The sequence below is a fragment of the Janthinobacterium sp. SUN211 genome (assembly GCF_030587315.1).
In the GTDB taxonomy this organism is placed as follows: Bacteria; Pseudomonadota; Gammaproteobacteria; order Burkholderiales; family Burkholderiaceae_D; genus Janthinobacterium; species Janthinobacterium kumbetense.
In genome coordinates this window covers 1032147-1088374 of the sequence record NZ_JAPWIC010000002.1, presented here as the reverse complement: position 1 = coordinate 1088374, position 56228 = coordinate 1032147, and the positions used below count along the sequence as shown (strand labels likewise).

The 56228-nt window shown below is 63.7% G+C and carries 56 protein-coding genes and 1 riboswitch (1 of these 57 only partly in view); of the genes, 21 read left to right on the top strand and 35 right to left on the bottom strand.

The features are described 5' to 3' along the window. Nucleotides 1–259 precede the first annotated feature (259 nt). Nucleotides 260–766 carry a DUF1993 family protein gene (locus O3301_RS10690; protein ID WP_305056336.1) on the top strand — a complete coding sequence of 169 codons (507 nt, stop codon included), beginning with the start codon at nt 260–262 and terminating at the stop codon, nt 764–766. Between the two features lie 80 nt (nt 767–846). On the opposite strand, the gene O3301_RS10685 is transcribed toward O3301_RS10690, so the two are convergent. Together O3301_RS10685 and O3301_RS10680 are read right to left on the bottom strand one after the other, a co-directional pair. After that, entirely contained in the window at nt 847–1041 is a 195-nt protein-coding gene (locus O3301_RS10685; protein WP_034779267.1) for a DUF1289 domain-containing protein, read from the bottom strand. Beyond that, nucleotides 1041–1613 (bottom strand): DUF1415 domain-containing protein, encoded by a 573-nt coding sequence (locus O3301_RS10680; protein WP_305056335.1) that lies wholly within the window; start codon nt 1611–1613, stop codon nt 1041–1043. Before O3301_RS10680 ends, O3301_RS10685 begins: the two co-directional genes overlap by 1 nt. Nucleotides 1614–1951: 338 nt before the next feature. Here O3301_RS10680 and O3301_RS10675 point away from each other — a divergent pair, with 338 nt between their 5' ends. The 4 genes from O3301_RS10675 (at nt 1952) to O3301_RS10660 (ending at nt 6812) form a co-directional block, all read left to right on the top strand. Then, nucleotides 1952–3364, top strand: coding sequence for a transglycosylase SLT domain-containing protein (locus O3301_RS10675; RefSeq protein WP_305056334.1), 1413 nt, complete (start codon nt 1952–1954; stop codon nt 3362–3364). Nucleotides 3365–3467: 103 nt separating this feature from the next. After that, the gene (gene fabI, locus O3301_RS10670; RefSeq protein ID WP_305056333.1) at nt 3468–4256 is read left to right on the top strand and encodes an enoyl-ACP reductase FabI; all 789 of its coding nucleotides are present in this window, start codon (nt 3468–3470) and stop codon (nt 4254–4256) included. A 244-nt stretch (nt 4257–4500) separates the two neighbouring features. Next, nucleotides 4501–5022, top strand: coding sequence for an AlpA family transcriptional regulator (locus O3301_RS10665; protein WP_289910732.1), 522 nt, complete (start codon nt 4501–4503; stop codon nt 5020–5022). Between the two features lie 383 nt (nt 5023–5405). Further along, complete coding sequence (locus O3301_RS10660) at nt 5406–6812, top strand: DEAD/DEAH box helicase (protein ID WP_071322891.1); 1407 nt, start codon at nt 5406–5408, stop codon at nt 6810–6812. An 85-nt stretch (nt 6813–6897) separates the two neighbouring features. Here the strand turns inward: O3301_RS10660 and O3301_RS10655 are convergent, their stop codons facing one another. From O3301_RS10655 to O3301_RS10640, 4 genes are all read right to left on the bottom strand, one after another. Then, nucleotides 6898–7356, bottom strand: a complete 459-nt coding sequence (locus tag O3301_RS10655; RefSeq protein WP_071326331.1) for an acyl-CoA thioesterase — start codon at nt 7354–7356, stop codon at nt 6898–6900. An 84-nt stretch (nt 7357–7440) separates the two neighbouring features. Continuing rightward, nucleotides 7441–7809: a hypothetical protein gene (locus tag O3301_RS10650; protein ID WP_099667251.1), complete on the bottom strand. Its 369-nt coding sequence runs from the start codon at nt 7807–7809 to the stop codon at nt 7441–7443. A gap of 129 nt (nt 7810–7938) precedes the next feature. Beyond that, entirely contained in the window at nt 7939–8076 is a 138-nt protein-coding gene (locus O3301_RS10645; protein ID WP_180979422.1) for a hypothetical protein, read from the bottom strand. 234 nt (nt 8077–8310) lie between these two features. Continuing rightward, nucleotides 8311–8484 (bottom strand): hypothetical protein, encoded by a 174-nt coding sequence (locus tag O3301_RS10640; protein WP_162835752.1) that lies wholly within the window; start codon nt 8482–8484, stop codon nt 8311–8313. Between the two features lie 135 nt (nt 8485–8619). On the opposite strand from O3301_RS10640, the gene O3301_RS10635 reads away from it, so the two are divergent. From O3301_RS10635 to O3301_RS10625, 3 genes are all read left to right on the top strand, one after another. Continuing rightward, the gene (locus tag O3301_RS10635; protein ID WP_305052654.1) at nt 8620–9852 is read left to right on the top strand and encodes a glycosyltransferase; all 1233 of its coding nucleotides are present in this window, start codon (nt 8620–8622) and stop codon (nt 9850–9852) included. A 188-nt stretch (nt 9853–10040) separates the two neighbouring features. Then, nucleotides 10041–11018, top strand: a complete 978-nt coding sequence (locus O3301_RS10630; RefSeq protein WP_305052655.1) for an EDSAP-1 family PEP-CTERM protein — start codon at nt 10041–10043, stop codon at nt 11016–11018. 107 nt (nt 11019–11125) lie between these two features. Beyond that, the gene (locus O3301_RS10625) at nt 11126–12118 is read left to right on the top strand and encodes an EDSAP-1 family PEP-CTERM protein (protein ID WP_305052656.1); all 993 of its coding nucleotides are present in this window, start codon (nt 11126–11128) and stop codon (nt 12116–12118) included. Nucleotides 12119–12136: 18 nt separating this feature from the next. Here O3301_RS10625 and O3301_RS10620 read toward each other — a convergent pair whose 3' ends face one another. The 5 genes from O3301_RS10620 to O3301_RS10600 form a co-directional block, all read right to left on the bottom strand. Continuing rightward, entirely contained in the window at nt 12137–13237 is a 1101-nt protein-coding gene (locus tag O3301_RS10620) for a nitroreductase family protein (protein WP_305056332.1), read from the bottom strand. Further along, the gene (locus tag O3301_RS10615; protein WP_305056331.1) at nt 13238–14107 is read right to left on the bottom strand and encodes a ThiF family adenylyltransferase; all 870 of its coding nucleotides are present in this window, start codon (nt 14105–14107) and stop codon (nt 13238–13240) included. 87 nt (nt 14108–14194) lie between these two features. After that, nucleotides 14195–15778: a methyl-accepting chemotaxis protein gene (locus O3301_RS10610; protein WP_305056330.1), complete on the bottom strand. Its 1584-nt coding sequence runs from the start codon at nt 15776–15778 to the stop codon at nt 14195–14197. A 144-nt stretch (nt 15779–15922) separates the two neighbouring features. After that, nucleotides 15923–16120, bottom strand: a complete 198-nt coding sequence (locus O3301_RS10605; RefSeq protein ID WP_010399555.1) for a hypothetical protein — start codon at nt 16118–16120, stop codon at nt 15923–15925. A 94-nt stretch (nt 16121–16214) separates the two neighbouring features. Continuing rightward, the gene (locus O3301_RS10600; RefSeq protein ID WP_305056329.1) at nt 16215–19058 is read right to left on the bottom strand and encodes a pitrilysin family protein; all 2844 of its coding nucleotides are present in this window, start codon (nt 19056–19058) and stop codon (nt 16215–16217) included. Between the two features lie 183 nt (nt 19059–19241). Beyond that, a riboswitch (FMN riboswitch) is annotated at nt 19242–19392 on the top strand. Between the two features lie 94 nt (nt 19393–19486). Here O3301_RS10600 and ribB point away from each other — a divergent pair. Further along, nucleotides 19487–20134, top strand: coding sequence for a 3,4-dihydroxy-2-butanone-4-phosphate synthase (gene ribB / locus O3301_RS10595; RefSeq protein ID WP_035820303.1), 648 nt, complete (start codon nt 19487–19489; stop codon nt 20132–20134). 4 nt (nt 20135–20138) lie between these two features. On the opposite strand, the gene O3301_RS10590 is transcribed toward ribB, so the two are convergent. Further along, entirely contained in the window at nt 20139–21491 is a 1353-nt protein-coding gene (locus O3301_RS10590; RefSeq protein WP_305056328.1) for an MFS transporter, read from the bottom strand. Between the two features lie 133 nt (nt 21492–21624). On the opposite strand from O3301_RS10590, the gene O3301_RS10585 reads away from it, so the two are divergent. From O3301_RS10585 to O3301_RS10560, 6 genes are all read left to right on the top strand, one after another. Further along, nucleotides 21625–22500 carry a LysR family transcriptional regulator gene (locus O3301_RS10585; protein ID WP_289916329.1) on the top strand — a complete coding sequence of 292 codons (876 nt, stop codon included), beginning with the start codon at nt 21625–21627 and terminating at the stop codon, nt 22498–22500. 124 nt (nt 22501–22624) lie between these two features. Further along, entirely contained in the window at nt 22625–22948 is a 324-nt protein-coding gene (locus tag O3301_RS10580; protein WP_305056327.1) for a hypothetical protein, read from the top strand. A 48-nt stretch (nt 22949–22996) separates the two neighbouring features. Continuing rightward, nucleotides 22997–23815 (top strand): MlaE family ABC transporter permease, encoded by an 819-nt coding sequence (locus O3301_RS10575; RefSeq protein ID WP_369811429.1) that lies wholly within the window; start codon nt 22997–22999, stop codon nt 23813–23815. A 56-nt stretch (nt 23816–23871) separates the two neighbouring features. Then, nucleotides 23872–24897, top strand: coding sequence for an MlaD family protein (locus O3301_RS10570; protein WP_099667239.1), 1026 nt, complete (start codon nt 23872–23874; stop codon nt 24895–24897). After that, the gene (locus O3301_RS10565; RefSeq protein ID WP_305056326.1) at nt 24894–25574 is read left to right on the top strand and encodes a hypothetical protein; all 681 of its coding nucleotides are present in this window, start codon (nt 24894–24896) and stop codon (nt 25572–25574) included. Before O3301_RS10570 ends, O3301_RS10565 begins: the two co-directional genes overlap by 4 nt. Nucleotides 25575–25661: 87 nt before the next feature. Next, nucleotides 25662–26987: an ATP-binding protein gene (locus O3301_RS10560; protein WP_305056396.1), complete on the top strand. Its 1326-nt coding sequence runs from the start codon at nt 25662–25664 to the stop codon at nt 26985–26987. Here the strand turns inward: O3301_RS10560 and O3301_RS10555 are convergent. The 8 genes from O3301_RS10555 to O3301_RS10520 form a co-directional block, all read right to left on the bottom strand. Continuing rightward, nucleotides 26984–28321 (bottom strand): HD domain-containing phosphohydrolase, encoded by a 1338-nt coding sequence (locus O3301_RS10555; RefSeq protein ID WP_305056325.1) that lies wholly within the window; start codon nt 28319–28321, stop codon nt 26984–26986. The two genes, O3301_RS10560 and O3301_RS10555, sit on opposite strands and share 4 nt — an antisense overlap. Continuing rightward, complete coding sequence (locus O3301_RS10550; RefSeq protein ID WP_305056324.1) at nt 28318–29781, bottom strand: ATP-binding protein; 1464 nt, start codon at nt 29779–29781, stop codon at nt 28318–28320. Before O3301_RS10550 ends, O3301_RS10555 begins: the two co-directional genes overlap by 4 nt. Before the next feature lie 14 nt (nt 29782–29795). After that, nucleotides 29796–30635, bottom strand: coding sequence for an HDOD domain-containing protein (locus O3301_RS10545; RefSeq protein WP_305056323.1), 840 nt, complete (start codon nt 30633–30635; stop codon nt 29796–29798). Beyond that, a complete protein-coding gene (locus tag O3301_RS10540) occupies nt 30632–30964 on the bottom strand; it encodes a hypothetical protein (RefSeq protein WP_289904301.1) in 333 nt (110 codons plus the stop codon). Before O3301_RS10540 ends, O3301_RS10545 begins: the two co-directional genes overlap by 4 nt. Beyond that, entirely contained in the window at nt 30961–31785 is an 825-nt protein-coding gene (locus tag O3301_RS10535; RefSeq protein WP_305056322.1) for a response regulator, read from the bottom strand. Before O3301_RS10535 ends, O3301_RS10540 begins: the two co-directional genes overlap by 4 nt. 174 nt (nt 31786–31959) lie before the next feature. Next, nucleotides 31960–32412, bottom strand: a complete 453-nt coding sequence (locus tag O3301_RS10530) for a hypothetical protein (protein ID WP_305056321.1) — start codon at nt 32410–32412, stop codon at nt 31960–31962. A 93-nt stretch (nt 32413–32505) separates the two neighbouring features. Then, nucleotides 32506–33768 carry a DEAD/DEAH box helicase gene (locus O3301_RS10525; RefSeq protein ID WP_305056320.1) on the bottom strand — a complete coding sequence of 421 codons (1263 nt, stop codon included), beginning with the start codon at nt 33766–33768 and terminating at the stop codon, nt 32506–32508. A gap of 223 nt (nt 33769–33991) precedes the next feature. Further along, the gene (locus O3301_RS10520) at nt 33992–35050 is read right to left on the bottom strand and encodes a DUF4105 domain-containing protein (protein ID WP_305056319.1); all 1059 of its coding nucleotides are present in this window, start codon (nt 35048–35050) and stop codon (nt 33992–33994) included. Between the two features lie 183 nt (nt 35051–35233). Here O3301_RS10520 and O3301_RS10515 point away from each other — a divergent pair, with 183 nt between their 5' ends. Continuing rightward, nucleotides 35234–35938: a hypothetical protein gene (locus O3301_RS10515; protein ID WP_305056318.1), complete on the top strand. Its 705-nt coding sequence runs from the start codon at nt 35234–35236 to the stop codon at nt 35936–35938. Nucleotides 35939–35940: 2 nt separating this feature from the next. On the opposite strand, the gene O3301_RS10510 is transcribed toward O3301_RS10515, so the two are convergent. Next, nucleotides 35941–37110: a mandelate racemase/muconate lactonizing enzyme family protein gene (locus tag O3301_RS10510; protein ID WP_305056317.1), complete on the bottom strand. Its 1170-nt coding sequence runs from the start codon at nt 37108–37110 to the stop codon at nt 35941–35943. Between the two features lie 97 nt (nt 37111–37207). On the opposite strand from O3301_RS10510, the gene O3301_RS10505 reads away from it, so the two are divergent. Together O3301_RS10505 and motA are read left to right on the top strand one after the other, a co-directional pair. Further along, nucleotides 37208–38167, top strand: a complete 960-nt coding sequence (locus tag O3301_RS10505; protein ID WP_305056316.1) for a LysR family transcriptional regulator — start codon at nt 37208–37210, stop codon at nt 38165–38167. 3 nt (nt 38168–38170) lie between these two features. After that, on the top strand, nt 38171–39034 hold the full coding sequence (gene motA / locus O3301_RS10500; RefSeq protein ID WP_077406831.1) for a flagellar motor stator protein MotA: 864 nt from the start codon (nt 38171–38173) through the stop codon (nt 39032–39034). Between the two features lie 15 nt (nt 39035–39049). Here motA and O3301_RS10495 read toward each other — a convergent pair whose 3' ends face one another. The 7 genes from O3301_RS10495 to O3301_RS10465 all read right to left on the bottom strand — a co-directional run bounded on the left by O3301_RS10495 (nt 39050) and on the right by O3301_RS10465 (nt 46317). Continuing rightward, nucleotides 39050–39448 carry a VOC family protein gene (locus O3301_RS10495; RefSeq protein WP_289904288.1) on the bottom strand — a complete coding sequence of 133 codons (399 nt, stop codon included), beginning with the start codon at nt 39446–39448 and terminating at the stop codon, nt 39050–39052. 147 nt (nt 39449–39595) lie between these two features. Continuing rightward, on the bottom strand, nt 39596–41062 hold the full coding sequence (locus O3301_RS10490) for a PLP-dependent aminotransferase family protein (RefSeq protein ID WP_305056315.1): 1467 nt from the start codon (nt 41060–41062) through the stop codon (nt 39596–39598). A 10-nt stretch (nt 41063–41072) separates the two neighbouring features. Next, on the bottom strand, nt 41073–41657 hold the full coding sequence (locus tag O3301_RS10485; RefSeq protein ID WP_305056314.1) for a LysE family translocator: 585 nt from the start codon (nt 41655–41657) through the stop codon (nt 41073–41075). A gap of 177 nt (nt 41658–41834) precedes the next feature. Beyond that, nucleotides 41835–42320 carry a MarR family winged helix-turn-helix transcriptional regulator gene (locus tag O3301_RS10480; protein WP_305056313.1) on the bottom strand — a complete coding sequence of 162 codons (486 nt, stop codon included), beginning with the start codon at nt 42318–42320 and terminating at the stop codon, nt 41835–41837. Then, entirely contained in the window at nt 42313–43644 is a 1332-nt protein-coding gene (locus O3301_RS10475; protein WP_305056312.1) for a S41 family peptidase, read from the bottom strand. Before O3301_RS10475 ends, O3301_RS10480 begins: the two co-directional genes overlap by 8 nt. A 315-nt stretch (nt 43645–43959) precedes the next feature. Further along, a complete protein-coding gene (locus tag O3301_RS10470) occupies nt 43960–45777 on the bottom strand; it encodes a DUF4153 domain-containing protein (protein ID WP_305056311.1) in 1818 nt (605 codons plus the stop codon). Between the two features lie 102 nt (nt 45778–45879). Continuing rightward, entirely contained in the window at nt 45880–46317 is a 438-nt protein-coding gene (locus O3301_RS10465) for a hypothetical protein (RefSeq protein WP_099667220.1), read from the bottom strand. A gap of 82 nt (nt 46318–46399) precedes the next feature. Here O3301_RS10465 and O3301_RS10460 point away from each other — a divergent pair, with 82 nt between their 5' ends. Beyond that, nucleotides 46400–46783: a MerR family transcriptional regulator gene (locus O3301_RS10460; RefSeq protein ID WP_305056310.1), complete on the top strand. Its 384-nt coding sequence runs from the start codon at nt 46400–46402 to the stop codon at nt 46781–46783. Nucleotides 46784–46880: 97 nt separating this feature from the next. On the opposite strand, the gene O3301_RS10455 is transcribed toward O3301_RS10460, so the two are convergent. The 3 genes from O3301_RS10455 to O3301_RS10445 form a co-directional block, all read right to left on the bottom strand. Beyond that, nucleotides 46881–47522 (bottom strand): choice-of-anchor C family PEP-CTERM protein, encoded by a 642-nt coding sequence (locus O3301_RS10455; protein WP_251351617.1) that lies wholly within the window; start codon nt 47520–47522, stop codon nt 46881–46883. 153 nt (nt 47523–47675) lie between these two features. Beyond that, nucleotides 47676–48170, bottom strand: a complete 495-nt coding sequence (rraA, locus tag O3301_RS10450; protein ID WP_035820358.1) for a ribonuclease E activity regulator RraA — start codon at nt 48168–48170, stop codon at nt 47676–47678. Between the two features lie 32 nt (nt 48171–48202). Next, on the bottom strand, nt 48203–49438 hold the full coding sequence (locus O3301_RS10445) for an MFS transporter (RefSeq protein ID WP_305056309.1): 1236 nt from the start codon (nt 49436–49438) through the stop codon (nt 48203–48205). Nucleotides 49439–49538: 100 nt separating this feature from the next. Between O3301_RS10445 and O3301_RS10440 the strand changes: the two genes are divergently transcribed. After that, nucleotides 49539–50339, top strand: coding sequence for a helix-turn-helix domain-containing protein (locus tag O3301_RS10440; RefSeq protein ID WP_180278731.1), 801 nt, complete (start codon nt 49539–49541; stop codon nt 50337–50339). Nucleotides 50340–50451: 112 nt separating this feature from the next. On the opposite strand, the gene fliD is transcribed toward O3301_RS10440, so the two are convergent. The 4 genes from fliD to alr all read right to left on the bottom strand — a co-directional run bounded on the left by fliD (nt 50452) and on the right by alr (nt 55061). After that, nucleotides 50452–51837 carry a flagellar filament capping protein FliD gene (fliD, locus tag O3301_RS10435; protein WP_305056308.1) on the bottom strand — a complete coding sequence of 462 codons (1386 nt, stop codon included), beginning with the start codon at nt 51835–51837 and terminating at the stop codon, nt 50452–50454. Nucleotides 51838–52065: 228 nt separating this feature from the next. After that, nucleotides 52066–52386, bottom strand: a complete 321-nt coding sequence (locus O3301_RS10430; protein WP_305056307.1) for a PilZ domain-containing protein — start codon at nt 52384–52386, stop codon at nt 52066–52068. Between the two features lie 131 nt (nt 52387–52517). After that, entirely contained in the window at nt 52518–53894 is a 1377-nt protein-coding gene (radA, locus tag O3301_RS10425; RefSeq protein WP_305056306.1) for a DNA repair protein RadA, read from the bottom strand. A 69-nt stretch (nt 53895–53963) separates the two neighbouring features. After that, entirely contained in the window at nt 53964–55061 is a 1098-nt protein-coding gene (gene alr / locus O3301_RS10420) for an alanine racemase (RefSeq protein WP_305056305.1), read from the bottom strand. A 248-nt stretch (nt 55062–55309) separates the two neighbouring features. On the opposite strand from alr, the gene lplT reads away from it, so the two are divergent. After that, a protein-coding gene (gene lplT, locus O3301_RS10415) for a lysophospholipid transporter LplT (protein ID WP_034779369.1) crosses the window boundary here: on the top strand, nt 55310–56228 show its 5' portion. Its footprint extends 344 nt past the window's final position; 919 of the gene's 1263 nt are visible here — the first part of the coding sequence; its start codon is at nt 55310–55312; its stop codon lies off the right edge, out of view.

Sequence of the window (56228 nt, the reverse complement as noted above, 5' to 3'; positions counted from 1 at the left end):
GCGGCGACAGGGCAACAGGGATCAGGCGGGCGATCATTGACTTTACAGGGGAATCGGGTGGCGAGGCGGGACGAATCTTTATCAGGAGCAATTATGCATGCAAAAAGCGGGAAAAGTCACCAACAAACACGCGCCGGCGGCTACCTGATGTCATATAAACAGGGTTGAAAAACCACACGCATGCCGGCGCGCCAGGCCGGCGCCAGCAGAAAAGCGCGCAGCTTGCTATCATCGCGCCACTTTACCTAGAGGAACCATCATGACCTTCTCCATCTACTCCGCTTCGATCCCCGTCTTCAAACAGATCCTGGGCAGCCTGGCCGCCATCCTGGACAAGGCGGAAACGCACGCGCAAGACAAGAAAATCGACCCGAACGCCCTGCTGCAATTCCGCTTGTTCCCGGACATGCTGCCGTTCGTGCGCCAGATCCAGATCGCCACCGACTTCGCCAAGGGCTGCGGCGCGCGCCTGGCCGGCGTGGCCGTGCCGCCGTATGAAGACAGCGAACAGAGCTTTGCAGAGCTGAAGGCGCGTATCGTGAAAACCATTGCCTTCCTGGAAAGCCTGCCGCAAGCGGACATCGACGGCAGCGAAACGCGCACCATCACCACCGGCAGCGGCGAAAAGACCAAGCACTTCACGGGCCAGACCTATCTGTTCCACTACGCGCTGCCGCACTTCTTCTTCCACGCGACGACGGCGTACGACATCCTGCGTCACAATGGCATCGAAGTGGGCAAGAAGGATTTTATTGGTAGTTATTAATCGTTAGCGCTGAAAATATGGGGTCAGACCCGTCGGGTCTGACCCCAGCATTTGCCGTTGGGTTCGGCAACACAAACACGTCAAGTATTCCGGCGCGGATACCCTTGCGCCAGGATGCGCACCCACACCACTTCCTTCTCTTCATCCGTCATCGACACCCAGTGGGCCACTTCCACCACGCTACGGCCGCAGCCGCGGCAGATTTCATCGAAGGTTGTCGAGCACACGGCCACACAGGGCGTATCGGGACGCGGCGGCAATTCCTTGTCCGCCATCAGGATACCTTCGGCAAGCCGAGCTTTTCCCAGCCTTCAGTGCCCAGCGCTTCCAGTGTGGCAATATTCTTGTCGAAAATTTCCGATGCTTCCGGGAATGCCTCGACGGCGCGCTCGATGCTGTCTTCGCGCAGCAAATGCAGGGTCGGGTACGGCGAACGGTTGGTGTAGTTGCTGATGTCGTCCTCGAACGTCTCGGCAAACTGATAGTCAGGGTGGAAACTGGCCACTTGCAGTTCGCCCGCCAGGTGCATGTCTTCCACGGCCGCGTCGGCCACATCGAGGAACTCGTTGTAGTCGAGGAAATCGTTCAGGGTATATGGATGGATCAGCAAGGTCGTATCGATCTGCTCGGGGTCCGTGTCGGCCAGGATTTGCAGCTCGTCCATCAGCAGCGCCAGCAAATCTTCCGGATTGTTCGATTCGCACACCACGTAGCGGATCTGCTTCTTGACGTGCACGGCCTTGGCGAACGGGCACAGGTTCAGGCCGATCACGGCCTTTTCCAGCCAGGCAACGGTATTGGCGATGATGACGGCGTTGTCGTCGTCGTGGCGCGTCGGGGTGTTCATATACTTAACTCTCTATCAATATGGCGGCCGGCAGCCGAATGGCCGGCCAAAGCCAAATTGTACGCACTTTTGCGCAGCCTCATACCCGGCGCTGTCCAAGCTTGCGCCAGCCTCTTCGCCATGTATGCTATAACAGCGGCCGAATCACGCATTGGGCAAATTAAATTTGCAATAATGACAGCATTTGCGAATGGAAACTCAGCCGTATCCCACTTATTGCCGCTTATTTCCTGTCATCATGCTGACATAATTCTTGACTCCTGCATGTGGATATACGTACACTCGCTGCTTGATCATGGGTCTGTCCGATGTTTCTCCGACGACAACAATGGAACACTATGCACGAAAACTCCTTTAAATCTACCGTCCTGGCGGCGTTGGCACTGGCGCTTGCGCCCGCCCTCAGCCAGGCGTACGAAGCCGGTGTTGAGAGCGATAACGCGCCAGTCGCCGCCGCCGCACCTGCCCTGATCCCGATGACCGCCCAGGTCACGGCGAAACTCCCCACCCTCGACAACCGCCTGCAAAAGACCGACCGCCTGCTGAAAAACCTCAGCGACAATTCCGATCCGCTGCGCGAAGCCGACGTCTGGGGCCGCATCCGCAGCGGCTATGCGATTCCCGACATCAATAACCAGCTGGTGGCCAATCACGTCAACTGGTACGCCACCCGCCCCGACTACATCGCCCGCACGACGGCGCGCGCCTCGCGCTACATCTTCCACGTGGTGCAGGAACTGGAAAAGCGCGGCATGCCGACGGAACTGGCCTTGCTGCCGTTCATCGAGTCCGCCTTCAACCCGCAAGCGTTCTCCAGCGCCAATGCGGCCGGCATGTGGCAATTCGTGCCCGCCACGGGGCGCGATTTCAACCTCAAGCAAAACATGTTCAAGGACGAGCGCCGCGGCGTGCTGGCCTCGACCGATGCGGCCCTGACGTACCTGCAGCGCCTGTATGACATGTTTGGCGACTGGCAACTGGCCCTGGCCGCCTACAACTGGGGCGAAGGCTCGGTGCAGCGCGCCATCAAGAAAAACCAGGCGCTGGGCAAGCCAACCGACTTCGAAAGCCTGGCCGACCTGATGCCGGCCGAAACGCGCAACTACGTGCCCAAGCTGCAAGCGGTGAAAAACATCATCGCCAATCCGGCCCAGTTCGGCCTGACCCTGCCCGTGGTCGACAACCAGCCCTACTTCACGGCCATCGACAAGACCAGCGACATCGACATCACCGTCGCCGCCCAGCTGGCCGAACTGTCGATGGATGAATTCAAGGCCTTGAATCCGCAATTTAACCGCCCCGTCATCATCGGCGGCGAAAAGACCAAGATTCTGTTGCCACAGGAAAACGCCGCCAAGTTCACCACCAACCTGGCGCAATGGGGCCATGCCTTGTCGAGCTGGACGACGCACAAGATCACCAATGCGCGCGAACGCATCGAAACCCTGGCGTCGAAATTCGGCACCACGGCCGACGTGCTGCGCCAGGCCAACAATATTCCGCAGCGCACCAGCCTGCGCGCCGGCTCCACCATCCTCGTGCCGAAAACCTCGGCCACGATGAACAAGGACATCACCCAGGAAATCGCCGACAGCGCCACCATGCTGCTGGAAGCGGACCGTCCGGAACGGGCCGCCAAGGCACTGCGCCGCACCGCAAAGGGAGGCAAGGTGCAAGCCGCGCCAATTTCCCTGGTGAAACCACGCATCCAGCGCGGCGGCGGCAACAGTCGCGCCAAGGCCCGTCACTGATCGCCTGAGCTGTATTGACCTACCTCACCGGCCGCCACAGCCTTGCTGTCGCGGCCGGTTGCACATCCGCCTTACCCGCCCACCTACCCAGACAGGAGTCGTCATGGCTTTCTTGCAAGACAAAAAAATCCTCATCACGGGCTTGCTGTCGAACCGTTCCATCGCCTACGGCATCGCCAAGGCTTGCCACCGCGAAGGCGCCACCCTCGCCTTCACCTACGTGGGCGAACGCTTCAAGGAGCGCATCACGGAATTTGCGGCGGAATTCGGCAGCGAACTGGTCTTCGACTGCGACGTGTCCAGCGATGAACAGATCAGCGCCGTCTTCAGCGACCTGGCGCAGCACTGGGAACACCTCGATGGCCTGGTGCACGCCATCGGTTTCGCGCCGCGCGAAGCGATCGCCGGCGACTTCCTCGACGGCCTGTCGCGCGACAGCTTCCGCATCGCGCACGATATTTCCGCCTACAGCTTTCCCGCCATGGCCAAGGCCGCCCTGCCCCTGCTGCATCCGGGCGCCTGCGTATTGACCCTGACTTACCTGGGCGCCGTGCGCGCCGTGCCCTACTACAACACCATGGGCCTGGCCAAGGCGTCGCTGGAAGCGTCCGTGCGCTACCTGGCCGAATCGCTGGGCCCGCGCGGCATCCGCGCCAACGGCATCTCGGCCGGCCCCATCAAGACCCTGGCCGCTTCCGGCATCAAGGATTTCAGCAAGCTGCTGGGCTTTGTGGCCGAACACGCCCCGCTGCGGCGCAACGTCACCATCGAGGAAGTGGGCAACACGGCCGCCTTCCTGCTGTCCGACCTGGCTTCCGGCATCACGGGCGAGATTACCTACGTCGATGGCGGCTTTTCGCAAGTGATGGCCGTCAATCCCGAAGTAGAGTAATGCGGTGGCGGCCGATATTCTGCGGTTGTCACTTGACAACCGCAGAATATCGACCTACATTGGAGGTCTACTGCCCGTACAACGATGCCAGCTGCCGTTGCGGCGAATTCTGCATCGCCTGCATCTGGAGCACGCCGAAAAATCCCGGCAACCATGCGCAGGCGATACGGCGGGTGGTCGACAATTGCACTTTCAATAAGCTGATACACGACTGCATGCAACGCAAATCCAGGGGGTAGCCATCATGGATTACATCTTTACTCTCAAATACCGCCTGCCCGACAACGAAACCGACCTCGATGCGCTGGCCGAGCGCCTGGGCGGCGGCGGTTGCGACGATGCCCTGGCCGGCATCGGGCAAGCGGGCCGCCTGGCGCTGGAATTCACGCGCGAGGCCAGCAATGCCAGCGAAGCACTGCTGAGCGCCATGGCCGATGTGAAAGCCATCGTGCCCGGGGCCGTGCTGGCCGAGGCCGCCCCCGACTTCGTGGGACTGACGGACGTGGCGCAAGTGCTGGGCTTGTCTCGCCAAAACCTGCACAAGCTGATGAACAAACACCGCCACAGCTTCCCCGCGCCCGTGCATGAGGGCAGCGCCACCATCTGGCACCTGGCCGACGTGCTGGCTTGGCTGCAGGCCAAGGGGACTTACCAGCTGGAACGCAGCCTGGTCGACGTGGCGCAAGCGGCCCGGCAAATCAACCTGGCCAGGGAAACGCGACAGGCGCCGCCGCTGCCCGCCGACATCGTGGCCATGCTCCATTAAACGGAAGAAAACTACGTATTCTTACTGATTTCACATAGGAAACATGAGCAAAACGTGGTAGGACTGTCGTTTCTTCCCATTTAAGCCGTGCAAAACGGCAGCAAATACGGTATAGTGTCGGTGTGCGCTGCAATATGTTTCCTTGAAGCGATGGCAACACCGCAGTTACATGCACTACAAACTTAGCAGCTTCGCAAGCCTTAGCGCATCCACAGGATGCCGCTTAATAAAGCCCTCCCGCCTTGTGTGTCGCACCTGACACCGTCCCGGCGCAAAGCTTTTGTGCCGAAATTTCTTTCTAGTTGAGTCATTTCGTTTTGGTTGGCGTTGCTATTTTGCGTTCTGCTTTTTGCAAGAACGCTGATTTTCACGAAAGAAAAAGAATGACATTTGAATCCTTAGGCCTGCATCCGTCCATCCTCGCCGCTCTGACCGAATCGGGCTACACCGCGCCAACCGCGGTACAGTCGCAAGCGATTCCAGCCGCGATCGAAGGCCGTGACCTGCTGGTCTCGTCGCAGACCGGTTCGGGCAAGACCGCAGCATTCATGCTGCCGTCGCTGCACAAACTGGCCAGCGCCGAACAAAGCGCCGCCGGCAAGACGCCAAACCAGGAAATGCAAGCATCGCGCGCCCGCGGCGAGCGTCCACGCTTCAAGGCTGCCCAGCCAAAAATGCTGGTGCTGACGCCGACGCGCGAACTGGCCCTGCAAGTAACGACCAACACCGACAAGTACAGCACCGGCATCCGCCGCATCAAGGCTGTGTCGATCCTGGGCGGCATGCCTTACCCTAAACAGATGCAATTGCTGGCCAAGAATCCTGAGATTCTGGTCGCGACCCCTGGCCGTTTGATCGACCACATGGACTCGGGCAAGATCGACTTCTCGCAACTGGAAATCCTGGTGCTGGACGAAGCCGACCGCATGCTGGACATGGGTTTCATCGACGACATCGAAAAGATCGTCGAAGCGACGCCGGAAGGCCGTCAAACCATGCTGTTCTCGGCAACGCTCGATGGCGTGGTCGGCAACATGGCCCGCCGCATCACGAAAAACCCGCTGGTCATCCAGGTGGCAAGCTCGAGCAACAAGCATGAAAACATCACGCAGCGCGTCCACTTCGTCGACGACCTGTCGCACAAGAATCGCCTGCTGGACCACCTGCTGCGCGACGAAACCTTGGACCAGGCTGTTGTGTTCACCGCCACCAAGCGTGACGCCGACACCATCGCCGACCGTCTGAACATCGCCGGTTTCTCGGCTGCCGCCTTGCACGGCGACATGCATCAGGGCGCGCGTAACCGCACCCTGGACGGCATGCGCCGCGGCCAGGTCAAAGTGCTGGTTGCCACCGACGTTGCCGCCCGCGGTATCGACGTGCCGACGATCACCCACGTGTTCAACTACGATCTGCCGAAGTTCCCGGAAGACTACGTCCACCGCATCGGCCGTACCGGCCGCGCTGGCCGCAATGGCCTGGCCATCTCGCTGGTGAACCACGCTGAAGGCATGAACGTCAAGCGCATCGAACGCTTCACCAAGCAATTGATCCCGGTCAATGTCATCGAAGGTTTCGAGCCAAAGAAAACGGCATCGGCACCACGTTCGAGCGCCCGTCCAGGCGGCTGGAAACCAGGCGACAACCGTGGCGGCGCGAAGCCAGGCCAACGCACGTTCAGCAAGCCGGGCGCACCGCGTAAAGACGGCGCACCTAGCACCGGCGGCGGCTACAAGGGCTCCAACCCGCGCAGCACCGACGGCGCACGCCGCAGCTACGGCGACCGTTAATCACGGTTTGCCATTGCCTCTAGGCATGCAATGAAAAACGGCCACCAGATCGCTCTGGTGGCCGTTTTTTTATGCCCGCAACGCTTTATTTCTTCGACACTTTCTGGCGCGACAGCTTGCGCAGCTTGGCCTGCTCGAAGCGCACCTGCTGTTCCGGTGTCTCCAGCGCCAGCGGCGGCACGGCCACGGGCTTGCGGTTCGCATCCACGGCCACCATCGTGAAATAACAGCTGTTGGCGTGGCGCACCAGGCGCTGCTGGATGTTTTCCGTCACCACGCGGATACCCACTTCCATCGACGTCGTGCCCGTGTAATTGATCGAGGCCAGGAACGTCACCAGTTCGCCCACGTGGATAGGCTGCAGGAACATCACCTGGTCCACCGACAGGGTGACCACGTAGCTGCCCGAATAGCGGCTGGCGCAGGCATAGGCAACGCTGTCGAGGTACTTCAGGATGGTGCCGCCGTGCACGTTACCGGAAAAGTTGGCCATATCGGGCGTCATCAAGACCGTCATCGTCAGTTCGTGGGCCGACCAGTTCATCGCGCTGTCCAAAGTGTTCTCCAAAGGGGGAAATTAAAAGTGAGGGAAGATGTGAAAACCGGCCCCAGGGGCCGGTAGCGGGACTTACAGGCCCAGGGTATCGATGTCGGCCAGCGAGTCGCGGCCCTTGTCGGAAATGTCGTGGCCCTCGCCTTCGGCGCGCGCCACGATGTGGGCTTTCTTGCCCAGGAAATAAGCCACGTCCGAGTCCAGCTTGGTCAGCGGATCGGTGGCGACGGCGCGCAGCCCCATGATGCAGCGGCGCAGGAACAGCAGTTGTTGTGCTTTCTCGGTGATGGACAAACGGCCATCGCGTGCATAGCTGAGCAGCTTCAGGCCGGACAGGCGCTTGGCATTGCGGGCAACGCAAGCGCTGGGGCGCTCGGTCTTGATGCCGCGTGCAACTTGCTCCAGCGCGTCATATTCATCGGTCGTTAATTTCTCGTTCTTCATTACTTTTCCATAAAAGGCCAGGTGTTCGGCCCCCATGGTACGCGCCCCGCTGCGCATCGGCAACAGGCAACGTGAATCTACCGCCGCCCGCCAGGCGGCCAGGCGGCGGAAACACGGGCGCGACGACCGTTATTTGTAGCTGCGCAGCAGCAGCCATGCCAGGCCGCAACCCGCCACGGCGCCCGCCAGGGCCAGCGCCACGAGGTTTTTGCTGGTGATCACAGGGCGCCGGCCCAGGTAAATTTTGTTATGCAAGGAATTGCCCACGATGGTCTCCTGTACAAGAATTTTTATGATGTCTCATTATAAGAACAGAATCGTGACGGCCGCATGACACTCGACAGTTAGAGCTTGATTTGTATCCACTCGGCAACATTTATTGGCGTTTTTGTTGTTTAAATGGCGTGGCGCTGGCGGCCACCGCGCAGTCCATTTCCGATCGGAAATAAACGCGGCGCGCATCTCCCCGTCACCGCCATGCCGGCGGTGCACCGCGCCCCGTCACTGCATTTTCACGGGCGGCGGCGGCGGCGTCGGCTCCTCGACGGGCACGGGCTCGATGTGGGGCGGCGTTTCCGGCGGCGGCGTGACGGGATCGCCTTCCGGCGGTGGCGGCATATCGGGTTCGGGCGTGCTGTGCGCACGCAACAGGGCAGGACGGAATTGGGTTTGCATGTGACCTCCTTTGCCCCACTCTAGCCGATGCGGCCAAATCCTGGCGCCCGCCAGTGGCAAGCCGCTGCGGGAACTAAACGGCGCGGCGCCACTCCAACCTAACAGGTCTCTCACCTGCGAATGCAAGCAATCCCCATGGCGCGCAAGAAAATCCTCTTTATGGCCGAGGCAGTGACCCTGGCCCACGTCGGCCGCCCCCTGAGCCTGGCCCAGGGACTCGACGAGGACAAATATGAGGTGCATTTTGCCTGCGCCGATGGCTATGACTTTTGCTTCAAGCAGGCGCCCTTTCGCCGCTGGCGCATCGACAGTATTTCATCGCTGCAATTCCTACAGGCCTTGGCGCACGGCAAGCCCGTCTACACGGAAAGCACCCTGCACGCATATGTGGAAGACGACTTGCGCCTGCTCAATACCGTCCAGCCCGATCTCGTGATCGGCGACTTCCGCCTGTCGCTGTCCGTCAGCGCGCGCCTGCAGCGCATTCCCTACCTCACCGTCAGCAATGCCTACTGGAGTCCGTACGTGCGCCAGCACTACACGGTGCCCAGCCTGCCCCTGACCCGCCTGCTGCCCATCTGGCTGGCAGCCCCCCTGTTCCGCCTGATCCGGCCGCTGGCCTTCGCCTCGCATGCCGTGCCGCTGAACCGCGTGCGCCGCCGCCATGGCCTGCCGTCGCTGGGCAGCGACCTGCGGCGCATCTATACGGATGCGGACCGCACCGTGTATGCGGATATTCCGCAACTGTTCCCGCCGCACGCCATGCCGTCCACGCACGACTACCTGGGCCCCATCATCTGGGCGCCGCCGCTCGACTTGCCGGACTGGTGGCAGCGCCCGGAACTGAGCAGTGGACGACCCATCATCTACGTCACCCTGGGCAGTTCCGGCCAGGGGCAATTGCTGCCGCGCGTGCTGCACGCGCTGGCGCCCCTGCCCGTCACCGTATTGGCGGCCACGGCCGGCACCGGCCGCGTCGATGCCGTGCCGCCGAATGCCCACGTCGCGCCCTTCTTGCCGGGCGACGCGGCGGCCCGGCGCGCCAGCCTGGTGATCTGCAACGGCGGCAGCCCCACCAGCCAGCAGGCGCTGACGGCAGGCGTGCCCGTCATCGGCATCGCCAGCAACCTCGACCAATTCCTCAACATGCACGGCATCGCGGGGACCGGCGCCGGCCTGCTGCTGCGCGCCGACCGCTTCCATGAAACCGCCCTGCGCCATGCCGCCACGCGCATGCTCGACGATGGCCGGGCCAGGCTGGCGGCGCGCCAGCTGGCCACGGCCATGCGCGACTATGTGCCAGGGCAACGCTTGCTGCCCCATCTGCACGCCCTGCTGGGGTCTTCGCCGCAAGGCGGCCAGCCTTGACGGGCGGCGTCGGCTTTTCTTACAGAGAGTCCGGCAACACCTGCAGCACGTCAACAAAAGCACGCCAAGTCCTTGATTTCAAAAGAACCTCATGCGTTGGCATGGAAGTCGCTTAAGTCTGGCCATGAGCACCTGCAGACAGGACTCAGGCAACACTTCCAGACTCACTCAACCACGAGGTGAATACAATGAAACTCTCGAAACTGAAACTGCTTCCGGCCGCAGCCGCACTGACCATGTTGTGCGCCGCCGGTAGCGCACAGGCGGGCGCCTACGGCTACGCCTACAACAACATCTTCGGCTTGCAGATCGTCGCCGCCACGGGCTCGATCACCGCCCTGAACAGCACCACGATCTCGCGCGCCACGGCCACCCTGAATGGCGTCAGCGTCATCAATGGCGGCCCCGGCCTGCTCGACTCGCCCCGCGCCGCCATCGGCGCCGTGACCAAAGGGGAAAACAATTTCACGCAACAAGGCGCCTCGGGCAACTACTCGCGCGGCGATGCGCAGATCGTCAGCACGCAGTTTCCCTCGTTCCCGCCCGGCTCCACCTCCACGCAGGCGGTGAACGTGGCCGAGGCCCATCTGGCCGGCCCAGCCGGCACGGCCGACGCGTCCGGCCGCAACGGCTCGACCACGGGCTTCTCCGTCAACTTCGTCGTCGGTTCGCCCACGGCAACGCTGAGCTTTGACTTCTTCTCCTCGCCATTCATGCAAGTCTTCCTGCAAAGCACAGTGGGACAACTGTCCACCGCGACGGCCAACCTGGTGATGACCATTACCATCACCAACTCGACCGGTGCGACCGTCTTCAACTGGACGCCCGATGGCGTCGTCGGCTCCGGCATCTTCGGTGGCACGGAAAACGCCGATGCGGCCAACCTGAACACCGGCCTGGCGACCAACTTCCTGACGCGCGGCAACCTGTTTACGTATAACCCCACCGGTTGCGGCACGCCTGGCGGCACCGGCGTGGGCACGACTTGCGGCGGCAACTTCAACGCCGTCAGCAATGCCCTCGCGGCCGGCAACTACACCTTGACCTTGAATGCGGTGGAGAGCGTGGACCTGGTCAAGCAGGCACCGGAACCGGGCACCCTGGCGCTGCTGGGCCTGGGCCTGGCCGGCCTGGGCTATGCCAGCCGCCGCAAGGTCAGCGCCTGAACCAGGCAACAGGGGGATGCACAGGCGAGGGAGTTTCCTCGCCTTTTTCATGTGGCAAGCCTGTCGGTTTTCCTTACAACCCGGCCGACCAGGAGATGAGGATTTTCATGACTACATTTTCTTGTACCCGATTGCCCATGCTCCTGCTGAGCTTGCTATTGCTGGCCAGCAGCGGCACTGCCGGCGCCGCCGCCTACGGCTATTCGTACACCAGCGTCTTTGGCCTGGTCATCAGCAATCCCTCCGGCTCCGTCACCCTGCTCAGCAACATCGACCTGTCACGCACGACCGCCACGCTCAATGGCAGCAGCGTCATCAATGGCGGCAGCAACGAGATCGACGCGCCGCAGGCGAAACGCGGCGCCGTCAGCAAGGGAGAGAACGACTTTACCCCGCAAGGCATGGGCAATGCTTCGTATGCGCGCGGCGAAGCGCAAATCGTCGCCTCGCAAATCCCCCCCTTCCCACCGGGCTCGACCAGCACGCATACCGTGAACGCGGCAGAAACCTTCCTGGCGGGCGGCGGCAGCGCGGACGCCTCGGGGCGCAACGGTTCCAGCACCGCGATGACCGTCAATTTCGTCGTCGGCCAACCGGGCGCGACCCTGGCCTTCGACTTCCAGGCCCTGCCCTTCATGCAGCTGTACCTGGACGCGCTGGCCGGCACGGGCTCGGCGGCCACGACGAATATGGCGATGACGTTCAGCATCATCGATGAACATGGCCAGATCGTCTTCAGCTGGGCACCCGACGGCAAGCTCGGCTCCGGCATCCTGGGCGGCACCGAACTGGCCGATGCGGCCAGCCTCAACACGGGCTACGCGCAAACGCCGCTCACCAGCGGCAGCGTGTTCACCTACGATCCCAGCGGCTGCGGCGCCCCCACGGGCACGGGCGTCGGCACGGCGTGCGGCGGGCAGTACGGCGCCGTCACGGACAGGCTGGCGGCCGGCAGCTACACGCTGGTGTTGAATATGCTGAACAGTTCCGAACTGGCCTATGTGCCAGGCGTCACGCCAATGGCGCTGCCGGGCACCTTGCCGTTGCTGGCGGCCGGCTTGCTGGCGCTGGCCGTCCTGGCGCCCCGGCGGCGGCGCTGACGGGGCGCCACGCGCGCTTCACTGCCCCGCCGTTGGCGCCACCAGCAAGTCTTGCAGCGGACGGCGCAGCGAGCGCGCACTGGCCGCCGGGCCGGCGCCTATGCGCCCGAGAAACACGGCCCGATCCAACGCCGCCGGCCCCAGCACGGCCTGGCAGCGCACGGCCAGTGCCTGCGCCAGCTCCTGCAAGCCATCGGTGCGCGAAAAGGCGCGCCGTTCGCGCACATAGCGGGCAAAGATCAGCGGCGTCAGTTCCGGCTGCAATTGCAAGCCCAGTTGCGTGGCCGTCAGCCAGAAGCGCTGCATGGCGCGCCCGGCCGCCACGTAATCGTCGATGTGGCGCGGTGACGCGTCGGCCAGCAGCGCGAAATGGGCGGCGCAATACAGGCCCGGCAGCAAGTCCATCTGCAGGCGCGGCGCGACGGTGCCCGCCAGCCAGGTATTGAAAAAATCCACGCGGCGCCAGCTGTGCATGACCCAGCGCATCAGGCGCGCCGTCATCGCGTCGACGCCCAGCGCCTGCTCCGGGATGCGGTCGGTGCTGTAGCGCGCGCCCCATTCGATCACGTCGCGGTGCACCTTGTGCGCTTCGGGCATGGTCAGGCGCAGCTTCGCATTGTCGAACATCAGCCGCGCGCAGGCGAGGCGCGCGCGCCTGCCTTCGAACCACTGCACGCCGTAGCCGGACGGCAAGCTGGCCGCCAGCGCCGCCTTTTCGCTGGCGCGCAAGCTGCGCGTGCTGAGCCGGCGCCGCTGCACGCTGCGCTGCGGCAAATAGGCCGCCAGCGGATCGGGCGGCATGCCGGGGCTGTCGACCAGGCGCACATCGAAGGTAGGCAGGGTGTCGGGCATGGACAGGCGCCGGCGCGCCTCCATGCGCAAGCCATGGCTGCTGGCCGCCAGTGCCATGCTTTCGAGCAAGGCGCCCAGCGACAGCTGGCTGGGATGGCCGTCGAGGTCGTACACGCAATGGCTGCGCGTATCGAAACCGTGCACGACGACATGGCGCGGCGCCACGACTTCAAAGCGCCACGGCTGCGTGTTGTCGCCGCTGGGCGCCCAGCGCGCCTGCTCGAGGATGTTTTCCAGCACGGGATCGATTTGCGGTGCTTGCGCCATTTATGCCCCCTGCGCGGCGCGGCGCCGCTGGATGATGGCCATCGTCAGGCGCTGCAGCGGATGACGGTGGCCGCCGGGACGCCAGGTACGCACGAGCTTGTTGCGGTAGGCGTCGAAATGCATGCCGTGCGGTGCCGCCATCACCTTGCCCCGCTTTAACAGGATCTTCAAGGCTTCCGTGGCGGCCGCGCCCGCGCACAGCTGGCAGCCCATGATGGTCGACGGCCCGCGCCGCTCCTTCAGGTTGATGGCCGACGGGTCGACCAGGTAGGGAGCATGCAAGCCGGCCGGCGCCAGCCCGACGAGAAAGCGCAGGGCTTTTTCTTCCTCGGGCAAGTCGCCCCAGCCAAAATATTCTTCGAACGTCATGCCGCCCGGCAGGAAGCTGAGCACGGCCGTGCCCATGCCCAGCGGCGCGGCCGTGATGGCGGGGATGCCCAGGCGGGCGCAAGTGGCGAAGGTGGCCTGGCGCGCGGGAAAGGCGAAGAAATCCAGGCCGTCCACATACAGGTCGACACCGGCGAAGAACTCGGCCAGGTTGCTGTCGTGTATGCCGTCTGGAAATTGTTTAATATCAAGTTCGGGATTGATATCGCGCGCCATCTGCGCCAAGACCGCCACCTTGGGCTGGCCCAGGGTGGACACCATGGCGCCGGCCTGGCGGTTGAAATTGGCGATATCGAAGGTGTCGAAATCGGCGATGTGAAAGGCGCCGATGCCCAGCCGGGCCAGGGTCAGCAAGTGCACGCCGCCCACGCCGCCCATGCCGGCGATGGCCACGCGCTTGCCGCGCAAACTGTCCTGCTCCGCTTGCGTGACCCAGCCCAGGTTGCGGGCGAACGCCGCGTGATACGAAAAACCGTCTGTCATGCTCACCTCTTCTGTGCATCCCTTGCGGACGAAGAAAGTTGGACAGGTGAGCCGGGGTTAAGTTCCCCAATGACAGAAAAAAAGCGCTCAGCGCGTCAGGCGCCGCGCCGCAGGCACGCTGCGCTGTAGTGCTGCCGCCGCCGGCGCCGCTGCGCCCACCTTGAACACGCTGACGATCTGCGCCAGCCCCGCCGCCTGCTCGTTCATCGCCTGCGCCGCCGCCGACGCCTGCTCGACGAGGGCCGAGTTTTGCTGCGTCATGTTGTCCATCTCGACGATGGCCTGGTTGATCTGTTCGATGCCGGCGCTCTGCTCCGCGCTGGCCGAGGAAATCTCGGCCACGATATCGGTCACATGCTGCACGCTGGAAACAACTTTTTCCATCGTCTCGCCCGCCAGCGCCACCAGTTTTTCACCGGCGCCCACTTGCTCGGCGGAACTGTCGATCAGCTGCTTGATTTCCTTGGCGGCCGCGGCCGAGCGCTGCGCCAGGTTGCGTACCTCGCTGGCGACGACGGCGAAGCCACGGCCCTGCTCGCCCGCGCGCGCCGCTTCCACGGCCGCATTCAGGGCCAGGATATTCGTCTGGAAGGCGATGCCGTCGATGACGGCGATGATGTCGCCGATCTTTTTCGATGAGGCATTGATGGCGCCCATGGTATCGACCACCTGGCTCACCACGCCACCCGCCTGGCTCGCCACTTGCGAGGCAGAAATGGCCAGCTGGTTGGCCTGGCGCGCATTGTCCGCATTCTGGCGCACGGTCGAGGTCATTTCTTCCATGGTCGACGCCGTTTCTTCCAGCGAGCCCGCCTGCTGCTCCGTGCGCGCCGACAGGTCGTGGTTGCCGGAAGCGATCTCGCCCGATGCCGTGGAAATGGATTCCGCATCGTTGCGCACCTGGCTCACCAGGTGCGCCAGGTTATCGCGCATGGCCTTGATCGCCATCAACAGACTGGATGTATCGCCGGGACGCGTATCGATCTGCGTCGTCAGGTCGCCCTGGGCGATTTGCGCCACGATGGCCGCTGCATAGTCGGGTTCGCCACCGAGCTGGCCCAGGATGCGGCGCAGCATCAGGGCCGCCAGGGCGCCCACCACCAGCATCAGCGCGCCGCCGATGGCCAGCAGCACGCCCGCCTGGGACCAGAACTTGTGGTTGATGTCATCGATATACGTGCCCGTGCCGATCAGCCAATCCCACGGCGCAAATTTCACCACGGCATACATTTTTGCCACCGGATCCTTCACGCCGGGACGCGTACCATCCGCCTGCACCAGGCCGATGCGGCTGGTGGCCAGGGCCACGCGGTAGCGGTCGCCCGACTGTTTCATGTTCTTTTGCGGCGTGCCGATGCGCGCAGGATTGGGGTGGACGTACAGCAAGTCCGTGCTGAAATCGCGCACGAAATAATACATTTCGTCCTTGACGAAGCTGCCGATGGCCCGCTTGGCCTGCTGCTGGGCCTGCTCACGCGTGAGCTTGCCCGACTGTTCCAGCGCATACGCCTTTTCCACCGAGGCATTGGCCAATTCCACCAGCACCGTCAATTGCTCGACCCTTTCCGCCATCATGGTCTGGCGCAGCGAATACAGGGAGAAGGAAGCGATGAGGACGATGCCCAGCAAGGTACTGAAACACAGGAGGAGAATGCGCGAACGGAGAGTCATGGGAGCCTGGGTAAAGAATAAAATGTGGAATTATAAACAATTTCCATGTGGAAATCTTTTCAGAAAAGCAAAGCGGGCGGCGCTACCAGGCTGATGCCCGGCAGGCACCGCCCGCATATGTCTTGCTGAAGTCTGACTGACAGGTCAGGCCAAGGCTTCCTTGGCCGCCTCTTCCGGCGTCAAGCCGTCGTAGAACTGGTCGGTGAACCACTCGACCTGCTCTTCGATATGGTCTTGCGCCTGCGCCACGGTGGCGCCGCCGGCCACGAGGAAGCCTTCGACCTCGATACACCAGTTGATCAATTCCAGGGTTTCCGGATCGAGTTCTTCTTTCTTAGCCATCGTACAGTCCTTGCTTGTTAAATTGCGATCACATCCATCAGCGGCAGTTTAACAGCTTCGCCACCTTGCCGCTCCCGCAGTTCAACAATGAAGCTTACTTGGCTGCAACGTTCTTGCGTTCCGGATACAGGACTACCTGTACATAATTGTGCATGTCCAGGTAGCGCTGCGCCGCCAGTTTGACGGCTTGCGGCGTGAGAGCCCGCACGCGCTGCTCGTAGCGCAGCAGGTACGCGGGATCGCGGCCCTGCGTTACCGAACCCATCAGTTGGTTCATCCAGTAATTATTTTCCCGCAAGGATTTCTGCTGGCGCGTGATCCAGTTCAGCTTGACCTTTTCCAGGTCCGCCGCGGATGGCCCGTCCGTCTTCATCTTGTTGATTTCGGCAAACGCGGCGGCGATCACCTTGTCCACGTTTTCCGGTCCCGTCGGCAAGTTCAGGGCCACGGAATAATGGCCATACGGATGCTGGCCCATGGACGTCTCGAAGCCGCCGCCATAGATCATGCTCATCTTTTCGCGCAGCACTTCGATGACTTTCAGGTTCAGCACCTCGCCCAGCGCCTGCAGGGTCAGCTTTTGCTCGTCCGAATACGCCACGTCGCCATTGAAGGTGATGGAAATCGTGCTCTTCGGCTCGCTGCCCATGTAGATATCCTTCTTGACCACGCCCGTCACCGGGCGCATGCCCACGTCGCGGTAGGCGTGCGGCACCTCGGCCACGGGCAAGGTGCCCAGGTAGCTGGCGACCAGCGGCTTGATCTTGTCGAGCTCGAAGCTGCCCGCGAAGATGAAGGTCATGTCGCGCGCGCTGGAAAAGCGCTGGCGGAAGATGTCCAGCGAGCGGTCCAGGCCCACCTTGTCGAAATCGGCCACGCGCGGCACGCCATCGACGCGCGGGTTGTCGCCAAACATGGCGTGCTGGATGGCGTCGTAAAACACGGCTTCCGGCTGCGCCATGCTGTTTTTCGCCAGGTCCTGCTGCTTGCCGATGAAGGATTGGTACAGGCCCGCATCCTTGCGCACGTCGTGGAAATACAAATACACCAGTTGCAGCATGGCTTCCACGTCGGCGCTGCTGGCCGAGCCGCCGAAGCCTTCGCTCAGCTCGCCCAGCGAAGCGCCCACGTTGACCGTCTTGCCGGCCAGCACTTTTTGCAAGTCCAGCGGCGCCAGGTCTTTCAAGCCCATGCTGCCGACCACGGCGCTGGCATAGCGGGCGTTGTAGATGTCGGCGTCGCCGAACAGCGACTGGCCGCCGAAGCGGGTCGAGCCCATCAGCACCTGGTCATTCTTGAAGTCAGTCGGTTTGAGCAGCACGCGCACGCCATTGCCCAGGGTCAGTTCCGTCACGCCGATGGCGCTGTTCAGCTTTTCCGCGACGATGCTGCCGCCGGCCGGCGGGCCATCCATCAGCTTGCTGGCGAGCACTTTTTCCGTGCGCGGCTCGATGGTCTGCTGCTCGGCTTTCGCCACGGCGTCGAGCAATTGCTGCTGCGTCGGCACCACCGAGGCCGCATCGCCCGCTTTCGGCTCGGCGCCCATGAAGACCACCAGTTTCTTTTGCTGGTCGGGAATCACCTTGGCCACCGTCTCGTTGATTTCCTGCAAGGTCACCTGCGGCAAGAGTTCCTGCGCGTACAGCAATTCATTGGCGATGCCGGGGATGGCTTCCTGCTCCAGGAAGTTGCGCGAATACTCGGCCACGAAACCGCTCGAATCGGACTTGTCGCGTTCGCTGTACGCGCGCTCGTAATTGCGCAGCATGTTCTTGCGCGCGCGGTCCAGCTCATCCTGGCTGAAACCGAAGCGGCGCGCCCGCTCATCTTCCTGCACCAGCGCATCGACGGCCGGCTGCACGCCGCCCTTGCCCAGCAAGGCATACGCGCTGAACGATTCATAGCCGCGCACCAGCTTGCCCATGCTGCTGCCGCCCTGGATGAACGGCGGGTTCGCCTGCTGCGTCAATTCCTGCATGCGCGCGCTGAGCATTTGCCCGTACAGGTTTTCGATCATCTGGCGGCGGTAGTCGGCAATCGTGACGGGCTCCTGCGCGGCGCGGATCGGGTAGCGGATGAAGACCGCGTCGTCCGGCGCTTCCTTGTCCGTGATCACCAGCGCTTCCGTTTGCGCCCGCTGCGGCACTTCCGCATACAGGCGCGGACGCGGTTTCGCCGGGTTCTTCAGCTTGCCGAAATGCTGCTGGATCAGTTTTTCAGCCTGTTTCGGCTCCACGTCGCCCACCACCACGACGGCCATCAGGTCGGGACGATACCAATCCTTGTAGAAACGCTTGATGGCTTCCGGCTTGAACGTTTTCAAGACGGATTCCTTGCCGATCGGCATGCGTTCCGCATAGCGCGAACCGTTCAGCAGCTTCGGATACAGCACCTTGTTCATGCGGTCGCTGGCGCCCTTGCCCAGGCGCGCCTCTTCCAGCACGATGCCGCGCTCGCTGTTGATGTCGGCCGGATTGAATTTCAAGCCATGCGCCCAGTCTTCCAGCACGAGAAAACCCTTTTCCAGGTTTTCTTTCTTGTTCGTTGGAATCGGCAGCACGTAGACGGTTTCATCGAAGCTCGTGTAGGCATTCAAGTCGGCGCCGAACTTCACGCCGATCGATTGCAAATAGGAAATCAGTTCATTGCGCTTGAAATGCGTGGAACCATTGAAGGCCATGTGTTCCGTGAAGTGGGCCAGACCTTGCTGGTCGTCATCTTCCAGGATGGAACCGGCTTTCACCACCAGGCGCAATTCCACTTTTTGCGCGGGACGGGCATTTTTCTTGATGTAATAGGTCAAGCCGTTCGGCAATTTTCCGACGGTCACTTCTGGTGCCAGCGGCAAGGGATCGCTCAAACGGATTTCTGCCTGGGCCATGCAGGCGCACGCCAGCAAGACGGCGCCCGAGATCAGGCGTAATTTACTCAGCTTCATGTATTCTCAACGGTAAGATTCAGTAGGCATACCTTACACTGAAATCCTGTTTCCGCCATTAAAAACAGCTTAGGAAAAACTGCTTTTCCCAGGCAACTTTGTCGAATGACAAACTCAACAGTGCCCTGCCATCTTTTTTCAATTGTGCTAAAGTGTTGCCGCCGGTCATGTGGACCGGCACAACAACGTCTTCGGGGCGGGGTGCGATTCCCCACCGGCGGTAAGACCGGCAACGGTCAAGCCCGCGAGCGCTTTCCAGGCACCGCTTGGCGAGGTCAGCAGATCTGGTGTGACTCCAGAGCCGACGGTATAGTCCGGATGAAAGAAGATGTGCAGTAGTGTGATGTCCCATCGCCACGGCGATGCGGCCAGTTGCGTCTATTCGCTTGCCCTGCAGCGTTTTTCGCCTATGCGAGGAGCGTTTCACCATGTTAGTCAACAGCTATACCCTGCTTTCCAACGACCTGGAAGGTCGCATCCAATCCGCCCTGGCCGCCATGCGCGCCGGCATTCCCGTCATCCTGCTCGACGATTTCGACCGTGAAAACGAAGCCGATTTGATCCTGTCGGCCGAAAAATTGACGAACGAAACCATGGCCCTGCTGATCCGCGAATGCAGCGGCATCGTCTGCCTGTGCCTGCCGACGGACGTCGTCAGCGCGCTGGAATTGCCGCCCATGTCGTCCGACAACGGCAGCCGCTACGGCACGCCGTTCACGGTCTCCATCGAGGCGCGCGACGGCGTCACGACGGGCGTGTCGGCCGCCGACCGCGTGACCACCATCCGCGCCGCCATCGCGCCGAACGCCAAGCCCGCCGACCTGGTGCGTCCTGGCCACGTCTTCCCCCTGCGCGCCGCGCCCGGTGGCGTGCTCGAGCGTCGTGGCCACACGGAAGGCTCCGTCGACCTGTCGCGCATGGCGGGCCTGAATCCGGCCGCCGTGCTGTGCGAACTGATGAACCCGGACGGCACCATGATGCGCGGCGACGATATCGAGCGCTTCGCCGAACTGCACGGCATGCCCATTCTGACCATCGAAGAACTGGTGGAGTGGCGCAGCACGCGCGAACAGTAAAGCATCAGGCGGCCACGGCCTTCGGCAGATGCACGTGGCGGTAGACGAGGCCCGCCGCCAGGCCATACGCGACGGCGATCGTCGCGTAGGCCAGCGGCAGGCGCAGCGACCAGTCTTGCACCATGTGCAGGATGCTGCCGATCAGGGCCACGCCCACCAGCGCGCCGATTTGCCGGTTCGCATTCAAGGCCGCCGCAGCGCTGTTCGCATGCTGCTTGCCGGCCACCCGCATCACGGTGGCCGTCATGGCGGGAATGGCGATGCCGATGGCCACGTTCATCACGGCCGTGCCCAGCGCCAGCAGGAAATAGGGCGTGCCGGGACGCAAGGCCATCAGCAACAAGGCCATGCCAGCGCCTACCAGCAAGCCTAGCAGCATGGGCAAGCGCGTGCCATGACGCGCCGCAATACTTCCCGCCATAAAATTTCCCACCGTATAGGCCGCCATCATGGGCAGCAGGCGCAAGCCCGACTGCAAGGCATCGGCGCCGCCCGACTGCTGCAAGAACAGGCTCAATAAGAACAGCTGGCCGAACACGCAGAAGTTGATCAGGAAACCCACGCCATTGGCCGCGCCAAAGCTGCTGCTGTGAAACAGTGCACGCGGCAACAGCGGGTGGCTGCCGCTGCGCTCGCGCCGCAGCAATTGCCCAGCGGACAGCACCGTCAAGGCCCCCGCCGCCAGCACGCCCGGCGACAGCCAGCCCAGCACGGGGCCTTCGATCAGCACGAAACTCAGGCCCGCCAGCGCCGCCACGCCCAGCGCATGGCTGAACAGCGATAGATCGCGCGGCTGGCGCGCCGGCGCGGCCAGCAACAGCTGCGCCATGACGATGGCCAGCACGCCCAGCGGCACGTTGACCCAGAACACGCTGCGCCAGCCGAACTGGTGCACGAGGATGCCGCCGATCAGGGGGCCGGACGCGCCGGCCACGCCCACCAGGGCCGACCAGGCGCCCAGCATGCGCGTGCGTTCGCGCTCGTCTTCAAAGCTGTGCGTCAGCAGGCTGAGCGAACTGGGCATGAACAGGGCCGCGCCCGCGCCCTGCAGCAGGCGCGCGGCCGTCAAAAAATGCCCGTCGGGCGCGGCGCCGCACAGCACCGAACCGAGAATGAAGACGCCGAGGCCGCCCTGGTACACGGCTTTCGGCCCGTAGCGGTCGGCCAGCGCGCCGCCGGCCAGCAGCAGCGCGGCAAACGTCAAGGTGTAGCCGTCGACCACCCACACCAGGCCTGTCAGCGGTATGGCCAGGTCCAGCGCGATATCGGACAACGCCACGTTGACGGCCGTGACGTCGAGCATGGCCATGACGAAGCCGAAGGCCAGGGTCAGCAGGAGTGGTGTGGGGGCAGGCATGGTATTTCCTTGCAGGGACAGGGGGCAGTCATTATGCGAGTGTTGAAGAATGCAGTAAACAGGCATAAAATCAGCACCATGATGCAAAAATGCATCACGATAACGACAGGAAAACACGTCATGGATTGGGCTTATGGACTGGGATAACGCGCGCATCTTTCTCGCCATCGGCCGGGCCGGCACCCTGCGCGGCGCGGCCGCCCTGCTGCGCATCGACCAGGCCACGTGCGGGCGCCGCCTGGCCGCGCTGGAAAGCTCGCTGGGCGCCACCCTGTTCCTGCGCACGCCGTCCGGCTACGTGCCCACGCCGGCCGGCGAGCTGGCCCTGAACGCGGCCGAAGCGATGGAACGGGCGGCCGACAAGCTGCAACGCGAGATGCAGGGCGTCGACAACCGCCTGTCCGGCCTGGTGCGCGTGGCCACCACGGACACCATGGCCAGCCATTTCGTCATCCGCGCCATGCAGCGGCTGCACGCGGCGCACCCGGACATCCGCATCGTGCTGCACGTGGCGCCGCAGCTGGCCAGCCTGACGCGACGCGAAGCGGACCTGGCCGTGCGCGCCGTGCGTCCCACCGACCCGGACCTGATCTCGCGCCACCTGGTCAAGCGCAGCCTGGGCCTGTATGCCTCAAAAAGCTACCTGGCGCAGCGGGGCGAACCCGTGCGCGGCACGGCGCTGGCCGGACACGACATCGTCATCTACCACCATTCCGTGGCGCCCCGTCACGCGGAAAAACTGGCCGGCGAATCCGTCGCCAACGCCCGGGTGGCCATGGAAGTGAACTCGGCGGCGATGCTGCAGGAAGCCACGCGCGCGGGCCTGGGCGTGGCCGAGCTGGCCACCCATCTGGGCGATATCGACCCGCTGCTCGTGCGCATCTGGCCAGAGCGGGCGGAAGCGTATGACGTGTGGCTCGTCATGCATGCCGACCTGAACCGCTCTGCCCGCGTGCGCGCGGCGGCCGATGCCATCATCGCCAGCGTGGCCACCGCCAGCACCGCATGACAGCCGCGCACAATAGTGCCGAAAAGAAACTTTCTTTTTGATAAGTCTGATAAAATCCGCAACCCCGCCGGGCACAGCCACCGCCACGCCGCCGCGGGTTCCCTCAATCCACTGGAGAATTTTTATGCTTATCTGGCAAGGCTTCGGCATACTCGCCCCCCTGATCTGTTTCATCGTCGTAGTGGCTGCGCAAGCGCTGTTTGGCGCCACCCTGGGAGAGGAATACACGAAGAGCCACGCATGGACCCTGGCCCTGGCCTTCCTGCTGGCAGCCGCCGCCAGCTGGTATGCGGGCGTGCGCCTGAACAACGCGCCAGGACGCGAACTGATCGACCCGGCCACGCAAGAAAGAGTCATCCTGCGCAAGCGCCACACCCTGTTCTGGATTCCGATGCAATACATCGCCGTGCTGATGGTCGTGATGGCCGGCTTCGCCCTGTTTGAATAGGCCCGCACGCTAGCCGTGCTTGCCGGGGCGGGCTGATGTTAAGATGCCATGATGACCCTATCCGTCTCCCTCATCATCAGCCTGCGCCGTTTGCACCGGGCCACCATGGCCTGGCTGGTCAGCTGGTGGCGCATGCTGCATTTCGCCATCCTCGTGTTTTCGCTGGCCCTGTCGCCGTCGAGCTATAACCGCGACAACCGCCCCATCCTCGCGCACCGCCTCGTGACGAACACGGCGCCGAACCTCGTGTGGTTCAGCGTCGCCTGCGCGCTCGTCAGCCTGGTGCTCATCCGCATCGTCGTCGTCAGCGCGCAAAGCTATGGCCTCTCGCGCTATGCGCTGGAAATGGTGGTGCGCGTGCTGGTGCTGGAACTGATCCCGCTGACGGCCGCCCTGTTCGTCGCGCTGCGCCTGACTTTGCCCGACGGCATTGCGTTTGCGCAAATGCGCTCTTCCGGCATGCTCGATACCATGCAGCGCCAGGGCGTCGACCTGCTGCGCCGCGAATACTTTCCACGCGTCATGTCCGGCATCTTTGCCGTGTGGATGCTGGCCATCGTCAGCTGCGTCACTTCGCTGATCCTCGCCTACATCACCATCTACGGTTTTACGCCGTGGGCGCTGCAGGGCTATACGCGCGTGGTGGGGCAGATCTTCAATCCCGCCGTGGCCCTGATCCTGATGCTCAAGGTCATCTTCTTCAGCTTTGCCGTGGCCCTGATCCCGCTGGCCTCGTCCTACTATCCGGACGAGCCGCACGGCCGGCGCAACCGCCTGTGGGCCGCGCATGGCCTGTCTGAAATGCTGCGCCTGTTTTCCGTCATCCTGCTGGTCGAAGTGGCTTCGCTGATGGGCAATTACTACTGATGCCCCGCCCGCCGCCGCCAGCCATCCCCGAACCACCCAAACGAGAGCCAGAAGCCATGAGCCAACCCCAAAATCCCGACCAGGTCGACGTGACGGCGCCCGCCGGTGTCGCGCAAGATGCCGTCCTGCCCGCCCCGCCGCCCGTGCGCCACGCGGAACTGAAGGCGGCCATTTTGCTCGTCTTCATGTTCGTGCTGGTGGTCGGCTCCGTCGTCTACCTGATGTATGCGCGCGGCGCCTTCGAAGCGACGCAGACGCTGGTGCTGACGGCCGACGATTCGGACGGCGTCGGCGTGGGCGCCGACCTGACCTTTTCCGGCTTTCCCATCGGCCGCGTGCAGCGCATCGAGCTGGCGCCGGACGGGCGCGCCCGCGTCATCATCGACGTGCCGCGCAAAGATGCGCACTGGCTGCGCACCAGCTCCATCTTCACCCTGGAACGGGGCATCGTGGGCGGCGCCAAATTGCGCGCCTACAGCGGCATCCTGACGGACCCGCCGCTGCCCGACGACGCCACGCGCGACTTGCTGGTGGGCGACATGGCGGCGGAAATTCCCCGCCTGCTGGCCGCCGCCAAGGACTTGCTGAACAACCTGGGCAACCTGACGGGCAGCGATTCCGCGCTCGACGGCACCATGCGCAACGTGCAGGCCGTGACGGGCAAGCTGAGCGGTCCGGGCGGGGCCATGGGCTTGCTGACGGGCGACGACAAGCAGTCGCGCCTGCTGATCGAGCGGGCCAACGCCCTGCTGGTCACGGCCGACCAGCTGGCGCGCCGCACGGATGGCCTGGTGGCCAATGCCGATACGCGCGTCTTCGGCGACAAGGGCGTCATGACGGATGCGCAGGCAACCATCGTGCAGCTGAACGCCCTGCTGGCCGACACGCGCAACAGCCTGAAAAAAGTCGACGCCGTGCTGGTCGAGGCGCAAGCCGTGGGCGCCAACGCCAAGGCGGCCACGGCCGACCTGGGTCCGCTGCGCGCCGACGTGGAAAGCAATCTGCGCAAGGTCGAGCAGCTGGTCAATGAAATCAACCGCAAATGGCCATTCAAGCGCAATCCGGAGATCAAACTGCCATGATAAATATCAATCCGCTCCGGCCTGCCCTGGCCGTGCTGTTGTCCGCCGCGCTGGCCGCCTGCTCCAGCGGCCCGCCCGTGCCGGACTGGAAAATGAATGCGCAAAGTTCCGTCGAACGGTTTCAAGCAGCTTACCTGACTGGCAACGCCCTCGTCGAACAGACGGAATTCCGGCGCGCCCGCAGCCAGGTGGCCGGCACGGGCAAGCTCGAACTCGTGGCGCGCATCGAACTGCTGCGCTGCGCCACGCGTGTGGCCAGCCTGGCCTTCGAGGACTGCGCCGGCTTTGACGCCCTGCAAGCCGACGCGACGGCCGCCGACCGCGCGTATGCGGCCTGGCTGGCCGGCAAGGCGCAAACGGCCGACATCGCCCTGCTGCCGGAAGCGCAGCGGGCGGCCGCCGGCGCCGGCTCGGACACGGCCGCCGCCAGCGCCGTGGCCGCCATCAAGGACCCGCTGTCGCAGCTGGTGGCGGCCGGCGTGCTGCTGCGCGCCAGCCGCGCCACGCCGGAGCTGCTCGATACGGCCGTCGCCACGGCCTCGGACCAAGGCTGGCGCCGTCCGCTGCTGGCGTGGCTGGGCGTGCAGCGCCTGCGCGCCGAACAGGCGGGCGATACGCAGGCGGCGCAGCGCATCGCGCGGCGCATGGCGATCGTCGAGCAGCCGCTGGCCCCCTGAGCGCGCCGCTGGCGGCCCAGGGCAGGCAGAATCAGGCATAATCGAGCGGGGATGACATCAAGGCCGTGCAGGCAGCGAGGTGTGACGATGCAGTTCGAGGATTTCGACCTTTCCACTCCCGATACCGGCCGGCATGCCGGGTCGGCGCCTGGCGATGACGCCTCGGCCGCCACGGCCGTGCGCCTGCAATACCTGCTCGACAATACCCCCTCCATCATCTATTGCACCGTGCCCAGCGGCGACTTCAAGATGACCTTTGTCAGCAACAATGCCTTGAACGTGCTGGGCTACCAGCCCGAGGAAATGGTGGCCGACCCCAATTTCTGGTTCGACCACATCCACCCTGACGATGCGCCCGGCATCTTTTCCAGCCTGGCGCAGATCTTCGTCGAAGGCGCGCGCGCCTATGAATACCGTTTTCGCGTGCGCGACGGCAGCTATCTGTGGATGCACGACAGCCTGCGCCTCGTGCGCGACGAGCACGGCGTGCCGTTCGAGGTGATCGGCTCGCTGACGGATATCACGGAACGCAAGCGCATGGAAGCGATGCTGCAGGCGCGCGGCGAAGAGCAGCAACTACTGATCAGCAAGCTGCAGGAAGCGCACGACCAGTTGCTGCAATCGGAAAAGATGGCGTCCATCGGCCAGCTGGCGGCCGGCATCGCGCATGAAATCAATAACCCGATCGGCTTCGTCAACTCAAACATGAGTTCGCTGCAAGGCTATGTCGGCACCCTGTTCGACGTCATCGCCCGGTATGAGGCGGCGATGCGCGAGCCGCTCGATGGCCCGGCCCTGGCCGACAAAGTAGCCCAGGTGCGCGCGCAGGCCGACCTGGCCTTCCTGCAGGACGACATCGGCGACCTGGTGCGCGAATCGATGGATGGCCTCAAACGCGTGCGCGACATCGTGCAGGCGCTGAAGGATTTTTCCCACGTGGGCGAGACGGACTGGCAAGTGGCCAGCCTGCATGCGGGCCTGGACAGCACCCTGAATATCGTCGCCAACGAATTGAAATACAAGGCGCGCATCGAGAAACACTATGGCGAGCTGCCGCCGATACTGTGCCTGGCCTCGCAGCTGAACCAGGTCTTCATGAACCTGCTCGTCAACGCGGGCCAGGCCATCGGCAGCGACGGCGTGATCAGCATCCGCACCGGTCATGCGGACGACTGGGTATGGGTGGAGATCGGCGACACGGGCGCCGGCATCGCGCCCGAGCACCTGAACCGCATCTTCGAGCCGTTCTTCACCACCAAGGCCGTGGGCAGCGGCACGGGCCTGGGCCTGTCGCTGTCGTACGGCATCGTCAACAAGCACGGCGGGCGCATCGACGTGGCCTCGGAAGTGGGCCGCGGCACGCGCTTTACCGTGCACCTGCCGCTGCAGCCGCCGGGCGCAACGAACGCCTAGGCGTCTTTCGGCGGCGCGTACACGCGGATGCTCAGGCGCCCGCCATTCTTGCTTTCGAAGTCGAGCAGTTGGCTGATCACGCGGGCCGTCAGCACGTGTTCGGCCGCCAGCAGCATCAGGCCGTCGCGGCTGATCAGGTCGCGCGACAGCACCATGCCCGGCTCCAGCTGGCCCGACAGCACCGTCAGGTCGCGCGCCGGCGGTTCCGTCTCTTCCATGATGCCGCGGAAAGCGGCCACCACGGCCGGGTCGTAGCGCTTGCCGACGCTGTCGTAGATCAGGCTGCGGGCTTCCTCGGCGCGCAGGCTGCGCTGCACCATGGCGCCGATCTGCAAGCCGTCGTAGTCGGACGCCAGCGCCAGGATGCGCGCGCCCAGTGGAATGGCCAGGCCCACCAGGCCATCGGGAAAGCCGCCGCCGTCGAAGCGCTCGAGCTGCGAGCGCAGGATCACGGAGACGGCGCGCAATTCCTCCAGCGCCATCAGCAGCTGTTCGGCGCGCAGCGGATGCTTGCGGAACGCGGCCAGTTGATCTCCCGTCCAGGCGCTGGCAGGCAATTCCAGCACGTCGTCGCTCAAGCTGAGCTTGCCGATATCCTTGAGCAGGGCCGCGATGAACACGTCGCGCGCCTCCTGCCCTTCCAGGCCCAGCGCCTGCGCCAGCTTGCGCGACAGCTCCGCCACCCGCCGCGCATGGCCGGCCAGCTTGCCGCCGCGCATCTCGATCAGGTTGGAAAACACCTTGATGGTCGTCACGAACGTGGCCTTCAGGCGCTCGTTGGCCGCCTGCACCTCGTCGTGCGACAGTTTCAGCTGCTGCGTGCGCGTGGCCACCTTCGCTTCCAGGCTGGCGTTGAGCACCTGCAGCTCCACGTTCTGGCTGGCCGTCAGCGCTTCCAGGCGCCGTTTTTCCTCTTCCAGCGCGCGCCGTTCCAGCGCATGGCGCACCACCAGCACGATATCGTTCTCGTCCCACGGCTTGGTCACGTAGCGGTAGATCTCGCCCTGGTTGATTGCGTCGAGGATGGACTGGATGTCGGCATAGCCGGTCAGCAGCAAGCGCATGGTGCCGGGCCAGCGCCGGCGCACCTGGGCCAGGAATTGCGCGCCATCCATGTGCGGCATGCGCATGTCGGAGATGACCAGGTCCACCGTCTCGTTATCCAGCAGGGCCAGGCCGGCCGCGCCGCTCTCGGCCGTCAGCACGCGGTAGCCGTGCGGGCGGAACAGGCGGCGCAGCGACGACAGGATATTCGGTTCGTCGTCGACGCACAGGATGGTGGGCGGCGCGGTGCTGGTACTGGTGCTGGTGCTCATGCTGTCCTGTTCGGTCATGGTGCGACGGCCTGCGCCTGGCGCACGGGCAAGGTGATGCGGAAGGTGGTGCCGCGGCCGATGACGCTGCGCACGTCGATGCGGCCGTGGTGTTTCTGCACCGTCGTATAGGCCAGCGACAGGCCCAGCCCCGTGCCCTTGCCGACGGCCTTGGTGGTGAAGAAGGGGTCGAAGATGCGCGACAGGTGTTCGGGCGCGATGCCGCCGCCCGTGTCCTCGACCTCGATCCACACTTCCGTGGCGTTGTCGCTGCCCGTGCGCAGGGTGATGCGTCCGCGCGCCTCGCCCATGGCGTGGGCCCCGTTGACGACCAGGTTCATGATCACCTGGTTCAGCTCGGAAGGCTGGCATTCGATATCGGGAATGTCGGCATATTCGCGCACCACGTCGGCCTTGTACTTGACCTCGTTGTTCACGATATTGAGCGTGGTATCGATGCCCTGGCGCAAGTCGGCCCAGACCCACTCCTGGTGCGCGTCGGTGCGCGAAAAGTCCTTCAAGTCCTGCACGATGCGGCGCACGCGCGCAATGCCTTCCTTCGATTCGCCCATCAGCATCGGTATGTCGGTGCGCAGGAAATCCAGGTCGATCTGTTCGCGCAGCGCCCGCAGGCGCGCCGCCACCACGGGGTCGGCGACGGCCGGTTCCGCTTCCTCATAGGCGTCGAGCATGGAAAACAGGTCGTCCAGGTAGCCTTCCAGCGTGCCGACGTTGGAAAACACATAGCCGATGGGATTGTTGATCTCGTGCGCCACGCCGGCGGCCAGCTGGCCGATCGACGCCAGCTTTTCCGACTGCAGCAGCTTTTGCTGGGCCAGCGACAGCTTGCTGTTCAATTCCGTCAGGGCCAGGTTGCGCTCGCGCAACTCCAGATCGGCGATCTGGCGCTGGCGGATATCGTCGGCCAGGCGCTCGTTCATTGCAGCCAGCTGGGCCGTGCGCTTGGCCACCAGGTGTTCCAGGTTGTCGTGCGCCTTGCGCAGCGCCAGTTCCGCCAGGCGCCGCTCGCTGACGTCGCGCAGGGTTTCGATGGCGCCCACCAGGCAGCCCTGGCGGTCGCGCAGGGGCGCCGCCGTGAAATGCAGCCAATGGCCGTCGGGGCCGATATCGGCAAAGAAATCCTCGGCCTCAAAGGCGCCGGGGATCACGGAAGAGCGCTTCAGCTTGCCAAGATAGAGTTCATTTTCGCCGAATGCGATATCGTCGGCCACCAGCAAGTCGGCCAGGCAAGCGCGCGGCTGCGGATAAAACGCCTTCCAGTGGTCGCGCGTGCCGACCATCTCGGCGGCCGTGAAGCCCGTCAACTGTTCGCAGGCGCTGTTCCAGTGCGTGATCACGTGGTCCGTGTCGATGGCGAACGTGGCCACGGGATGGCCGTCGAAAAACGCCGACAGCGCGATGGAATCGGTCTTGCGGCGTTCCGGCTTGGCCGGCAGTGCCTGCCCTGCTTCTGTGTCCATGGCCTCTGTCCTGTTCATGCCAGCATGATCCGCGACATTTCATCGAAGGTGTGTTCCGTTTGCCGCAGCAGCGCCAGCCAGGCCGGCTCGTCCAGGGCGACGCTGCGCCAGCCCGTGGGCGACAGGGGCGGCACCAGCGCATCGTCGACGCCGGCCAGGTCGAGCGCCAGGGCGACGGCATTGGCCAGGTGCACGGCCAGCGGCAAACCGCCCGCGTCCAGGCGCTCGATGGCGTGGTGGTCGGCCACCGCCTGTTGTATCGCGGCGGGAAACTTCCAGTAAGCGGCCAGGGCGCTGCCCACCTGCGCGTGATCGATGCCGATGACGGCCAGTTCCGCCTCGGCCATCTGGCAATCCTGCGCCTGGCGGTGGCTGCGCACGAGCGCGTGCTCGGCCGGGAAGCGCGTCACCAGCACCAGGGTGCCCAGGTCGTGCAGCAGTCCCGCCGTGAACGCCGTTTCCGGATTGACGCGCAAGTGCGGCGCCAGCAGGCGCGCGGCGATGGCCGTGGCCAGCGAGTGGCGCCAGAACGCCTGGAAATCGAAGCCGCCGCTGACGGGCGCGAAGCTGCCCGTCAGGGCGCAGGCCGTGACGACGGTGCGGATGCTGTGAAAGCCCAGCACGGAAACGGCTTGCGGAATGCTGGTGACCTTCGATTGCATGCCGTAGAACGAGGAGTTGGCGATGCGCAAAGTCTTTGCCGCCAGGGCCTGGTCCAGTTCGATCTTTTGCGCCAGCACATGCACGTCCGTGTCGTCCTGGTCCATACTCGACAGCAGTTCCAGCACCACCACCGGCAGCGAGGGCAGTTCCTGGATCTGGCGGATGATGTGTTCAAAACTGAGGCGTGTCATGCCGCGCCCCCTTGCCGGTAGCGCTGCAGCAGCGCCAGCAGTTCCGCCCCCGCGGAGTCGGGCGGCGTGGCGCGGAACAGCACGGCCAGCCGTTCCAGGCGGCGCGCCCGTTCCTGCTCGGCATGCGCCTGCGCGGCGGGGTCCGGCTCCTCGTCCATGACGACGTGGCAGCGCTCCACATTGCGCCTGCGCAAGGCCGTCAAGTTCGCCGCCGTCAACGTGGCGCCCTGGGCCAGCAGCACGGCGCCGCTGGCGTCGTTCAAGGCTTGCGCCAGCACCATGCCTTCCTGCGCCTGCTCCATGGAAATCTCGCGTCCGCATGTACTCATGTACCCGCTCCATGACGACTCAGGGTGACCAGGCTGCCGCGCGAGCGCGAATGCAGGCCCATCGGATGGACGGCCACGACATACGGCTGGCCATCGATGGCGGCCAGGCGGGGCGTGCCCTGCCCGTCGAACAGCTGCGGCAGGACGATCGCCGCCTCGTTGCCCAGCAAGGCCGCGCCCCGTTCGAACAGGCTGGCGGCCGCCCCGTTGATGAAGGCGATCATGCCGTCCTCGTCGAGCCCGATCACGGGCAGCGGCAGGAATTGCAGCACTTCGCGCGCGATGCCCAGGCTGACTTCATCGCGGCTGATCTGGTGCTGCTGCTGGCACACCAGCGCCTGCATGGCGGCATTGGCCGCGGCCAGCGCCTGGTTGACGTCGCGCAGCTGCGCATTCAGGCGCACATTGTCGTCGTCGATGCCCTTCAGGCGAAACGCTTCGGCGATATGCTCGCGCAGCTGATGGTCTTCCCAGGGCTTGGTAAGAAACTTGAAGATGGCGCCCTCGTTGACGGCGTCCGTGACGGCTTGCAGCTCGGTATATCCCGACAGCATGATGCGGATGGTCTGTGGACACAGCAGCTTGGCCTTGCGCAGGAAGTCGGCGCCCAGCATGCCGGGCATGCGCTGGTCCGACACGATGACGTCGACGGCATGGCTGGCCAGCACTTCCAGCCCTTCCTGGCCGCTGGCGGCCGTCAAAATATGGTAACCGTCGCGCCGCAGCAGGCGCTTCAGGGAAGCGAGGATATTCGGCTCGTCATCGACCAGCAGCAAGGTGCGCGGCGGCGCCACGGCGTCCGCGGCCACAGTCCCTGGCATACCATGCTCATCGTGCACATCCATCGGACCATCCTCTCATCGCCGCGGCGATATCGGAGCTTGCCTGGAGGGGGGAATCTGCCGCGCAGGAGAGTCTTGCGCGGCAGTCAGCCTGCCTTGAAATTATACGACTAAATATTCCTCTATGGCACTTATCCGGCATTTATCCGGCACTTATCCGCGCCGTGCCGGACACGGCGTGTCGCGGTAAAACACAAAGCCGCCCAGGCCGATGGCTTGCGTATCGGCCTTCACGGCGTACACCAGCGTGTTCCTGGCCGCCTCGACTCTCAGCAGGTTCTGGTGCAGCACCGTTTGCGCGTGCGCCAGTTCCAGCGATGGGGTCGGCGCCAGCTGCAAACGCAGTTCGGACGTGGCCCCATCATAGGCCCAGCGGCCCGGGTTAAAGAAGGCGAAACCGCCGTCGAAACGCAGGCTGCCATCCTTGAACTGGGTCAGGCAAATACCGGGAAATTCGCTGGGCGGGTTGTACCAGGTGGCGGCCACGGCGGCATCGGCCGGCGTCTTGCCCGGCATCTGCATGCCGGACGTGCCATGGTTGCCGCCCGTGCCGGCGCAAGCGGCCAGCGCCGCGAGGCAGGCGGCAGCGGCCGCCCGTTTGATCATGATCCCGTGCATTTCCGTCCCCTTGCTTTATAGAAACACAATCTTAGTCCGGGAAACGTGGCCGTTCAAGCGGCTAGCGCACATAAGGTGGATTTAATTGCCTTCGGCCGCCTTCGCCGCCAGGGCCGCGGCTTCGCGCAATTTGTCCTTCTTGCTCTTGCGCGCGCCCTTTACGCCGCCGTTGACCGTATCGGTGACGGGATTCACGGGCGTCGGCAATTCCGTCGGCTCGAAACCGGCCACCACTTCGCGCACGATGCGCAAGTCGTTGCGGTTTTCGATCAGGCGGAAATGCGCTTCCGTATCGGCCGTCACGAAACTGATGGCCGTGCCGCTTTCGCCGGCGCGGCCCGTGCGGCCGATGCGGTGCGTGTAGTCGACGGCCGAACGGGGCAAGTCATAGTTGACGACGGCCGGCAAGCCGGCGATGTCGATGCCGCGCGCGGCCACGTCGGTGGCCACCAGCACCTGCAAGCGGCACGCCTTGAAGTCGGCCAGCAGCTGGCTGCGCGTGCCCTGGCTGAATTCGCCGTGGAAGGCGCCCACGTGCAAGCCAGCGCGCTGCAGCTTGTCGGCCACGTGTTCGGCCGCGTACTTGGTGGCGACGAACACCAGCACGCGCTCCCACTGCTGCTGCAGGATCAGGTAGCGCAGCAGCTGCGTGCGGCGCGGCACGTCGACCGTGATGGCGCGCTGCACGATGTCGGGCTTGTCCTGCGGTTCGGACGCCACTTCGATGCGCACGGGTTCCCGGAGCAGGCCGTCGGCCAGCGCCTGCACGTTGTCGGGGAAGGTGGCGGAGAAGAACAGGTTTTGCCGCTGCTTGGGCAGCAGCGCCAGGATGGCGTTGATCTCTTCGCTGAAACCCATGTCCAGTAAACGGTCGGCTTCATCCAGGACGAACAGCGACACGCCGCCCAGTTTGACGGCATTCTGGCGCACCAGGTCCAGCAGGCGGCCCGGCGTGGCGACGACGACATCGGCGCCGCCGCGCAAGTCCATCATCTGCGGATTGATCGACACGCCGCCGAACAGCACGGAAATCTTCAGTTTGATCGGCAGCGGCTTGGCCAGCGCGTGCACCGTCTGCCCCACCTGCGCCGCCAGCTCGCGCGTGGGCACGAGGATCAGCGCGCGCACCTGGCGCGGGCCGGAAACGGGCGCCATCAGCGCCTGCAGCAGCGGCAGCGCATAGGCGGCCGTCTTGCCGGAACCCGTCTGCGCCGCGCCCAGCACGTCGCTGCCGCGCAGGATGGCGGGAATGGCGGCCGCCTGGATGGCCGTCGGCGCGGCATAGCCGGCCTTGTCGACGGCGCGGACCAGGGCGGGAATCAGACCCAGTGAGGAAAATGGCATAGCGGGCCTTCTTATTATTTAGTCATGAAGTGAGACCGGCCGCAATGTGCGGCCGGTCGGGATAGCGACAGTATAAAGCAATGACAGATAACGCCCAACCAAGCCTACTGCGCGTCGGCATAGGCGGCCTGCGATGCTCACTGTACTAAAGTACAGTTCCGCTTCTCGACCACCTCTTCCTTCCGCTCGCTACGGTTTGGTTGGACGTTGTGCTGCAAGTTGATTACTGCCTGGGCATTTGCAGCTTCGGGTGGCCCGTTTCATCGTAGCCCGGCATGCCGCGGCGGATCGCATGCGAAAAGTCCGCGTCGTCGTTGGCCGCCCGCGCGCGCGCCGTGACGTGGCCGCCATCGCGCAGCTGCTGGAAGGTCTGGCCGGGCACCAGGCCCTTGACGTCGAACAGGTAGCGGTCCAGGTAGCCCGAAGCCATCAGCCGGTAGTCGAGCGGCAGGCCCGGCACGATGCGGCGCACCATCTCGAAGACGATGGTGGTGCAGTTGGCCGTCAGGGTGTTGTAGAACTGCGGCTGGTTCTTCAGCGATTGCGCTTCGTCCAGGTAGGCGAGGAACAGCGAGCGCATGGCCGCCTTGGGCATCATCACGCGGTACAGATGCATGTCCTCGCCCCGCGCATTCGTGCGCACGCGCAGGATGTCGCGCTCGTCGGCGGCGATCAGGCTCATCTCGAAATGCTTGAAGAAACCGCCGATGGCGGAAAAGCTCTCGCCCTTTTCCTTGCGGATTTCGATGGAAAACGTCAAAAAGCGCCCGTCCGCAAAGCCGAACGAAATCAGGGTATGCGCGATGTACGGCCCCGTCCAGTACGACAGCGCCGTGTCCACCGTGCGCAGCTCGTCGAGGTCGTAGCTGCGCTGTTCCCACTTGACCGTGTAGTCGTCGTCGCTGCGCCAGTCGAAATTGCGCACATTGTCCAGCGTAACGGTGCTGCCCTTGACCGTGCCCGTGACGTTGCGCGCCACGTCGTCGGCCCACACGCGCTGCTGTTTCGGCGTGATGAGGCTCCACCACAGGAGCAGCAGGAGAAAACCGGCCGCATACGGCAGCAGCACGCGCGCATCGCCGCGCGTCCACCACAGCGCGATGCTGGCCACGCCCAGCCCGCCCCACAGCAGCGCGCCGATGGCTTGCGCGGCCGTGCCGCCGGACAACTGGTACCACAGCGCCAGCGCGCCCCACAGTGCGGTCAACAGGAGAATCAGGGAAACGGCCATTTTGCCGATACTGCCCAGCACGGAGCGGGCACGATGTGATAAGAAAGTCATGCCGCAATTATAGGGCCAAGCGCAGGAACAGGTACGTTCAGGCAAGTGCCGCGGCAACAGGCCCCGACGGCGCAATCATTGCTTGCCTGCCAATTTATTTCATGAGAGCATATTGCCAAAATAAAATGTATAGACAAGGCGGCCTGTCACGGCAGCGGCGCCTTGGCCTTCCCAGGAGATACCTTGCAGCCCCCTTCCCTGTACACCCTTGCCGGCAGCCTCAATTCCCTCTTCATCGTCGTCAGCCTGTACGGGCTGTGGTCGCAGCTGCAAAAAATCTGGCAGCGCAAGCGCGATGCCGGCATCGGCGCCGGCAAGACGACGGACATCCTGTCCATCAACCAGTTCACCGTCAGCTTCCTCGCGTATTGCGCGTTCTTTGTGTACGGCTACTCGATCACGCCGTTCAACCACTACATCGTCTGGCCCCGCCTGGTAGCCTCGCTGATCGCGCTGGCCATCCTGTATGAAATCCACCGCGACCGCCGCAGCTTGACATCGCGCAATGCGCTGCTGGCCTGCGCACTGCTGCTGGGCGCGGGCATGGCGGGGCTGGCCTTCGGCCCCACCTTCAGCGATGAAAAGCGCGTAATCTCGCAAGGCCTGCTCGTCGCCGTCACCGTGCTGCTGGCGCAGGGCTACGCGCACCAGATCCGCTTGATCTGGCGCTCGGGCAAGACGGGCGCCGTGTCCCTGAAAATGAGCCAGTTCATCCTGGCGATGGATGCCAGCACCATCTTCTTCGCCTGCGTCATGGGGCTGGAAACGGGCTGGCCCTTGCTGCTGCTGGCCTGCGTCAGCGCCACGACCAAGCTGATCATCATGTGGCTGTTCCGCTGGGAAAAGAGCAGCCCCGCCGCGCAGATGAAACGCCAGGCGCCGGCCTGAGCCTATTGCCCGCTCAGCGCGCGCATTTCCGCATACAGGTTCGCCTTGCCCTCGAAGCCGATGCCGACCAGGTCCGGCATGGTGATGTGGCCGTTTTCCACCCTGACGCCGTCGGGGAAGCCGCCGAACGGCTGGAATAAATCGGGATACGATTCATTGCCGCCCAGGCCCAGGCCGGCCGCGATATTCAGGGACATCTGGTGGCCGCCATGCGGGATGCAGCGGCTGCGCGACCAGCCGTGCTGGTGCAACATGTCCAGGGTGCGCAGGTATTCCACCAGGCCGTAGCTGAGGGCGCAGTCGAACTGCAGCCAGTCGCGGTCGGCGCGCATGCCGCCGTAGCGGATCAGGTTGCGCGCATCCTGCATGGAAAACAGATTCTCGCCCGTCGCCATCGGCTTGTCGTAATAGCTGCGCAAGGTCGCCTGCAGCTCGAAGTCGAGCGGATCGCCCGCCTCTTCATACCAGAACAGGTCGTACTGGCGCAGCGCCTTGGCATAGGCGATCGACGTGTCGAGGTCGAAGCGGCCGTTGGCATCCACGCACAGCTTTTGCCCATCCTGCAGCACGTCCATGATGGCGTCGATGCGGCGCAGATCTTCATCGAGCGAGGCGCCGCCGATCTTTTTCTTGACCACCGTGTAGCCGCGGTCGATATAGTTGCGCATCTCGTCCTGCAGGGCGGACAAGCTCTGACCCGGGTAGTAATAGCCGCCGGCCGCATACACGAAGACCTGTTTGTCCGGCACGCCCGTGCCGTGGCGCTCGGCCAGCAGCTGGAACAGGGGCTTGTTCTCGATCTTCGCCACGGCGTCCCAGATGGCCATGTCGATGGTGCCGATGGCTACCGAGCGCTCGCCGTGGCCCCCCGGCTTTTCATTGGTGTACATGCAATCCCACACCTTGTGGGGGTCGAGGTTGGCGCCGTCATCCGTCACGAGGCTGGCCGGATCGGCGTCGAGGATGCGGGGGATGAAGCGCTCGCGCATCAGCATGCCCTGGCCGTAGCGGCCATTCGAATTGAAGCCGTAGCCAACGACGGGCTTGCCGTCGCGCATCACATCCGTGACGACGGCCACCAGGCTTAACGTCATCTTGGTGAAATCGATGTAGGCGTTGCGGATGGGGGAAGAGATGGGGATGGTCTTTTCGCGGATCTCGACGATTTTCATGCGGGTCTCCAGTATTTGAATGGTGACGCCAGCTTAACCGCGATACGTAATCGTATAATCGATAGCAATTTAAACCATTCTTCACTTGAAGTTAATAATGAAAAACGACGCCACCACGGAAATGGCCTTCTTTGTGCTGCTGGCCAAGCTGGGCAGCCTGTCGGCCACGGCGCGCGAACTGGGCATCACGCCGCCCGCCGTCAGCAAGCGCCTGCAGCTGATGGAGCAGCGCCTGGGCGTGCGCCTCTTGAACCGCAGCACGCGGCGCATCAGCCTGACGGGCGACGGCGAAAGTTATCTGCAGCAGGCGCGGCAGATTCTCGACGATATCCGCGCCATGGAAGAGTCGCTGGCCAGCGGCAGCGCCGAACCCAAGGGGTTGCTGCGCGTGAATGCCACCTTGGGTTTCGGCCGCACGGTGATCGCGCCCCTGCTGTCGCAATTCGCCCTGCGCCACCCGCAGCTGGAAGTGCAGCTGCAGCTGACGGACAGCCCCATCAACCTGGTCGAGCAGGCGTACGACCTGGGCATCCGCTTCGGCGACTTGCCCGACACGCGTTTGTCGGCGCGCAAGATCATGTCGAACCGGCGCTTCCTGTGCGCCTCGCCCGCCTACCTGCAGGCGCACGGCACGCCGCACACCCCGGACGAGCTGGCGCAGCACCGCTGCATCGTGCACCGGCAAAACGATGACGCCTACGGCATCTGGCGCTTGAGCAAAGGGCGTGCCACGCACACGGTGAAGGTGCGCGGCACGGTGGCCAGCAACGATGGCGATGTGGTGCTGGGCTGGGCCCTGGACGGGCACGGCATCCTGCTGCGCTCGGAATGGGACCTGGCCCGCTACCTCGACAGCGGCCGCCTGCGCGTAGTGCTGGACGATTACGCGCTGGCGCCGGCCGACCTGTACGCCTATTATCCGAGCCGCCACCAATTGCCCGCCAAAGTGCGCGCTTTTATCAATTTTCTCATCCAGCAGCTGCAGCCGGACGCGGCTACTGCTGGCAAATCGGGTTACACTACAATATTGCGATATGGCAATATTATGAAGGAGTAGGTTTTGCTAGTCATACTCGGATTTCTCGTCGTGCTGTTTTCCGTCTTCGGCGGCTTCGCCATGCAGGGCGGCCATTTGGCGGCCCTGTTCCAGCCGCTGGAACTGCTGATGATCGGCGGCGCGGCGCTGGGCACCTTCTTTGTCGGCAACGACGCCAAGGCCATCCGCGCCACGTTCGCGGCCATCCCCACCCTGTTCCACGGCTCGCAATACACGAAGGCGCGCTATATGGAACTGATGGGGCTGATGTATGAAATTCTCAGCAAGATCCGCAAGGAAGGCTTGATGTCGGTCGAGGACGATATCGACGACCCGTACCGCAGCCCCATCTTCGTGAAATACCCGTACACGCTCGGTGACGAGCACATCCTGGAATTCATTACCGATTATCTGCGCCTGATGGTGTCGGGCAATATGGATGCTTATCAGATCGAAAACCTGATGGATAACGAGATCGAGACGCACCATGAAGATGCGGAAATGCCGATCCAGACGATTTCGCAGCTGGCCGACGCCATGCCCGCCTTCGGCATCGTGGCCGCCGTGATGGGCGTGGTGCACACGATGGCGTCCGTCGGCTTGCCGCCGGCCGAGCTGGGCGTGCTGATTGCGCAGGCGCTGGTGGGCACCTTCATCGGCATCTTGCTGGCCTACGGCTTCATCGCGCCGCTGGCCAGCTTGCTGCGCCGCAAGCACCATGAAACGGCAAAGATGTACCAGTGCGTGAAAGTGACCCTGCTGGCCAGCCTGAACGGCTACGCGCCGGCGCTGGCCGTGGAATTCGGCCGCAAGGTCATTTCCGCCACGGAACGCCCCTCGTTCAGCGAACTGGAAAACCACGTGCGCCAGGTGCGCACGAAAAACTGATACGGCCCGTTTGCTTCAAGCTTCCGGCGCCGTCCAGACCAGGTTCCACAGGTGGCCATCGATATCCTCGAAGCCCTGGTCGTACATGAAGCCATGGTCTTCCGGCGGATGCGGTATGCGGCCACCGGCGGCCTTGGCCCTGGCGATCAGGCTGTCCACCTCTTCCCGGCTTTCGCAACTGAGGCAAATGACCACTTCATTGGCCTCCTTTGCCTTCGCCACCGGCTTGCCGATCAGGGACTGGAAGAAGGCTTCGGTCGTCAGCATGGCCTGGATGGTGTCGTCGACGATGTTCATGAAGGCCGCGTTCTCGCCGCTGAAGCGGGAATTGAAGGTAAAGCCGAGGGCGGAAAAGAAGGCCCTGGATTTCTCCAGGTCCTTCACGGGCAGGTTGAGGATGATCTGTTTGTTCATGGCGCTTCCTTATTTCCCTGGTGAAAGTGGAATGGACAACCGGTGCGCCGTCCCGGCGACGGGTGGCGGCACACCAAATTGACACGCTGGCGAAAAAAGAACCCCTCCAGAATATCAACAAATGACAAGGAAAGGCGCAGACCATGCTCAGGACTTGCTCCCGAGGCTGGCGGCACCGCTGGCGCGGGCCAGGCTTGAGCGTGCGCCAGCCACCGCGCGCAGGCGCTCTTCAAGGTAGGCGCTCACGCGGGGATGCTGGCTGAAGGCGACGTTGAAGCGGATGTGCTGGTCGGGCGTGTCGTTGGCCGAGAACGCGGCGCCGCGCATCAGCAGGATCTTGTTGCGGTAGGCGTCCTGCACCAGCAAGTCCACGTCCAGCCCTTCGGGCATGCTGCCCCACAGGAAAATGCCGGCGTCGCCGGGCTGCTCGAACAGCACGCCGGCCGCGCTCAATTGCCGCGTGCTGGCGTTGCGCGCCACCATGATCTTGCGTTGCAGCCGCTCCAGGTGCTTGCGCAGGTTGCCGGCCTTGAGCACTTCCAGCAAAACGTATTCGTTCAGCGCAGGCAAAGTCATGATGGCGTGGATCTTGGTGCGCATCAGCAGCTTGAGCAGCGCGGGCGCCGCGGCCAGGTAGCCCATGCGCAGGGCCGGGCTCAGCGCCTTGCACAGGCTGGAGTAGTAGATCACGCCGTCCAGTCCGGACAGCGATGCCAGCCGCGTGCTGTGGCCCGGCTGAAAATGGCCGTGCACGTCGTCTTCGGCGATCAGGAAGCCATGCTGCTGCGCCATGATCAGCACCTTGTGCAAGTTGGCGGCGCTGCTGCTCCACCCGGTGGGGTTGTGCAAGGCCGTCTGCACGAACAGCAGGCGCGGACGGTGCGCGCGGCAGGCCGCTTCCAGCTCGTCCAGGTCGAGGCCATCGGGGCGGCGCCTGATGGGCACCAGGCGCACGCCGTCCTGGCGCAGCCTGCCGAACATCAGGAAATATCCGGGGTCTTCCACCAGCACCGTATCGCCGGGCTGCAAAAACGTGCGGCAGATCAAATCGATTGCATGGGTGCCGCCGAACGTGGTGAGGATGTGGCTGGCGTCCGCGGCGACGCCGATGCCGCGCAACAGCAGCGCGATCTGCTCGCGCAGCTCGGCCAGCCCTTGCGGCGGACAGCGCGAGGCCATGCCGGCCGCGCTGCGCGCCAGACCGCGCTGCACGGCGGCCGCCGGCAGCGCATCCTGCAGCCAGGTGGGCGGCAAGGCGCCGCTGCTGGCCAATATCACGCCCGGACGCTGGTCGTTCACTTGCTGGCTCAGCCACACCGGCTCCTGCTCCTGGCCCGCTTCCAGCGCCACCTCGTCGGGAATGGCGCTGCCGGCGTCAGCTGGCGTGCAGACGAAGAAGCCCGTCGTGCCGTGCGTATCGATGACGCCTGCGGCCACCAGCCTGTCGTACGCCACCACCACGGTGTTGGTGCTCACCGCGAGCTGCGTGGCAAGCTGGCGGATCGACGGCAGCCTGGTCCCTCCGGGCAGGACGCGTTGCGCGATCTGCTGGCGCAATGCGGCCTCGATCTGCTGGAACAGGGCAATGGGCGAGGAGCGGTCGATGGCGAACATGGGTGGCAGTCTAGCGCAAAAACAGCACGGCGAGGACCAGCAGGACGGCCCCCATCGCCAGATTGAATATGCGCTGGTTGCGGGGCGCTTTCAGCACGCCGCGGATCGAGACGCCGAACAGCGCCCACATGGCGTTGCACGGCGTGCCCACCACGGTGCCGGTCACGGACACCAGCAGCGCGCTGGCGAGCATGTTGCCCTGCGCAGGCATGAAGACGGACGCCATGGTGATCGCCTTGAGCCAGCTCTTGGGGTTCAGCGCCTGAAACAGCGCCGCCTGCGCAAACGACACGGCCTTCGGCGCGCTGCTTCCCGCCACCGAGGCGCCGGCCAGCTTCCAGGCCAGGAATATCAGGTACAGCGCACCCGCGATCCGCAGCACCTGCTGCGCCATCGGGTACGCGACGAACACGCTGCCCAGCCCCACGCACATGAGCACGGTCTGCACGAAGATGCCGGCCTGGATGCCGAGGATTACCGGTAGCGCACCGCGATAGCCGAAATTGGCGCCGGTGGTGGCCAGCATGACGTTGTTCGGTCCGGGCGTGGCGGACATCACAAAGCAATAGCTCATCAGGGGCAAGAGTTCGGTCATGGCAGGCAGTCGCAGCGTGGAGAAGGCCCCAGTCTAGAAGCGCGGCACGCCAGGGACAAGGCACAAGGCGACGGATACAAGCACATGCTGTATCAGTCGAACGACTGCTACAGCGGCCCCCGCCCGGACAAGCATGCGGAAAGCTCTGTTCGCGGCCTGAAGCGGACACCGTCTCCGTCAGCCCGGGGAATCGATGCGTTTGTCCAGCGGCTTCGCGTGGAGCGCATCGGTGGCCCGATCCACGAATTGCCTCACGTCCCCCACCTCGGCAAACAAGCCGGCGTAGGCCGCCCGTATCAGCACCGTGCACTGCCCGAATTTCGCAAGCTGCGACAAACCCTCATCAGTGGGCATGAATACCCGGCGCCGGGCATCATTGTCATCGTTCCGATGCTGTATCAGGCCCAGGCGGAGCAGCTTGGGTATCTTTTGCATGACCAGCTGGTGCGAATGTCCGAGTTCGCGCGCCAGGTCCGAGGCGGAAGCCGTGCCGAGCGTTGCCAGAACAGTCATCAGCGAACACGAACGAACCGGGATGACGATCCCCATCGTGTCGAAGACGGTCTTGGATTGCTCAGCGATCAGGACGCTCAGCCGTTCGACGGCGCGGCCGAGAAACACGGCGTCATCGATCGCGGCCGGGTGAGGTGTCTTCTCAGTCAAGGCGCTTGTACCTCTGGATGCTGCCGTCCTGGTTCACGCGTTCCAGCGTCGTCACTTTCCCGCGCGAAACATTCAAGCGGTATCGAAAATCCGACACGCCTTCCACCGCGAACAGGTCGGGACCGATCGGCTCCAGCGCGACGCGAAACCGGTCGCGCCAGATAATGTAGAGTGCGCCCTTGTCCAGGACAATCTGGCGGCCTTCATATTTTCCGGCGGCTTGCGTCAACAGCCCGGCATCGACATGCGGGCGCTCGATCGCTGCCGTCAAGCCGGGGAGCAGCCAGGCAAGTTCGGTTCGCCTGGCCTCATCGGTCTTCGCCAGATGTTCAAGCGCCAGCTTGTGCGCCAGAGGCAGCGCGCGGATGGACGGGCTTGGGATATCGGGTTGCACGCCGGTTCCTTCGAAATCGCCATGCTCCACGGGATCCTGGATCTGGCCGATCGGCACTTGCACGAAAAAATCGTCGTTGAGCGGCTTGCGTGCCACCGGATGCGCACCACCGGCGGTGCGCTCCCCGATCAGCGTCGCTCGTCCGAGCTTCTTCATCGCATAGGAAAACCATTCTGCGGAGGAAAACGACGTGGAGCCGGTCAGGATATAGACGGGCTTGTCCACCATGCGCTTGCCCGGCAAGCCCGGCAACACCCATTGCCCGCGCTGGATACGTTTGCCATCCTCATTATAGTAATAGTCGAAGAGCAGCTGGTCTTTCTCGCTGGAGAAGAAATAGCTCGCCAGAAACTGCGCCATTTCCAGATGCCCGCCATTGTTATAGCGCAAATCGATGATGAGGGCGTCCGTATTGCCGACGAAGCGCATAACGGACGCCGCCGTATCATGGGCAAGTTCCGGATCGGCAAAATAGCTGAAGCGTAGATAGCCGATATTTCCCTTCAGGCGAGCGACCTCGTCGAAACCGAAATTGGTCTCTTCCAGCCTGCTCAATTCTTCTTTGCGTATCTTGGCCTTGAGCGTCGGGTCGGCCTTTGCCTTGAATTCCGCGATCCATGCTGGGTCGGCGCCCACGAAGAAATGCAGGTCGCCGCTGACTTTGACGAGATCGTCCGTCAGCTTGCTCGCAAACGCTGCCTGCGTCGTCGCCGAGTCATAATCGCCCTTGCTCAGATGCTCCTGAAGCACCGGCGCAATTTTTCTGGCGATGTCCGGAAACGCGTAGTTTGCATTCAAGGTGCTATTGAGGGAGGCGATGATCTCGCTCTTTTCATTGCGCGAAAGGCCAGGCTCCCCGGCAAAGGCGCCCGGTGCGCACAGGATGGACAGCGCCGACAGCGCTTGAAGCAGACATAAGTGATAACGCATTCTGATGTTCCCTCCCCTCGGTGAAATCCAATCATACAATATATTGCGCAACATATTGTAGAAAAATCAAATCACTTCGATGAGGGAAGCAGACAACCTCCGCTTCCGTCCGATCTGTTCTCGCCAGAAGGGCGCTTCGGCCAGCGCTGTCAGATTCAACGCTTCAGTGGCAGCCTCCGGCCGGCTATCGTCATTCGCAACTTCCGCCGATACGGGACCGTCGGAATGATTCAGTGCACCACGTTGCTGCCTTCAGGGCACGCTGGCGGTTCCATCCCGCGCTGCAAGCCCCGCTGCGCGCCCTCCTCCTGCCATCTACGGGGCCGGCGCCGTTTCATCCGGGCAGCTGACCTCGTCCTCCGGTGTATACAAGGTCATCGGCACGCGCTGGCCGTCCACTTCCAGCTCGCGTACCTTCGGCGGCACCAGCTGGAACTGGCCCGCTTGCAGCTTCTCGCGCAGGGGCTTGCAGCGCAGGGCATCGGTGGGGATTTGCCCGCGCGCCGTCCAGCTGCCGTCTTCTTTTTCCGCCAGCAACACCGACGAGGCGCGCGGATCATTGCTGATCAGCAACACGTCCTGCTTACCGTCGCCATCGAAATCGAGCAGGTAGGCGTCGCACTGCGGCCCTGCCCGCTTCAAGCAGGCGGGCAGGCGCCAGGCGGGACCCACTTGCGTCCAGTCCTGGCGCAGGAAACTGTCCGGCAGCTTCGCCGTCGCCGGACGCAGGGTCAGGTTGATCGACACGTCGCTCAGCGCGCCCGTCTCGTCGAGGCGATTCTGGCGCTTGAGCATGGCGTCGGCGCGCGCCCGCACGATGGCCGCATCCGGGCCCGTCGTGCGTTTCGTCAATTCCTGCAGGGCCGCCTGGCCATAGCGGGCACCCTGGAAGCGCAGGTATTCGAAATCGAACTTGTCCACGCCCACCTTGCCGCTGTCCAGGCGCGCCATCTGGCTGGCCACGGAAATGCGCGCGGGGTCCGCCAGCGGCGAAAACAGGGCAAACAGCACCAGCAGGGTCACAAAGGCGGTGGCCACGTTGACGTTGGCGATCAGGTGCAGCCAGTCGCCATACTTGCTGGCCGCCCAGGCATAGCCGGCGGCGTAGCAGGTGGCGACCAGCAGGCAGGCGGCCGCGATCAGGCGGTCGGACGTCCAGCCGTGCGACATCACGCGCAAGGTCAGCGCGTAGATGGCGATGCCCACCACCCACGGCAGCAGCAGGCAAGCCAGGCGCGTGCCCAGGCGGATGCCGCGCGCCACGCCATGGCCCACTTCGCCGTTCTGGAAGGCGGCATTGATCAGCACCACCAGCACGCCGGCCATGCCCAGCAGCACGGACGCCGCATGGCGCGTGGCCCACAGGCGCTCGAAGCCGATGAAAGGCAAGGTCAGCAGGAAACCGGAGACGAGCACGGCGGCGATCGGCATCAGCCACGACAGCAGCACCAGCAGCAAGGTGCGGATGCCGCGCACGATGGATGGGCGCACGTCCGTGATGTGGATGGCAAACGAAAACGCGAAGCAGATGACGGGAATCACGAACCAGGCCTGGCCCAGCAGTTTTTTCAGGAAACTGAGCTTAATCAGCAGGAACAATTGCCCGCCCAGCCACAGCACCAGCCACAGACCCAGCACGAACAGCAGGGAAAACAGCAACTGAATGCCCAGCTTCCAGGCGATTTCAAAGTAGGTCGGGTAGCGGGCGATGCGCTGGCCATCCTGGGCGCTGGCCAGCACCAGCGCGTGGGCGATATAAAACCCCACCACGCAAAAACCGAACAGCTGGGCCGAAATCACGCGCAGCGGCGCGCCCGGCTTGTAGTTGCCCCAAATCACGTGCTCGGCGCCACGCGCCACGTCGTGCCAGGCCAGCACGGCCAGCACGACGGCCGCGCCGGCCATCCACAGGGCGATGCGCTTGAGGGACATGTGGCCCAGGCTGGACACCAGCAGGATGGGCAGCAGCAAGCTGATCAGCATCAACGGGCCCAGCAGGTAGGCTTCCGTGGCGGGCCACACCTTGTCTTGCGCCGTGCTGTACAGCCAGTACAGCAGCAAGCCTTGCAGCAGGCCCGTCACCAGGCGCGTCACCGCGATACGCGGCGCCACCACCGGATCGAGCAACGCCATGTTTTTTCCTGCGGCATCCTGCTGCATAGTCATTCCCTTAATAGTCGTTCATTGCAGTCATTGTTGCACTGCGAGCACGGCCATTATTGCATTTCGTTATCGTCATCTCAACAGCGATTCGCGCGCGCCCCCTTCCGGCCCACCCTCGCTGCGGCGCACCGGCAGGCTTTGCGCGAGGCCCCAGGCCAGTTCCGGCACGAGGAACAGCCACAGCAGGGGTTGGCCCGTCATGAGCAAGGCCCACGCCATCCACGTGGAAAACAGGTAGCGGGCCACCGCGTCATAGCGGCCGAAGCGCGGCTGCGGATCGAGCATGCGCAGCACCGACCAGACCATCACCACGCTGCCCAGCAAGCTGCTGATGAGCAAATGCAAGGGTTCGAACACTGGCAGTGGCGCGCCGCCCAGGGCCAGGTTGATGGCGTTCAAGTGCTCGCGCAGCAGCAAAAACGTCCACGGCGTGGTAAACGGGGCAATCATGAGCACGTCATAAATGGCGCTGGCGCGCACCACGCGGCGGAAGGCGGAAACGGACAACATGGCAACTCCTGTGTATGGAAAGCATCCATTCTCAAGGCTGGAGTACACTCCATGGTCAAGCATTTTATGAAGGAATATTTCGATGCAGATCGGCGAGATGGCGCAGGCGACGGGCTTGAGCCGCGATACCCTGCGCTTCTATGAAAAACGGGGCTTGCTGCGCGCGCGGCGCGGCGCGAATGGCTACCGTGACTATCCGCCCGAAGCGGCGGACTGGCTGCGCTACCTGCGCACGGCGCAGCAGCTGGGTTTTACGCTGGCGGAAATCGAGGCCGACATGCCGCTGCTGGCCGGCGCAGGCGATCCGGCCATGGCGGAACTGCTGCGCGCGGCGCTGGCGCGCAAGCTGGCCGACATCGATGCGCGCATCGCCGGCTTGACGCAGTTGCGCGGCGAACTGGCGCGGCGGATGGAGCCGCAGGCGGCCGCCTGTCCGTTGCGGGGAGATGCCGACGTCGCCCGCTAACTGACTGCCATGGCTGCTATTGCCGGGCGCGGTCCCTGAAAAACAAAAACCGCCTGGGCATGGCCGCAGGCGGTTTTGACGTGGCGCAAAGCTGGAATTACTTGGCGGCCTTGCGGCGGCGCAGGAAACCCATCAGGCCCAGGCCGGCCAGCAACATGGCGTAGGTTTCCGGTTCCGGCACGGCGGCCATCACGGAAACATTGTCGATCACGGCGCCCGAGTAATTGTCGAACGGCGTGCCGGCCTTCGCGGCGCTGGCAAACGACAGGGTCGCCAGGCCCGTGGAAGCGGCCGTGAAACTCAGGGTGTTGCTGTACAAGGTGTTCGAGGCGGCGGCCGTCGAGTAGAAATCCCCCACCACGCCACCGAAATTGACGCTCACGCCCTGGCCTGCTGGGCCGCCGGAATTGCGCGCCATGTCAAAGGTCAGGCTGTACGTCTGGCCGGCAACGACGCTGAAATTTTGCGACAGGAAACCCGGACCTGGCGTACCCAGCAAATCGACGCTGTAGCCGTTGATGGCGTTATACGCATTGCGGATCAGGTCGACGGAACTGGCGCCCACGGTCCAGCCCGTGATGGCCGACGAACCGCTGTTGACGACTTTAAAGCCGCTGTCGAAGGTATAGCCGGAAGCAACTGTTTCAAAATTGCCATTCGTGATCAGGTTGACGGGGCTGGCGCTGGCGGTGCCGGCAGCAAACAGGGCGACAACGGCTGCGATGGTGGCGATTTTCATGAGTTGATTTCCTTGTCTTATTGACATTAAAGTTACCTTAAGTGAAATCATATCGCAGCCAGGATGAAAATCCAAGAACTTTGCAAAAATATATTTAATGTGAGCAATTTGCAACGTCTTCAGGCACCTCCCCCTTCCTCCGGAGGAAGACCCTCAATCAAGCTCTTGCCGCGCCACCAGGATGCCATCCGCATCGGCGTAGATCCAGTCGCCCGGATGCACGGCCACGCCGCTGATCTGCACGCGCACGTCGCGCTGGCCGGCGCCCGTCTTGTTGCTCTTGCGCGGATGCGTGGCCAGGGCGCGCACGCCGATCTGGCAGACATTGATTTCCTCGCTGTCGCGGATGCAGCCGTCGACGACGATGCCGGCCCAGCCGTTGCTTTCGGCCAGCACACCCAGCTGGCCGCCCACCAGGGCGCGGCGCAGGCTGCCGCCGCCATCGATCACCAGCACATGGCCCTGGCCCGGCGTTTCCAGGGTGCTGCGCACGAGGGCGTTGTCTTCGAACACGTGCAAGGTGGTGGCGGGGCCGCTGAAGCGCACGCGCTGGCCGAAGGCGCGGTACACGGGCGGCAGCACGGCCAGGGTGCCGTCGTCCAGCATGGCTGCATAGTCGTCGCACAGGTCGGTGGTGGCAAAGGTCATGGGGATTCCTTTCGTGGCAGATGGCAACGATTCTATGCCTTTTGCAGCGCCGCGGCACGTGTTTTGCCGCCCACGCCCACGGCCGTGGCGATCGCCAGCGCCTGGAACAGGCCGATGAAGACGAACAGCAGGGCCGGATGGTCGCCATCCATCAGCGCGCCAAAGAACAAAGGGCCCACGGCCAGGCCGCTGTCGAGGCCCGAATACACGACGCCATACACGCGCCCGGTGGCATTCTTCGGCGCCGCCGCGCGTATCATCAGGTCGCGCGACGGCCCCGCCACACCCGACATCAGGCCGATGGCGCCCATCAGCACCACCGCGCCCCAGGCCGGCACGACGGCCATGCCCAGCAGCACGGCCAGCAACGCGGCGGCGGCAAAGGCGATCGCCACGTTGCGGTCCGGCTGCTTGCTGCGCGCGCCCACCACGCCGCCGGCCAGCATGCCCACGGCCGAGGCCAGCATATAGGCCGTGTAGGCGCTCGTGGCCAGCGCCAGGCTCATGCCGTACAGCTTGACGAGGGCCACGCTGGCAAAGCTCTGGATGCCGCCCAGGGCGATGGCGGTAATGAAGAAGAAGGCAAAGCACATCCACACGGCAGGCAGGCGCAGGAAGTCCAGCGTGCCTTCGCCGCCGGCGGCCTGGCCCGGCGCGGCCTGTTTCACGGGTTCGGGGCGGATGGCGTGGCGGTTCAGGAACAGGATCAGCAGCACGCCGAACGGCAGCACGGCCGCGCATTGCAAGGCCACCCGCCAGTCGTAGTTGGTGGCGACATACGTCATGAACAGGGGCGCCAGGGCCCAGCCGATGTTGCCGCTGATGCCATGCACGGAAAAGCCGTACGCCACGCGGGCCGCCGACACGCGCTGGTTGAGGATCGTGTAGTCGGCCGGATGGAACACGCTGTTGCCCATGCCGGCCAGCATGGCGCCCAGCATCAGCGCCGCATAGCTGTGGGCGGTGGACAGGGCCAGCGCCGACACGCCCAGCAAGAAAATGCCGGAAAACAGCACGGCACGCGCGCCGAAACGGTCGACGACAAAGCCGGCCAGCGCCTGCCCCACGCCCGAGATGATGAAGAACACCGTCATCAGCAAGCCCAGTTCCGCATACGACAGGTCGAAGGCGGGTTTCAGCCAGACGAACAGGGCCGCGAGAATCAGGTGATAAAAGTGCGACACGCCATGCGCCAGCCCCACCAGGGCGATGACGCGGGCATCGCCGCGCAAGGTGGGAAGTCCGGATGCCGAGTTAGTTGTTATCATGTCATACCCTGTCTTATACTGGTGAAGCTCAAGTGTATGCAAAATACCATCGTCTGTTTTCCGACAGAACGACATAATTTATCGAATTAAGGCCAAGCTGATGGGTGTACCTATCCTCCACCATACCCGCATGTGTCCGCCACGGGAAGCGCCCAGCGCCACCATTCCCGTGACCATGATCGCGCGCGACCTGCAACCCGATGAATTTTTATTGCCGCACAGCCACCCATGGGGCCAGGTCACGATGGCGCTCGAAGGCGTGCTGCGCATCACCGCCAACAACAGCAGCTGGGTGCTGCCGCCCATGCGCGCCATCTGGATCGCGCCCAACGTGGAGCATGCCGTCACGATACTGGAAAAAACCCGCTTGCGCCCCCTGTGCATCCACGCCGCGCGCGCGCCCTTTGCGGGCCACGACTGCAAGGTGCTGGAAGTATCGAATTTGCTGCGCCAGCTGATCATGGCGCTGGAACAGCTGGATCCGGGGCAGGAACCGGCGCGCGAGGCGCTGCTGGCCGAACTGATCCTCGATGAATTGAAACGCTCGGCCACGCGCCCCATCCGCGTGCCCTTGCCTGGCGACAAGCGCCTGAAAAGCCTGTGCGACAGCCTGATCGAGAAACCGGGCTTGAACCAGACTCTGGAACACTGGGCGCAGCAGGTCGGCGCCTCGGAGCGTACCCTGGCACGGCTGTTCGAACGGGAATTGGGCATGAGTTTTGGCCAGTGGCGCCAGCAAGTGCGCCTGGCGCACGCGGCGCCCCTGATCGCGCGCGGCGTGCCGCTGTCGCAAGTGGCCGAAGAACTGGGCTACGCCAGCCAGTCGGCCTTTTCCGCCATGTTCAAGAAGACTTTCGGCAGTTCGCCGTCAGCCTTCTTTGCCCAGGGCGACAGAATCTAGCCAACTGGAAAGCGCGCCGATACAGCGCTCAGGGCAAGGCGCAGCGCCGCAGGCAGTACGCTGGTACGGCAAGGCGATACAACGCCGCCATGGGCGCTTTAGCGGTGCGCTATTAAGCCATGAAGTCGAACAGGGAATTCTTGCCCGTATAACCCGGCAAGGCCGAATTCGTTCCCATCTGTTCCTGCGCGGAATACGCTTTCACCAGCGCCTGCGCCTGGGCCGTCAGCGCCTTGGCCAGCACGGCTTTCTTGTTGGTGAGCGTCGTGATGTCCTTGCCGACCGTCTGCACTTCCTTGCGGATGATGCTCGTTTCACCCGTCAGCTCGCCGATCTTGGTGGCGAACTGGTCCGCCACACCCTTGCCGTTATTCGTGAACATCTTGCTGACGGCGTCCGGATCGGCCGCGATGGCTGCCTTGAGTTTTTTGTCGTCGAGCACCAGCTCGCCGCTCTTGCCCAGGGTCACGCCGGCGCTGCCCAGCACCGACGATGGCACGCCCGTGCTGGCCGTGCGCAGCACTTGTTCCATCTGCGAACGCACTTGCCCCAGGGCCGTGTCGGACTTCAAATCGCCCTGCTGCAGGCTCTGCAGCTTGCTGTTGAGTTCATTGTAGGCCGTGACGAAACTGGCCACGTTGCTGGCGATCTGGCTGCTGTCCTTGGCGATGACGAGGTCGGTCGTGCCTTTTTTCTTCAATTCGATGGTGGCGCCCTCGACGGCCGTCGTCAGGGTATTCGTGGCGCTCTTGATTTCCTTGCCGTCGACGGTCAGCAGCGCATCCTGCGCGGCGGCCGTCTGCTGCATGCCCTTGCCGGCGCCGGGCGCATAGCTGAGCAGATTGCTGACGGCCGCGTCGCCGGACACGCTGATGCGCATGCTGCTGTCGGCGCCGCTCTTGCCGTTCAGGGCCAGCGAGTAGCCATCGGGGCCCTTAACCACGCTGGCGTCGATGCCCTGCTGCTTGAGCGCGGCGGCGATGCCGTCGAGGCTATTGTTGCTGCTGTCGATGGTCACCGCAATGATCTTGCCGCTGCCGGGCGTAAATTGCTTGCCGTCGGCCGAGCCCACTTCAATCTTGACCAGCGCGGGCGCACCCGTGCCGATGGCCGCGCTCGAGGATTTCTGCGCGCCGCTAAGCAAGGTCTGTCCCTGCGCCAGTTGCTTGACGTTCATTTCATGGGTGCCGCTGACCGCCTTGTCGGTGGTGGTGGCGCTCAGCACATCCTTGCTGCTGGACGTGGCCGACGTGGCCAGGCCGCTGCCGGCCATGTTCTTGGCCACGGTCTGGAATTTCGCCAGCGCCGATTGCAGCTGGCCCAGGCCGGAGAACTTGGCCTGGTCGCGCGCCAGGCTGGCGTTGAGCTTGACGACGCCCGTGTTTTGCGACTGCATCTGGCGCTCCACCTTCGCATACACATCGGCCGAGATATTGCCCTGCGTCGTCTGCTGCGTGTTATTGGTATAGGCCCTGCTGTTGATGGTCGAATTAAACATGGTAGGCGTTCCCGTCGGGTGTAAGGTCATGGCACACGGTTCAGGTCATGACCGTGCTGCGCTGGAAACGGACGGCAGGCGCGCGTGGCGCGGCAAGGTCCCTCTTCTGGTTGATAATTATGCAGTATTACCGGAATATCAAAACAGCGAACAGAACAGGTTTTTCCTGACTGCAAACCCATATGCACCATTTTAGCGCAATCACTTGCCGCCTATCCCGGACGTGCCTCAGCGCATGAATTTCGAAATGGCGCTGCTGACGGCCATGTCCAGCTGCTGGAAAGTGAGTCCCACCTTGAAACCGGCACTGCTGAAAATGCAGTGCGAGACGGCCACGCGCGCCTCGATGATGTGCGCCGCGCCATCATAAAACAATTCGAACAGCACCTTGCCCTTCTTGCCTGTCGGCACCGGTTCCGCGATGACGGCCGACATGCCGCCCGGTCCCACATCGAGGGTGCGCGCGGCCACGGGACCCGCGCCCTCCATTACCAACATTGCCTTGGCACGCAATATCTTGCGTGCGCCCTGCCTTTGCTCAACTGACACTGTATTCCGCTTCTCTATCTATGCATTGTCGATGCGGATGCGCGAGGCGCATCCATCGGACAAATATTATAGTTCTAAACGGAAATTTTGTTTGACTTGTCTCAAGCTTGGCATTTAAACCATACCAACTTTTACTCGTGGTCGCGCAGCTTGTTGAACGCTTCATCGATGCGCTCGACGCCGATGACCTTGAGGCCCTCGATGACTTGCTTCGGCAAGTTCGACTTGGGCACCACGGCCAGGGTAAAGCCCAGCTTGGCCGCTTCGCGCAAGCGCTCCTGGCCCCGTGGCGCGGGACGGATTTCGCCGGCCAGCCCCACTTCGCCAAACACCACCAGGCCCCGCGGCAAGGGCTTGTTGCGCATCGAAGAATTAATCGCCAGCAACACGGCTAGGTCGGCCGCCGGTTCCGTGATCTTCACGCCGCCGACGGCGTTGATGAACACATCCTGGTCGAAGGCGGCGATGCCCGCGTGGCGGTGCGCCACGGCCAGCAGCATGGCCAGGCGGTTCTGCTCCAGGCCGACGGACAAGCGGCGCGCATTCGGCAAGTGGCTCGTATCGACCAGGGCCTGGATTTCCACCAGCAGCGGGCGCGTACCCTCCTGCGTCACCATCACGCACGAGCCCGGCACCTGGTTGTCGTGCTGCGACAGGAACAGCGCGGACGGGTTCGACACCCCTTTCAAGCCCTTTTCCGTCATGGCGAACACGCCCAGTTCATTGACGGCGCCGAAACGGTTCTTGATGGCGCGCACGAGGCGGAAGCTGGAATGGGCGTCGCCCTCGAAGTACAGCACCGTGTCGACGATGTGTTCGAGCACGCGGGGGCCGGCCAGCGCGCCCTCTTTCGTCACGTGGCCGACCAGAATGATGGTCACGCCCGTCTGCTTGGCCGCGCGCGTGAGCTGGGCCGCGCATTCGCGCACTTGCGCCACGGAACCGGGCGCCGAGCTGAGCGCGTCCGAATACACGGTCTGGATGGAGTCGATCACCACCACTTCCGGTTTTAAATCGGCCAGGGTGGCGAGAATCTTTTCCAGTTGGATCTCGGCCTGCAGTTTGAGTTCCTTGGCGTCGATGACGAGGCGCTTGGCGCGCAGGGCGATCTGCGCGCCCGATTCCTCGCCGCTGACGTACAGCACGCGCTTGTGGTGCGACATATTGGCCAGCGCCTGCAGCAGCAGGGTCGACTTGCCGATGCCGGGGTCGCCGCCGATCAGCACGACGCCGCCCGCCACCATGCCGCCGCCCAGCACGCGGTCGAATTCCTCGATGCCCGTGCCGAAGCGGGGCACGTCGATGGCGTCGATATCGTCGAGCGACAGCACGGGCGCCGTCTGCGCCAGCGACATGTGCTGCGGGTTCGAATAGCGGTTGTTGCCGCCCGTCTCTGGCAGGGATTCCACCATGGTGTTCCACTGGTTGCACGAGGTGCACTGCCCCATCCATTTGTTGCTGATGGCGCCGCAATCGCTGCAGGTGTAGATGGTCTTGACTTTTGCCATGGTGTACTTTGCCCGGGTAAGGTGAAACTGCTGTCTATATATACAGTATATACAAACGGCGGGCCGCCGTCACTGTGTCGCTTCGACCACGGGCACGCGGGGCGCCAGTGCACACATCAGCTCGTAGCCGATGGTGCCGGCGGCCAGGGCCACCTCGTCGATCGGCATGCCCTGGCCCCACAAGGTGACGGCACTGCCGACTTTTGCACCGGGCACGTGCGTCAGGTCGACCATCAGCATGTCCATCGACACCCTGCCGATGAGTCCCGTGCGCACGCCGTCGACGAGCACGGGCGTGCCTTCGGGCGCGTGGCGCGGGTAGCCATCCGCATAGCCGCAGGCCACCACGCCCACCTTGATATTGCCGGCCGCTTCGTAGCGGCTGCCATAGCCCACCACTTCGCCGGCGGCGATATCCTGGATGCCGATAATGCGGCTGCGCAAGGTCATGGTGGGCAGCAAGCCGAACGCCTGCGCCGACGTGCCGCCGGGAGCGCCGCTGGGCGTGCCGCCGTACAGCATGATGCCGGGACGCACCCAGTCGCTGTCCAGATGGTGCAGCAGCACGCCGGCCGAATTGCACAGGCTGCGCGGCAAGGGCACACCAATGCTGGCCGCGCCCGCTTCGAAACGCAGCATCTGCTGCTCCAGGGGCAAGCGCGTGGGCGCCGCCTCGTCCGCGTTGGCGAAGTGCGTCATCAGGGTGATCGTGCCGATATGCGGCATGGCGCGCAGGCGCGCATACGCCCCCGCCACGGCGTCCGGCGTAAAGCCCAGGCGGTTCATGCCCGTATTCATTTTCAAGTGCACATCGATGGCGCGCGGCAGGCGCGCCGCTGCCAGCAGGGCGATCTGTTCCTCGCAATGCACGCTGCCGTTCAAGCCATATTGCGCCATGACGGGCAAATCGCTGGCGTCAAAAAAACCTTCCAGCAGCAAGATGGGCTTGGTCCAGCCCAGTTCGCGCAGACGCACGGCGTAGTCGACCTCGACCAGCGCCAGGCCATCGGCATCGGCAAAGCCCCGCATGGCCCGTTCCAGGCCGTGGCCATAGGCATTTGCCTTGACGACGGCCCACACCTTGGCGCCGCGGGCGCCGGCACGGGCGCGCGCCAGATTGTGTTGCATGGCATCGAGATGGATGGTGGCGAGAAGGGGCCTGGGCATATGCATCGTTCACGGCGGGTGGGAAAGCCGTATTTTACCGGATGCACCGTACGCGGACACGGCAGACGCCCAAGGTCGTATGCAGAGGACATCATTTATAAAATGCTCACATGTATGTGTATTTTTTCTACGGCAGAAAAATTAAGGTTCGCTTAGGCAAGAGTATGCAAAGCGGCCCCTTCCAAACTTGGGGTTTGCCGTTTTTTCGTGGTATAAAGCAAGCCAGATATGATTTCAGGCAATCCAGAATGAATCGTGGTTTTTATACCATCATGGCGGCGCAGTTCTTTTCCTCGCTGGCAGATAACGCCCTCTTTTTTGTCGCCGTCGATTTATTGGTGTCCATGAAATCCCCGGCGTGGATCACGCCGCTGCTCAAACTGTCGTTCGTGCTGTTTTACGTGCTGTTGGCCGCTTTTGTCGGCGCCTTCGCAGATGCATTGCCAAAAGGCAAGGTCATGTTCATCGCCAACATGGTCAAGATCTTCGGCTGCGCCCTCGTCTTCTTCCACGTACACCCGCTGCTGGCCTACGCCGTCGTCGGTTTTGGCGCGGCCGTGTACTCGCCCGCCAAATACGGCATCCTGACGGAACTGCTGCCGCCGGAAAAGCTCGTGGCGGCGAATGGCTGGATCGAAGGCTTGACCGTCACTTCCATCATCCTCGGCACCGTCATGGGCGGCGCGCTCGTCAGCGGCCACGTGTCCGACATGCTGCTATCCTTCGACTTTCCCCTGATCGACACGGGCATCACCAACAAGACGGAAGCGGCCCTGTGCGTGGTGGTCGGCATTTATGTGCTGGCGACCCTGGCCAACCTGAAGATTCCCGACACGGGCTGCGTATATCCGCACCAGGAACGCAATCCTATCAAACTGATTACCGATTTTGCCAATTGCTATTCCATCCTGTGGAAAGACAAGCTGGGCCAGATCACCCTGGCCGTGACGACCCTGTTCTGGGGCGCCGGCGCCACCTTGCAGCTGATCGTGCTGGAATGGGCCAAGCAATCCTTGAACATGCCCTTCGACAAGGCGACCAGCCTGGTGGGCGTGGTCGCCATCGGCGTGGCCGCCGGCGCCGTGCTGTCGGCCCGCTTCATTCCACTGCGCAAATCGCTGACCGTCATTCCACTGGGCATCGCCATGGGCGTGATCGTCATGATGA

Coding starts and splice junctions, on each gene's coding strand:
- O3301_RS10495 (WP_289904288.1), bottom strand. CDS start 39,448: ATGAACAAACAGATCATCCTCAACCTGCCCGTGAAGGACCTGGAGAAA.
- O3301_RS10475 (WP_305056312.1), bottom strand. CDS start 43,644: ATGCGTTATCACTTATGTCTGCTTCAAGCGCTGTCGGCGCTGTCCATC.
- O3301_RS10575 (WP_369811429.1), top strand. CDS start 22,997: ATGATGACCCTATCCGTCTCCCTCATCATCAGCCTGCGCCGTTTGCAC.
- ribB (WP_035820303.1), top strand. CDS start 19,487: ATGTTAGTCAACAGCTATACCCTGCTTTCCAACGACCTGGAAGGTCGC.
- O3301_RS10520 (WP_305056319.1), bottom strand. CDS start 35,050: ATGACTTTCTTATCACATCGTGCCCGCTCCGTGCTGGGCAGTATCGGC.
- O3301_RS10675 (WP_305056334.1), top strand. CDS start 1,952: ATGCACGAAAACTCCTTTAAATCTACCGTCCTGGCGGCGTTGGCACTG.
- O3301_RS10505 (WP_305056316.1), top strand. CDS start 37,208: ATGAAAAACGACGCCACCACGGAAATGGCCTTCTTTGTGCTGCTGGCC.
- O3301_RS10650 (WP_099667251.1), bottom strand. CDS start 7,809: ATGAAGAACGAGAAATTAACGACCGATGAATATGACGCGCTGGAGCAA.
- O3301_RS10460 (WP_305056310.1), top strand. CDS start 46,400: ATGCAGATCGGCGAGATGGCGCAGGCGACGGGCTTGAGCCGCGATACC.
- O3301_RS10545 (WP_305056323.1), bottom strand. CDS start 30,635: ATGACACGCCTCAGTTTTGAACACATCATCCGCCAGATCCAGGAACTG.
- O3301_RS10665 (WP_289910732.1), top strand. CDS start 4,501: ATGGATTACATCTTTACTCTCAAATACCGCCTGCCCGACAACGAAACC.
- O3301_RS10680 (WP_305056335.1), bottom strand. CDS start 1,613: ATGAACACCCCGACGCGCCACGACGACGACAACGCCGTCATCATCGCC.
- O3301_RS10640 (WP_162835752.1), bottom strand. CDS start 8,484: ATGCAAACCCAATTCCGTCCTGCCCTGTTGCGTGCGCACAGCACGCCC.
- O3301_RS10530 (WP_305056321.1), bottom strand. CDS start 32,412: ATGATCAAACGGGCGGCCGCTGCCGCCTGCCTCGCGGCGCTGGCCGCT.
- O3301_RS10525 (WP_305056320.1), bottom strand. CDS start 33,768: ATGCCATTTTCCTCACTGGGTCTGATTCCCGCCCTGGTCCGCGCCGTC.
- O3301_RS10620 (WP_305056332.1), bottom strand. CDS start 13,237: ATGGCGCAAGCACCGCAAATCGATCCCGTGCTGGAAAACATCCTCGAG.
- O3301_RS10635 (WP_305052654.1), top strand. CDS start 8,620: ATGGCGCGCAAGAAAATCCTCTTTATGGCCGAGGCAGTGACCCTGGCC.
- O3301_RS10585 (WP_289916329.1), top strand. CDS start 21,625: ATGGACTGGGATAACGCGCGCATCTTTCTCGCCATCGGCCGGGCCGGC.
- O3301_RS10540 (WP_289904301.1), bottom strand. CDS start 30,964: ATGAGTACATGCGGACGCGAGATTTCCATGGAGCAGGCGCAGGAAGGC.
- fliD (WP_305056308.1), bottom strand. CDS start 51,837: ATGTTTAATTCGACCATCAACAGCAGGGCCTATACCAATAACACGCAG.
- O3301_RS10445 (WP_305056309.1), bottom strand. CDS start 49,438: ATGATAACAACTAACTCGGCATCCGGACTTCCCACCTTGCGCGGCGAT.
- O3301_RS10655 (WP_071326331.1), bottom strand. CDS start 7,356: ATGAACTGGTCGGCCCACGAACTGACGATGACGGTCTTGATGACGCCC.
- radA (WP_305056306.1), bottom strand. CDS start 53,894: ATGGCAAAAGTCAAGACCATCTACACCTGCAGCGATTGCGGCGCCATC.
- O3301_RS10490 (WP_305056315.1), bottom strand. CDS start 41,062: ATGTTCGCCATCGACCGCTCCTCGCCCATTGCCCTGTTCCAGCAGATC.
- O3301_RS10510 (WP_305056317.1), bottom strand. CDS start 37,110: ATGAAAATCGTCGAGATCCGCGAAAAGACCATCCCCATCTCTTCCCCC.
- O3301_RS10600 (WP_305056329.1), bottom strand. CDS start 19,058: ATGAAGCTGAGTAAATTACGCCTGATCTCGGGCGCCGTCTTGCTGGCG.
- O3301_RS10690 (WP_305056336.1), top strand. CDS start 260: ATGACCTTCTCCATCTACTCCGCTTCGATCCCCGTCTTCAAACAGATC.
- fabI (WP_305056333.1), top strand. CDS start 3,468: ATGGCTTTCTTGCAAGACAAAAAAATCCTCATCACGGGCTTGCTGTCG.
- O3301_RS10615 (WP_305056331.1), bottom strand. CDS start 14,107: ATGACAGACGGTTTTTCGTATCACGCGGCGTTCGCCCGCAACCTGGGC.
- O3301_RS10565 (WP_305056326.1), top strand. CDS start 24,894: ATGATAAATATCAATCCGCTCCGGCCTGCCCTGGCCGTGCTGTTGTCC.
- rraA (WP_035820358.1), bottom strand. CDS start 48,170: ATGACCTTTGCCACCACCGACCTGTGCGACGACTATGCAGCCATGCTG.
- O3301_RS10660 (WP_071322891.1), top strand. CDS start 5,406: ATGACATTTGAATCCTTAGGCCTGCATCCGTCCATCCTCGCCGCTCTG.
- O3301_RS10605 (WP_010399555.1), bottom strand. CDS start 16,120: ATGGCTAAGAAAGAAGAACTCGATCCGGAAACCCTGGAATTGATCAAC.
- O3301_RS10550 (WP_305056324.1), bottom strand. CDS start 29,781: ATGGACACAGAAGCAGGGCAGGCACTGCCGGCCAAGCCGGAACGCCGC.
- O3301_RS10455 (WP_251351617.1), bottom strand. CDS start 47,522: ATGAAAATCGCCACCATCGCAGCCGTTGTCGCCCTGTTTGCTGCCGGC.
- O3301_RS10470 (WP_305056311.1), bottom strand. CDS start 45,777: ATGGCGTTGCTCGATCCGGTGGTGGCGCCGCGTATCGCGGTGACGCGC.
- alr (WP_305056305.1), bottom strand. CDS start 55,061: ATGCCCAGGCCCCTTCTCGCCACCATCCATCTCGATGCCATGCAACAC.
- O3301_RS10610 (WP_305056330.1), bottom strand. CDS start 15,778: ATGACTCTCCGTTCGCGCATTCTCCTCCTGTGTTTCAGTACCTTGCTG.
- O3301_RS10570 (WP_099667239.1), top strand. CDS start 23,872: ATGAGCCAACCCCAAAATCCCGACCAGGTCGACGTGACGGCGCCCGCC.
- O3301_RS10440 (WP_180278731.1), top strand. CDS start 49,539: ATGGGTGTACCTATCCTCCACCATACCCGCATGTGTCCGCCACGGGAA.
- O3301_RS10555 (WP_305056325.1), bottom strand. CDS start 28,321: ATGACCGAACAGGACAGCATGAGCACCAGCACCAGTACCAGCACCGCG.
- O3301_RS10590 (WP_305056328.1), bottom strand. CDS start 21,491: ATGCCTGCCCCCACACCACTCCTGCTGACCCTGGCCTTCGGCTTCGTC.
- O3301_RS10630 (WP_305052655.1), top strand. CDS start 10,041: ATGAAACTCTCGAAACTGAAACTGCTTCCGGCCGCAGCCGCACTGACC.
- O3301_RS10580 (WP_305056327.1), top strand. CDS start 22,625: ATGCTTATCTGGCAAGGCTTCGGCATACTCGCCCCCCTGATCTGTTTC.
- O3301_RS10535 (WP_305056322.1), bottom strand. CDS start 31,785: ATGCCAGGGACTGTGGCCGCGGACGCCGTGGCGCCGCCGCGCACCTTG.
- O3301_RS10485 (WP_305056314.1), bottom strand. CDS start 41,657: ATGACCGAACTCTTGCCCCTGATGAGCTATTGCTTTGTGATGTCCGCC.
- O3301_RS10685 (WP_034779267.1), bottom strand. CDS start 1,041: ATGGCGGACAAGGAATTGCCGCCGCGTCCCGATACGCCCTGTGTGGCC.
- O3301_RS10560 (WP_305056396.1), top strand. CDS start 25,662: ATGCAGTTCGAGGATTTCGACCTTTCCACTCCCGATACCGGCCGGCAT.
- O3301_RS10465 (WP_099667220.1), bottom strand. CDS start 46,317: ATGTTGTCCGTTTCCGCCTTCCGCCGCGTGGTGCGCGCCAGCGCCATT.
- O3301_RS10625 (WP_305052656.1), top strand. CDS start 11,126: ATGACTACATTTTCTTGTACCCGATTGCCCATGCTCCTGCTGAGCTTG.